The 43,488-nt window shown below is 47.7% G+C and carries 37 protein-coding genes, 1 pseudogene and 1 other annotated feature (1 of these 39 running past the window's edge); of the genes and pseudogenes, 3 read left to right on the forward strand and 35 right to left on the reverse strand.

The genetic code is table 11. The features are described from left to right. From LLG09_05225 to LLG09_05340, 24 genes are all read right to left on the reverse strand, one after another. Positions 1 to 66, reverse strand: partial view of a DUF3100 domain-containing protein gene (locus tag LLG09_05225; protein ID MCE5196513.1) — the 5' end (the start) only. 822 nt of this gene lie to the left of the window's left edge; 66 of the gene's 888 nt are visible here — the first part of the coding sequence; the start codon lies at positions 64 to 66; its stop codon lies beyond the left edge, outside the window. Between the two features lie 85 nt (positions 67 to 151). Continuing rightward, positions 152 to 1,462: an amidohydrolase gene (locus LLG09_05230; GenBank protein ID MCE5196514.1), complete on the reverse strand. Its 1,311-nt coding sequence runs from the start codon at positions 1,460 to 1,462 to the stop codon at positions 152 to 154. Positions 1,463 to 2,523: 1,061 nt separating this feature from the next. Then, a complete protein-coding gene (locus LLG09_05235) occupies positions 2,524 to 2,721 on the reverse strand; it encodes a YwbE family protein (GenBank protein MCE5196515.1) in 198 nt (65 codons plus the stop codon). 25 nt (positions 2,722 to 2,746) lie between these two features. Next, positions 2,747 to 3,496, reverse strand: coding sequence for a tRNA pseudouridine(38-40) synthase TruA (gene truA / locus LLG09_05240; protein MCE5196516.1), 750 nt, complete (start codon positions 3,494 to 3,496; stop codon positions 2,747 to 2,749). A 379-nt stretch (positions 3,497 to 3,875) separates the two neighbouring features. Beyond that, on the reverse strand, positions 3,876 to 4,910 hold the full coding sequence (gene msrB, locus LLG09_05245; protein MCE5196517.1) for a peptide-methionine (R)-S-oxide reductase MsrB: 1,035 nt from the start codon (positions 4,908 to 4,910) through the stop codon (positions 3,876 to 3,878). A gap of 54 nt (positions 4,911 to 4,964) precedes the next feature. Beyond that, a complete protein-coding gene (locus tag LLG09_05250) occupies positions 4,965 to 5,924 on the reverse strand; it encodes a tRNA-dihydrouridine synthase family protein (GenBank protein MCE5196518.1) in 960 nt (319 codons plus the stop codon). A 190-nt stretch (positions 5,925 to 6,114) separates the two neighbouring features. Further along, the gene (locus tag LLG09_05255) at positions 6,115 to 7,035 is read right to left on the reverse strand and encodes a TDT family transporter (GenBank protein MCE5196519.1); all 921 of its coding nucleotides are present in this window, start codon (positions 7,033 to 7,035) and stop codon (positions 6,115 to 6,117) included. A gap of 16 nt (positions 7,036 to 7,051) precedes the next feature. Then, positions 7,052 to 7,522 (reverse strand): C-GCAxxG-C-C family protein, encoded by a 471-nt coding sequence (locus tag LLG09_05260; protein MCE5196520.1) that lies wholly within the window; start codon positions 7,520 to 7,522, stop codon positions 7,052 to 7,054. Between the two features lie 426 nt (positions 7,523 to 7,948). Beyond that, positions 7,949 to 8,662, reverse strand: a complete 714-nt coding sequence (gene tsaA / locus LLG09_05265; protein ID MCE5196521.1) for a tRNA (N6-threonylcarbamoyladenosine(37)-N6)-methyltransferase TrmO — start codon at positions 8,660 to 8,662, stop codon at positions 7,949 to 7,951. 233 nt (positions 8,663 to 8,895) lie between these two features. Continuing rightward, the gene (gene nifJ / locus LLG09_05270) at positions 8,896 to 12,441 is read right to left on the reverse strand and encodes a pyruvate:ferredoxin (flavodoxin) oxidoreductase (protein ID MCE5196522.1); all 3,546 of its coding nucleotides are present in this window, start codon (positions 12,439 to 12,441) and stop codon (positions 8,896 to 8,898) included. A gap of 279 nt (positions 12,442 to 12,720) precedes the next feature. Further along, positions 12,721 to 13,584, reverse strand: coding sequence for a polyamine aminopropyltransferase (speE, locus tag LLG09_05275; protein MCE5196523.1), 864 nt, complete (start codon positions 13,582 to 13,584; stop codon positions 12,721 to 12,723). Between the two features lie 21 nt (positions 13,585 to 13,605). Next, complete coding sequence (speD, locus tag LLG09_05280) at positions 13,606 to 14,421, reverse strand: adenosylmethionine decarboxylase (protein MCE5196524.1); 816 nt, start codon at positions 14,419 to 14,421, stop codon at positions 13,606 to 13,608. A gap of 307 nt (positions 14,422 to 14,728) precedes the next feature. Next, a complete protein-coding gene (locus LLG09_05285; GenBank protein ID MCE5196525.1) occupies positions 14,729 to 15,331 on the reverse strand; it encodes a hypothetical protein in 603 nt (200 codons plus the stop codon). A gap of 80 nt (positions 15,332 to 15,411) precedes the next feature. After that, on the reverse strand, positions 15,412 to 15,798 hold the full coding sequence (locus tag LLG09_05290; GenBank protein MCE5196526.1) for a riboflavin kinase: 387 nt from the start codon (positions 15,796 to 15,798) through the stop codon (positions 15,412 to 15,414). A 40-nt stretch (positions 15,799 to 15,838) separates the two neighbouring features. Continuing rightward, complete coding sequence (locus LLG09_05295; GenBank protein MCE5196527.1) at positions 15,839 to 16,111, reverse strand: N-acetyltransferase; 273 nt, start codon at positions 16,109 to 16,111, stop codon at positions 15,839 to 15,841. 148 nt (positions 16,112 to 16,259) lie between these two features. Then, positions 16,260 to 16,988, reverse strand: coding sequence for an amino acid ABC transporter ATP-binding protein (locus LLG09_05300; GenBank protein MCE5196528.1), 729 nt, complete (start codon positions 16,986 to 16,988; stop codon positions 16,260 to 16,262). Positions 16,989 to 16,999: 11 nt separating this feature from the next. Continuing rightward, on the reverse strand, positions 17,000 to 17,794 hold the full coding sequence (locus LLG09_05305; GenBank protein MCE5196529.1) for an amino acid ABC transporter permease: 795 nt from the start codon (positions 17,792 to 17,794) through the stop codon (positions 17,000 to 17,002). A 36-nt stretch (positions 17,795 to 17,830) separates the two neighbouring features. Continuing rightward, positions 17,831 to 18,655: a transporter substrate-binding domain-containing protein gene (locus LLG09_05310; GenBank protein ID MCE5196530.1), complete on the reverse strand. Its 825-nt coding sequence runs from the start codon at positions 18,653 to 18,655 to the stop codon at positions 17,831 to 17,833. A 344-nt stretch (positions 18,656 to 18,999) separates the two neighbouring features. Continuing rightward, complete coding sequence (locus LLG09_05315) at positions 19,000 to 20,319, reverse strand: aminotransferase class I/II-fold pyridoxal phosphate-dependent enzyme (GenBank protein MCE5196531.1); 1,320 nt, start codon at positions 20,317 to 20,319, stop codon at positions 19,000 to 19,002. Positions 20,320 to 20,639: 320 nt separating this feature from the next. Beyond that, a complete protein-coding gene (locus tag LLG09_05320; GenBank protein MCE5196532.1) occupies positions 20,640 to 22,007 on the reverse strand; it encodes an alkaline phosphatase family protein in 1,368 nt (455 codons plus the stop codon). Between the two features lies 1 nt (position 22,008). Next, on the reverse strand, positions 22,009 to 23,262 hold the full coding sequence (locus LLG09_05325; GenBank protein MCE5196533.1) for an MFS transporter: 1,254 nt from the start codon (positions 23,260 to 23,262) through the stop codon (positions 22,009 to 22,011). A 294-nt stretch (positions 23,263 to 23,556) separates the two neighbouring features. Continuing rightward, entirely contained in the window at positions 23,557 to 24,444 is an 888-nt protein-coding gene (locus LLG09_05330; GenBank protein MCE5196534.1) for an RluA family pseudouridine synthase, read from the reverse strand. A 140-nt stretch (positions 24,445 to 24,584) separates the two neighbouring features. After that, positions 24,585 to 28,535, reverse strand: coding sequence for a PAS domain S-box protein (locus LLG09_05335; GenBank protein MCE5196535.1), 3,951 nt, complete (start codon positions 28,533 to 28,535; stop codon positions 24,585 to 24,587). Between the two features lie 392 nt (positions 28,536 to 28,927). Then, positions 28,928 to 30,073 carry a GGDEF domain-containing protein gene (locus tag LLG09_05340; protein ID MCE5196536.1) on the reverse strand — a complete coding sequence of 382 codons (1,146 nt, stop codon included), beginning with the start codon at positions 30,071 to 30,073 and terminating at the stop codon, positions 28,928 to 28,930. Between the two features lie 345 nt (positions 30,074 to 30,418). On the opposite strand from LLG09_05340, the gene rsmH reads away from it, so the two are divergent. Then, the gene (rsmH, locus tag LLG09_05345; GenBank protein ID MCE5196537.1) at positions 30,419 to 31,468 is read left to right on the forward strand and encodes a 16S rRNA (cytosine(1402)-N(4))-methyltransferase RsmH; all 1,050 of its coding nucleotides are present in this window, start codon (positions 30,419 to 30,421) and stop codon (positions 31,466 to 31,468) included. A gap of 341 nt (positions 31,469 to 31,809) precedes the next feature. Here rsmH and LLG09_05350 read toward each other — a convergent pair whose 3' ends face one another. Next, positions 31,810 to 32,547, reverse strand: a complete 738-nt coding sequence (locus tag LLG09_05350; protein MCE5196538.1) for a transposase — start codon at positions 32,545 to 32,547, stop codon at positions 31,810 to 31,812. A 277-nt stretch (positions 32,548 to 32,824) separates the two neighbouring features. On the opposite strand from LLG09_05350, the gene LLG09_05355 reads away from it, so the two are divergent. Together LLG09_05355 and LLG09_05360 are read left to right on the forward strand one after the other, a co-directional pair. Then, entirely contained in the window at positions 32,825 to 34,720 is a 1,896-nt protein-coding gene (locus LLG09_05355; protein ID MCE5196539.1) for a cation-translocating P-type ATPase, read from the forward strand. A gap of 45 nt (positions 34,721 to 34,765) precedes the next feature. Further along, positions 34,766 to 35,047, forward strand: coding sequence for a metal-sensitive transcriptional regulator (locus LLG09_05360; GenBank protein ID MCE5196540.1), 282 nt, complete (start codon positions 34,766 to 34,768; stop codon positions 35,045 to 35,047). Here LLG09_05360 and LLG09_05365 read toward each other — a convergent pair. From LLG09_05365 to LLG09_05410, 10 genes and pseudogenes are all read right to left on the reverse strand, one after another. Beyond that, the gene (locus tag LLG09_05365; protein MCE5196541.1) at positions 35,044 to 35,613 is read right to left on the reverse strand and encodes a hemerythrin domain-containing protein; all 570 of its coding nucleotides are present in this window, start codon (positions 35,611 to 35,613) and stop codon (positions 35,044 to 35,046) included. The genes LLG09_05360 and LLG09_05365 overlap by 4 nt on opposite strands. A gap of 260 nt (positions 35,614 to 35,873) precedes the next feature. After that, the gene (locus LLG09_05370) at positions 35,874 to 36,350 is read right to left on the reverse strand and encodes a pyridoxamine 5'-phosphate oxidase family protein (GenBank protein ID MCE5196542.1); all 477 of its coding nucleotides are present in this window, start codon (positions 36,348 to 36,350) and stop codon (positions 35,874 to 35,876) included. A gap of 22 nt (positions 36,351 to 36,372) precedes the next feature. Then, positions 36,373 to 36,900, reverse strand: coding sequence for a hypothetical protein (locus tag LLG09_05375; protein MCE5196543.1), 528 nt, complete (start codon positions 36,898 to 36,900; stop codon positions 36,373 to 36,375). A gap of 31 nt (positions 36,901 to 36,931) precedes the next feature. Then, positions 36,932 to 37,213, reverse strand: coding sequence for a DUF1905 domain-containing protein (locus LLG09_05380; GenBank protein ID MCE5196544.1), 282 nt, complete (start codon positions 37,211 to 37,213; stop codon positions 36,932 to 36,934). 37 nt (positions 37,214 to 37,250) lie between these two features. After that, positions 37,251 to 38,684, reverse strand: a complete 1,434-nt coding sequence (locus tag LLG09_05385) for an amidohydrolase (protein MCE5196545.1) — start codon at positions 38,682 to 38,684, stop codon at positions 37,251 to 37,253. A gap of 93 nt (positions 38,685 to 38,777) precedes the next feature. Further along, positions 38,778 to 39,503: an amino acid ABC transporter ATP-binding protein gene (locus LLG09_05390; GenBank protein ID MCE5196546.1), complete on the reverse strand. Its 726-nt coding sequence runs from the start codon at positions 39,501 to 39,503 to the stop codon at positions 38,778 to 38,780. A 4-nt stretch (positions 39,504 to 39,507) separates the two neighbouring features. After that, positions 39,508 to 40,173, reverse strand: a complete 666-nt coding sequence (locus tag LLG09_05395; GenBank protein ID MCE5196547.1) for an amino acid ABC transporter permease — start codon at positions 40,171 to 40,173, stop codon at positions 39,508 to 39,510. Positions 40,174 to 40,201: 28 nt separating this feature from the next. Then, on the reverse strand, positions 40,202 to 41,065 hold the full coding sequence (locus LLG09_05400; protein MCE5196548.1) for a transporter substrate-binding domain-containing protein: 864 nt from the start codon (positions 41,063 to 41,065) through the stop codon (positions 40,202 to 40,204). A 92-nt stretch (positions 41,066 to 41,157) separates the two neighbouring features. Further along, positions 41,158 to 41,406 (reverse strand) — a binding site (T-box leader). 215 nt (positions 41,407 to 41,621) lie between these two features. Then, the gene (locus LLG09_05405; protein ID MCE5196549.1) at positions 41,622 to 43,238 is read right to left on the reverse strand and encodes an FAD-dependent oxidoreductase; all 1,617 of its coding nucleotides are present in this window, start codon (positions 43,236 to 43,238) and stop codon (positions 41,622 to 41,624) included. An 84-nt stretch (positions 43,239 to 43,322) separates the two neighbouring features. Continuing rightward, positions 43,323 to 43,421, reverse strand: a pseudogene (locus LLG09_05410) (rubredoxin-type Fe(Cys)4 protein). Positions 43,422 to 43,488 lie beyond the last annotated feature (67 nt).

The following is a 43,488-nucleotide window of genomic DNA, read 5'->3' on the forward strand; positions in this document are numbered from 1 at the left end:
TGAAGCAATAACGAGCAGGAGGCAAAATAAATGGACTTTCCAGTCTTTTAAATTGAAGCCTTTCATAAACAGTATTCCCTCCTAATCCCAATTTGTGTGGGTTTCCAATGAGTTGACCCTTAAGCTTGCTAAAACGCGATGACGGCAGGGTCTAAAGGTGACCCCAGTCTCTGAGATACTCTGCCTTGGTCATTGGCGCTTTGAAGTTGTTTTTGATTTCTAAACCAATTTTGGCGCCATCAGCCAGCAGATCGATCGCTGTGCAGACAAGAGCTTTTGCGGAAGTAATATAAGCTGTTTCTTTATCGACTAGCATAAATTCTCTGGTATGCCCTCCGCCTGCAGAACCGCCCATATAGGTATGCAGTGTCGGCATCAAATAGGAAACATCGCCGGCATCGGTGGAACCGCCGCCGTGCGCGCCTTGTCTTTGAACTGCTTTTTCACCGACTAATGTTTTTAGATTTTCATACATCACATCGGTTAATTGCTCGTCAAAATTCATCGGCAGGTACCCGGGAAGCTCCGTAATAATCGTCTTGGCGCCGACTGCATCGCCGCCGGCCTTAAAGGCACGGTTGACTTTGGCGCTGGCATCCAGGATTGCTGTGACATTGCTGCCCCGCACATAAGTTTCCAGTCTGACATCGGCAGGAACCACATTGACCAGGTCGCCGCCTTTGGTGATGATGGGGTGAACGCGGATATGATCCTCATCTTTAAATGTTTCCCGCTGCGCATGAACTGCCATCAGGCCAATATTGGCAGCATTTAAAGCGTTGATGCCTTCATGAGGCGCTCCGCCGGCATGCGCTTCTTTACCAATGTACTGAATCAGTTTGCCGGTAAAGCCATTGGCTTCATTTCTGACAATCGCTTTGGTTCCATCCGTATAGCTGGCAGTATGCTGCATCACCATGATGTCAATATCGTCCATCACGCCAAGTTTGATAAATTCTTGCTTGCCGCCCAGAAAACTGATTTTACCTTCCTCGCGTAAACCGGCTCTGTAACCGATTTCCACATATTCCTCTGCCGGAACCGCCATTAAGACGATGTCGCCGGATAATTCTTCCATGATGCCGGTATCTTTCAAAGCATAGGCGACACCGGTTAAACCTGCGATCATACAATTGTGGCCGCAGGCGTGAGCTGCTCCTGTTTCGGCGCAGACAAAAGGATGATCCTGTACAATAACAGCGTCAAGTTCACCCATAATAGCAACTTTCATCTTTGATTCTTTGCCTTTACGGGGAGCAATAACACCGGTGATCGCCACGCCATCCTGATAAGTGTAGCCGAGTTCATCGAACATTTTTTTTACTTTCGCAGCGGTTTTGAACTCCTTATAGCCTAATTCCGGTTCTTTCAGAATGGAATCACCGATCGCCATGATTTTATCGCGATTTTTGTCGATTGCCTCACAGGCAATTTTCTTGAGTTCCTCTCTGGTATGTGTCATCCGTAACCCTCCCTTTCAGTGCACGACTGGCGTGCTTTCACTTTTGCACCGTTACGTGTCTAAAACGCCGAGAATTTTGCTGCTGTTTCATGCTGATGCCAAGAGCGTTATTTCTCTGCCTGATGCTGATGTGGCATTGCCTTGAACTGAATGAACGCGCAAAATCTATGACGGTGTCCACCACAAAGAGTCTTCAGCCGATGCAAATGCAGACGGTTCGTTATACTGGGGACCTGTTTTCCGGAAGTCATTGAGCCGGTGCTTTTCCTGTGTAGGCCTGCAACCCTCCTTTCCCGATACACAAGGATCGTTCCGCTTGCTTTGCGTGAGAAAAAGCAGCTTCTGACGAATTCAAAAGAGGAATGAAAACAATTGGCGGACTGCTGACGAGCCGAACTGTAACAGCTTGCACGAAAATTGGCTGTTTTAAAAAAAACAGGCTGCACAAAGAAGGAATGCAATGGCAAATTGTGAATGAATATACATAATTATTCTTGATAAAGTATATTTATGTTATTATTTCCTGCCCTTAACCCTCTTAATGTAACCCCGGCAGCACGCGCGCTGTCTGTCTCTGACCAGCATCCTTTTGTGAATAAATAATGAAGATGAAACTCGCTGATTCGCCGTCAACGGGAGTTTCTGCGCCTTCCGGAAGCTCAAATCCTGCCCATACAATAAACTATTTTATCGGGTTTGTCAACAATTAATTACAGCAAAAAATGATTTCCCTTTAAAATACCAAAGTAATCAGAATTCATTTCTAACGCAACTGTAGTTATCTGTCTTTCTATGTGGAAAACACGAATGGAATAATGAAAAACACGATTCTGGATTCAGCCTGTTTTGAAAGAAATGTGGTATAGAAACTTAACTTGTTGTTCATAAAAAATTCAACTGATCCGCATAATCATTATCGTTTCTTTTGTGACCGCGTTTTTCTTATTTTGCTATAAAGGAGAATGGTTCCGGCTGCGTTTGCTGATAAAATAGTATAATTATAAGAAATTATTTGCAAGAATTCAAACAGTGGCTCCTTGTATAAAACATCAGACAAAAACCTAGACTGTCAGGATTCTCGCCACTCTGCCGACCACACCGCCGACCAATCTGACCTTGATGCCATGCGGATGCATAGGTGAATTGGTTAGTATATCTTTGACAATACCTTCGGTTAATTTCCCGCTCGCCTGATCCTGCTTTTGCACAACCATAACGGTGAGACCCGGCTTAATCTGATTACGAATTCTTGCATCCATCTTGTTTCCTCTTTCTCCAGCCAGATCAAGATTGATTTGCATAAGAAATTTGCTCCAGATAGAGTCCTTCGGGTGGAGCCATTGTCCCGGTGCGGATCCGCTCGCCGGAAAGCAGGATCTGGTTAACCTCTTCCGCTTTTTTTTCACCCAAACCAATTTCAATTAAGGTGCCGACGATTTTGCGGACCATGTTATAGAGAAAACCGTCGCCGCAAATGCGAATTTCAACCATTCCCTGCTTTTGTTCGATTTCCAGTGAATGAATGGTGCGAATTTTGTCTTTCTTATTTGATTTTGCATTGGAATAAACAGTGAAATCATGCTGCCCAAGAAAATATTGACTCGCCCTTTTCATCTGCTGCAAATCCAGTTTCTGTTCCACCTGCATGCTGTAATATCGCATAAAAGGGTTGCTGTAGTTTTCATTCCAGATTTTATAGAGATAGGTCTTGCTTTTGGCATTGTAGCGCGCATGAAAGCGCTCGGATACTTCTTCTGCCGCGCAAATGCTGATCGCTTTGGGCAGATAGTGATTGAGGAAGTGCATAATATCATGGCAATTGAGGTTTTCCTCTGTTTTAAAATTCGCTGTCTGAGCCAGCGCGTGCACACCGGCATCGGTCCGGCTGGCGCCAACCACTTCGATGGGGTAACCAAGCATAGCAGACAGTGCATTCTCAATTACAGCCTGGATGGTATTCTCCGTATTCCCCAAACGCTGCCAACCTCTGAAATGCTCTCCATCATAAGCAATTGTTAATTTATAATTGTGCATTGAATTCCCTTCCCTTTGGGCAAGACATGCCTGGCAGCATTGCGCAATCCATCGTCTGCCGGTTGGTCGCACATGCTGTCTGCGCCGCCTGATCGCGATTCCGGTAAAATATCTCTTGACTGGCTGACAGACACGTTTTTGATTTTCTCTTGTCTGGTATCTTTTTTACATCTTACCTTGAAAATAGATCCCTGTCAAGATGACAGTCACCCGCAGCGCAGGCACTCGTTGAAAACACTGCCGTCTCAATTCAACTCAGAAAAAAGCTCCCTTCAGAGATCTGAAAGAAGCTTTGATCCGAAGCAACCGATTGCAGAGCATGAGAACTGCTGCTGCCATCTTCTCGCCTCTCTCCCCCTTTGCTCTCGAAAACCCAGGTTTACTGCCTGGCATCCTGCCGGAACAAAGCCAGCAGCGAACCATAGCCCTCTTCTGCCATTTTTTCTTTGGCAATGAAACGCAAAGCCGCACTGTTGATACAATAACGCAAGCCGCCGGCTGCAGCGGGACCATCCGTAAACACATGCCCGAGATGAGCGTTGCCGCCCTTACTGCGTACCTCAACTCGCTGCATGCCAAATTTGTGATCTGTGAATTCCCGAATCCGCTCCTTGCTGATGGGTTTGGAGAAACTTGGCCAACCACAGCCGGAAGCGAATTTATCATCAGATGAAAATAAGGGTTCGCCGGTGGTGATATCAACATAAATACCCTGGCGAAAGTGATTATAGTATTCATTCTGAAAAGCCGGTTCGGTCGCCTGATTTTGGGTTACCTGATACTGCAGTTCTGTCAGCCGACTTTTCAGTTTTTCTTGCTCCGGTGGCTGGTATGACAGTTCCGGATCCTCTGCTCTTTCTGCTTGACTGAATTTCTCTTTTCTGATATGACAGTAGCCGCCAGGATTCTTGGTCAAATAGTCCTGATGGTATGTTTCTGCGGGACAATAATTTTGCAGAGGCAGCACTTCAATCGCTAACGGTTCAGTATAGCGTTTCTGCAATTCCTGCAGGGAGGTCAAAATGATTTCCCGATCCGCCGCATCGGTGTAATAGATACCGCTGCGATATTGGATGCCAAGATCATTGCCTTGTCGATTTTTCGCCACCGGATCAATCACTTCATAGAAGAGCTGCAAGAGGAACTGCAGACGAATTTTCTGCGGGTCATAGGTCACTCTTACCGTTTCTGCATGCCCGCTGCTCTGACACACTTCTGCATACGTGATCTGGTCGCCTGTGCCGTTGGCATAACCGGCTTCGGTTGCCAAAACACCCTTTACCACCGAGAAATATTTCTCGGTTCCCCAGAAACAACCGCCTGCCAGATAAATTTCTTTGCTCGTAACAGCCTGTCCCGACCCGATCTCTTCTACCTGTTCCGCTGTTTTTGGCTGATGTTTAAGAACTCCCATCATCTACCTGCCTTTCTGTTCTACTCTGATTTTCCTTCATTTTCGAATCACCGCTTAATTTCTCGTCTTTGCTTCTTCTGCAACCAACTCACATGCATAAAATAGGTTCGCCACCGCATCGTCATAATCACTGAGCCTCGCTGCTTTCCTGATTTTCCCGGCATAGTTCTCCGAATCGGCAAACAAATGGATCATGTAAAACCAGATCTCTTTCATTTTCAACAATACATTGCGGTCAGCGCCGAGCGCGCTTCGGTAACCGGTATAAATCAGATCATGAAACTCGTTCAGCAAACTCCTTTCGAGTTTCTTCCCGTCTTGAATCTCAGCCAGCAAGCCGGGATTAGCAATCAGACCACGACCAAGCATCACCTTTTCCACCTGGGGAAACTCCTGCCGAAATTGCCTGTAAGCCTGCACTGAGCCAAGATCTCCGTTATAGCAAACCGGATTTTTGCTGAGCAGAAGCGCTTGTCTGAAGATCGTATAATTGGGTGAGTTATGATAGAAATCCTGCCGGACTCTGGGATGAATGATCAATTCCGTGATCGGGTACTTGTTGAAAATCTCGAGCAGCGCATAAAATTCTTCCGGTTGTGCCATGCCCAACCTGGTTTTTACTGAGATGCGCAGCTGAGATTGTGCGAAAATTTCTTCTAAAAAAAGGTCCAGTTCTTTCGGTTGGGCAAGAAAACCGGCGCCTCTCCCTTTTGCTGTCACAGTACCGGAGGGACAGCCTAAATTCAGATTGATTTCCCGGTAGCCCAACTGCTGCAGCCGATTGGTCGTATGCAGAAAATCTTTGGCTCGATTGGTCAGCAATTGGGGGATTAAGGTATACCCTTGGTTATGCTCCGGCAGCAGATCGTTGATCTCTCTCGTTCTCAGACTATCACTTTGATTTGCAGAGACAAAGGGGGAAAAATAGCGATCGATACGATTAAAACAGTGTTGGTAAGCATTGCGATAAATATAACTCGTAATCCCCTGCATCGGGGCAAAATAAAACAGCATAGCAGAGTATCTCCTCTCGGGTTGTCAGCAGGATCCTGATTGACTCTCTGCTTTTACTATATAATATTACAGGAAATTTTGCCATCTGTCAATCAATTCAACAGAAATCCCAGCTGTTGCTTAGATGACAAAAAACTTCTATCCGAATGAATCGTTCGGATAGAAGTTTAGCATCCAAAGAAATTGTGCACTATATGACTTGCGGATGAGCAATTTTGGCTAGGTAACGAATCAAGACATAGAAGACCACAACAAGCGCGATCAGTTCTTCTGCTTTGACCAGTGTTGGTAAGAAAGCCAGCTTAATTCCTTGTTTGAGCAAAAAACCTTGACTCAATTTTAAGGAGAGGGCGGCAATCACCAAGGGAAAAGTAAAGGCAGAGTAACTGGGATAAAACTTGAGCCGCAGCAAGCAAAGCATTTTGCTGAGCACAAAAAAGTAGAAAGCTTGAGAGAGCACAAGCAAAGCATAAAATAGCAACATGTTTTTCTGATTAAAACAATTGAGATAACCGGCCAGACACAGAGCACCCGGCGCAGCAAAAATCGCTAAAGTCGGCAAAGCCGGCTCCGGAATTCCCTTGACCCAAAAGGCTCTCTTGCTCACGACGAAAAGCAAAACCAGATAGCTTGCCAAAGCAAACCAGAAAGCGGCTTGGCCAACTGTCTGATTGAAGGCTTTGCCGGTGACCGCTGCCACAGCAATTCCAACATAAACAATAAACCAGCTGGGAAACACTTGCTTGATCTCAAATTTAACCACAAACTTCAGCGTAAAACGAATCAACAGAACAAGATGCAGACCAAGACCGATCAGCCACAGCAAAGCAGCAACGCCGGCATGATACGGTTTTAAATAAGCCGCCAGCAGCATCAGACTCATGGAGTAGGTAGGAAATACGGATGCTCCGATGGGTGTATTTAGTTCTTGCATTAATCCAGAAAAATCACTGATGAACTTTGCTGTGCTGAGGAGAAGCAAAATACCGGCTAAGCTGCCGAGTAAATTCCGGTAATTATCGCCATACGATTGTACGAGATTCCCCAATGCGGCCAACGCCAAGCTGACACCGACGATTGGCATCGGTATTTTTTTGAAAAAATCTTTCATTTCGCTTCCGCCTTTACTATTCCGCTTTCAAAACGCCGTCTTCCAGCAAGGCTTTGGCAACCCATGCCGCCACAACACCGGTGATTTTGATACAGTGATTCTTTCTTTCCTCGGATTTAAATTGATCACCGGACCACTCCCGGGTCAGCACGCGGCAGCAAGTTGCCTGATATTCCTGAATAATAAAATCATGCAAGGCTTTGGCTTTTTCAAACATTTTCGGGTTCATCACCTCTCCATGCACGCGGCCATAAACAAGTCCAAGTGCCATTTCTCCGCCTGAGACTGCTCCGCACAAACACTGCGCTTTTCCTAAGCCGATGGGGAAGCCGGACGCCATTTTGACAATTGTATCGGGACATGGCTTGCCAAGAGCATCATTAATTGTCTGCAGTACCGCTTCCGAGCAGAAAAATTCCCCCCGGCGGAAATAACCCTCCGCAGTCTCACGGATCTGATCCAAATATTTTTGTTCTTTCTCTGTCATATCAATTTCCTCTCTTTTTCATAAGCATCTCCGGTCGCAGCAAGCCAAAGACAGGAAAGCACAAATCGAACCAGGCCGCCTGTCTTACTCTGCCGCTGATTTTTTTGCTTTACCGATTCTAAACCAGAATTCGACTGCTGAGTCATCGAATATTCCTTTTTTGATCAAGCAACCATATAGACCAGGTTTATATTCATTGAATTCCGTTTGTTTCGGAGAAAATCCACCGCAACCCTGCGTCATTGATAAGTAATTTTTCTCCATTCTCTCAAAAAAAAAACCTGAGATCCCTCCCCAACGAAGCCGCTGTGATCTTGGGCTGTCCAGCAAAAGGCAGCGGCAAGGAGATAACGGGCCCGCAAAAGTAAAACGATCCTCCCTGCTTTTTTACAGGTTGGATCGCTTTCCGGATCAGTAAATTTTTTATTACGATCTCAGGAGCGAAATCCGGCAAACTTCCAGCAAATTTTCCTTCACCATAAATTCGACATGCATCTGCGCAAATTCAAAAGCATAAATCCGTTGGGGATCCGATTGGTAAGAAGGGCGCGGATCAGCGGCTAAAATGGCAATCAGCGCCTGCCGCTGTTGTTCGGGTACCAACTGCAGCAAAGCATCGGCAAATTTTACCGTCAGTTGATCTGCCTGAACCGGATCAGAAAATCCGCCGCGCGCTTCCGGATGACTGTCCGTATAGCTAAGATAGGGTTTGATGTCATAGATTGGCGTTTGATCAATCAAATCGGCTCCCAAAACATGCAGAATCGGGCCCAGCGTGCTATGCCATTCCACACAGTCCAACTTGACCGAGGAAAGGCCCAGCGCATTGGGGCGGAAAGGAGAACGGGTAGCAAAAACACCCATACGCCGGTTGCCGCCCAGACGAGGCGGCCGCACCGTAGCAGACCACTGTGTCCGCACGTTTTGCGAAAACTGCCAAATTAACCAGAGATGTGAGAAATCAGCCAAGCCGCGGCAGGTATCCGGGTTCCGGTACTTTGGTACAAAGATGATCTCGGATTGGAGGGTTTCCACCAGTCCGCTCTGCCGTGGCACGCCAAACTTACCGGAGAAATCAGACCGGATGTGAGCGATGATTTTTAAAGGCGTCTGCGCGGTTTCGTCTGCTGCCAGGCCCATCGTTTCTTCTTTCTTGTCTTTCTGCATTCTCTACCCTCCCTGTCCGGATTTTCTCTGTTCTGGTGCTTCCCTTACTGTGAACGCCGGCTTTCTGAATGCTGCTTAATTTGACAAACAGGAAGCGATTCCCTGCCTGACTGAGGGGTAATGTCAAACACTTGTGACTGCCTCGACCAAAAAAAGGAGAGCCAGCCGCAGATGGCTCCCCTCCCTGTGTCTCGTCTGATTGCTGTCTATTTGTACAAATCAACCAATTTCAATAAATGTGCATAACGATCGGCAGCTGCTTTTTCGGATTTGGCAAACAGGTCGTCTGCGCGTTCCGGGAAAGCAAGTTTCAGGCTGCTGTAACGGGTTTCGTTATTCAGGAAATTTTGATAAGATCCATCACCCGGCTTGGAAGTCAAGGTAAACGGGTTCTTACCTTCCGCTTTCAGGGCCGGATTGAAGGAGAATAAATTCCAATAACCCGCCTTGACAGCCGCCTTCATTTCATCCTGACAGTGGTTCATGCCGCCCTTGACACCATGCAGCTCGCAGGGCGCATACGCGATGATCAGCGAAGGTCCGTTATAAGCCTCCGCCTCGGCAATCACTTTTACCGCCTGCGCCGGATTGGCGCCGATGGCAATTTGTGCCACATAAACATATCCATAGGTCATGGCAATTTCCGAAAGACTCTTTTTGTTGATTTCTTTGCCGGCTGCGGCAAACTGACATACTTCACCGATATTGGAGGCTTTAGAGGCTTGACCGCCGGTATTGGAATACATTTCGGTATCGAAAACCATTACATTGACATTCTCTCCGGAAGCCAAAACGTGGTCCAAGCCACCGTATCCGATATCATACGCCCAGCCGTCGCCGCCCAGAATCCAGACGGATTTCTTGGCAAGATATTGCTTTTTCTCCAGAATGGCTTTGGTGAAGGGACAGCCGTTGGCGTCCGCTTTTTCCACTTCGGCCAGCAGCGCATCGGCTGCCGCTTTGTTGTCCCTGGTGCTGTCCCTGGTCTCGATAAATTTCGCGTAAGCCGCCTGGAATTCAGCGCTGGATTTTGGCGAAGCCGCCATTTTTTCCAATTGCGCCATCGCTTGATTACGCAAAGTTTTTTGGGCGAGATAAATGCCAAAACCGTGTTCGGCATTGTCTTCAAACAAGGAATTTGCCCAGGCCGGGCCCATTTTCGAATCCTTATTGACGGTATACGGGCTGGTGGCAGCCGGGCCGCCCCAGATGGAAGAACAACCGGTTGCATTGGAAATATACATATGCTCTCCGAAAAGTTGGGTCAAAATACGGGCATAGGAAGTTTCCGCACAACCGGCGCAGCTGCCGGAGAATTCCAGCAGAGGCTGATTGAACTGAGAACCTTTGACCGTGGTATCGGCCGGCATACCGGGTTTCTTGCTGACATTGGCTACCAGATAATCAAAAACCGGCTGCATTTCCGTTTGGCTTTCCTGCGGCACCATTTTAATTGCCTTGGACGGGCAAACGGTAATGCACTCGCCGCAACCCATGCAATCAAGCGGTGAAATACTCATCGTAAACTGATAGTCGCCGGCTTTCGGTTTGGTATTCGCCAATTTGATCTGAGCAGGTGCCGCTTTCACTTCCTCTGCATTGAGCATAAACGGACGAATGGTGGCATGGGAACAGACAAAAGCACAGTTATTGCATTGGATGCAAACCTGCGGATCCCACTCCGGAATCGTCACGGCGATGCCGCGCTTTTCGTAAGCAGAAGCACCCAGTTCAAATTGTCCGGTCTGATAATCCATGAATGCAGAAACAGGCAGACTGTCGCCGTCCATAAGCCCGATGGGTTCTAAAAGATTCTTAACCATCCTGACCGTCTCCGGACGTCCGGTCAGTTCCGCCCTGACAGCATCCGCTTCCGGATTGGCCCAGGCAGCCGGTACTTCCACTTTATGCAGAGCATCGAGTCCGGCGTCAATCGCTTTGTAGTTCATCTCAACAATTGCATCGCCTTTGCTGCCATACGATTTCTTGGCGGCCGCTTTCATATATTCGATGGCCTTTTCAATCGGCATGACATTGGCTAATTTGAAGAAGGCAGATTGCAAAATGGTATTGGTGCGTTTGCCCATGCCGATTTCAATCGCTTTATCAATGGCATTGATCGTATAGACCTGAATCTTGTTGTTCGCAATATATTTCTTGGCTTCGGCATTCAATTTAGCAGCCAGTTCCTCATCAGACCATTGGCAGTTGATCATAAAGATACCGCCGGGTTTGACATCCTGAACCAGCTTATATCCCTGCACAACGTAAGACGGATTATGGCAGGCTACGAAATCAGCCTGACTGATGTAATAGGGACTCTTGATCGGTTGATCGCCAAAACGCAGATGGGAAATGGTGATGCCGCCGGTCTTCTTGGAATCGTATTGGAAGTAAGCTTGAATGAACTTATCGGTATGATCGCCGATGATCTTGATGGAATTTTTATTGGCGCCAACGGTTCCATCCCCGCCCAAACCCCAGAATTTACACTCCACCGTGCCCGGTGCGGAGGTGATCGGTGCCGGTTTGATTTCCGGTAAGCTTAAATTGGTCACATCATCCACAATACCAATTGTAAACCGAGATTTGGGAGCCGTTTTTTCCAGTTCTTTATAGACAGCGAAGACGGAAGACGGCGGTGTATCTTTGGAACCGAGGCCATACCGTCCGCCGGTGATGACAATATCATTTAAGGCAGCTTCGCGCAGGGTGACGGCAACGTCAAGATAGAGCGGATCGCCTAACGAGCCAGGTTCTTTCGTACGATCCAGGATCGCAATCTTTTTCACTGTTTTGGGTAAAACCTTCAGCAGACTGCCGGACACCCAGGGACGATATAAGCGGACTTTGATCAAGCCGACTTTTTCTCCTTTGGCTGTCAGATAATCGATCACTTCTTCAGCCACGTCGCAAATCGAGCCCATGGCAATAATGATGCGGTCTGCCTCGGGAGAACCGTAATAGTTGAATAAATCATAATTCGTACCGAGCTTGGCGTTGACTTTGGCCATATATTTCTCAACGACCGCCGGCAGGTCGTTATAAACTGTATTGCAGGCTTCACGATGCTGGAAGAAAACGTCGCCGTTTTCATGGGAACCGCGCATGGCCGGATGTTCCGGATTCAAAGCGCTGGTTCGGAATGCCTTGACCGCATCCATGTTGCACATATCTTTCAGATCAGCGTAATCCCAGCTTTCGATTTTTTGGATTTCATGCGAAGTCCGAAAACCGTCGAAGAAATTAATGAAGGGAACTTTGCCTTCGATTGCCGACAGATGCGCAACCGGGCTTAAGTCCATGATTTCCTGCGGATTGGTTTCTGCCAGCATGGCAAAACCGGTTTGCCGGCAGGCATATACATCACTGTGATCGCCGAAGATACTCAATGAATGCGTGGCTACCGTACGCGCCGAGACATCAAAAACGCAAGGAAGCTGTTCCGCTGCGATCTTATACATATTGGGAATCATCAGGAGCAAACCTTGCGAAGCGGTAAAGGTTGTGGTAATCGCACCCGCTGCCAAAGAACCGTGCACCGCACCGGCGGCGCCTGCTTCCGACTGCAGCTCAACAACTTTAACCTGATTGCCGAAAATGTTCTCCTGTCCCGCGGCCGACCATTGATCAACAACATCAGCCATCGGACTCGATGGGGTAATCGGATAGATCGCAGCCACATCCGTATACGCATAAGCTACATGCGCAGCGGCGGTGTTGCCATCCATTGATTGTTTGGATCTTGCCATTTTATTTTATTGTCCTCCTCTGTAATGAAAGATTCGTTTCACCTTATTGGCTATGGCGAATTGTATCATTATTTTTAAACTTTGTAAAGGCGCCGCAACGTTTTTGCGCCAAATAAATGCCATTGCTCTCTTTTGTGCCGAATCCTGCCATATTCTTAATTTTTACCTGAAAATCCGAAGCAATACTGGAACATTTTTGACGAAATACAACAGAAAACGCCGGCTTTGCTGCCGGCGACCGTCATTCGCTGCTCTGCATGCCGCAGCGGCCGGCCGCCGTTATTTCGGCAAGGAAATTGCCTCCGCTAACAATTGTCTGACATAGTTTGGGAGGGCAAAAGCGCCTTTGTGGATTTCGGTATTGTAATATCCGGTAGTCAGACCCAGGGCATTCCAGGCGTCTGCGTCCAAATCCGCTACGGGATCCAGTGCCTTGGCCGCAAAGCCAAACAGCCAATGCCCGGAGGCATAGGTTGGAATATGAACCTGGTAGACTTTGGCGACCGCAAAAAATTCGTGGATTCTCTGATGCGCTCTTTGCATCTGTAAGGCATATTGCGGATAAAACGGGCTCTCATGCTGATTGACCAAAATCCCGTTTGGTTTGAGCGCCCGATAACAATTCCGGTAAAAATCCCTGGTGAATAAGCCTTCTCCCGGTCCGATCGGATCGGTACTATCCACGATGATCAAATCGTAACAATCCGTTTTTCCTGCGATGAATTTCAAACCATCCTCAAAATATAACGTGACCCGCCTGTCCTGCAAACCGCCGGTTGAGTTGGGGAAGTATTCCCGGCACACCTCAACCACCAGCGGATCGATTTCTACCATATCGATTTTTTTGATGGAAGCATAGCGCACCAGTTCTCTGACACTACCGCCATCGCCGCCGCCGATCACGAGTACATTTTCAATTTTCGGATTGGTAGCCATCGGAACATGCACAATCATGTCGTGATAGATAAACTCATCTTTTTCCGTAATCATGATCAAGCCATCCAGGGTGAAAAATCTCCCCAGCTGTTTTGATTCGAAAACATCGATTCTCTGAAATTTACTTTGCCCTGCATACAACTGCTTTTCAATCTGGATCGAGAGTTTTACTCCCTCAGCGTGCGTTTCCGAAAACCATAAATCCATTTTTCTCCCCTCCTTACATTGTCAGCTTTTCTTGCTGTAGACATTGCTGCCGCTGAAAATTTCAATCATCTCGCGGCGAAGACTGTTTGCAATGGCCAGGCGTTCCTTGGGAGTATACTCCCGCACATCTTTTTCAAAAAAATAATCCTGCAAGTTCAGTTCCTTGATCATCATTTTGGTGTGAAAAATATTCGCCTGATAAATATTGATATCATAAACATCATATTGCTCCAGAGTTTTTGGATCGATAAAGTCCTGAATGGATGTGATGTCATGATCGATGAAAATTTTACTGCCGTCTTCCTCTCTGGTAAACCCGCGCACACGGTAATCGATGGAAATGATATCCGAATCAAAGCTGCCGATCAGATAATCCAAAGCATTGAGCGGAGAAACCTTACCGCAGGTAGAAACATCAATATCCACCCGAAAGCTGGAAATAGATTGATCGGGATGATATTCCGGATAGGTATGTACGGTAACATGACTCTTGTCCAGATGTCCCAGGACGGTTTTTCCCGTATAAATTAAACCCTGCCCCGCATTGCAGGAAGGATCGATCCGCTCTTTGTCTACCGGTGTTTCTGAAATCAAAACGACGACGCTGGCGCCCTGCGGATCATAATCCTGTTTGGAAATATTCAAAACATTGGCGCCGATGATGCGGGTTACTTCGGTCAGGATCTTGGTCAGCCGTTCCGAATTGAACCATTCGTCCACATAAGCCAGGTAATCGTTCTTATCTTTGGCTCCCTTCGCATAGCAGATATCGTAGATATTAAAGCTTAGAGTTTTGGTAAGATTGTTAAATCCATACAATTTCAGTTTGTTTGACATCGTATACTCCTTTCTGCCACCGCAACCTTGCTACAATCCCGAGCCCGGCGCTTGCTGTTACCGAAGAAATTCTCCATGCCGTTCTCTGTCTTTTTGATGAGCCTGTATGCAGTATATCTTACCATACTATGCAAATATGAACAAGTCTTCTTTCTCCATTCGTTTGATTTTCTGGGAAATCCCCCGCCGCTTGAAAAAGTGCGTCTCTATAATAAAAAAAACCCGCGCTGCAAATGCAGTGAGATTTTTGAAATTTCGCCTTTATTCTTTTCCGATCCTGTTTTTGCCTGCCGCCTCAGCTCTTCGGTTAGTCAGCGCTCCGCAGTTCCTCCGGACGATTTGCTTTCCGGCCGATTATTTTGTAAATCTGCTGCCAATTCTTGACGCGCGTGACATTTACCGGTAAGCTGCCTTGATTGTAATTACAATCAATCAGCAGAACTTCAAAGCCCGAGGATGCCAACTGTATGACATTCTCATAACTGTCTTCAATGAATACATCCGAATGTAACTCGGCCGCTTTGCCCACTTTGTTGGCATGTCCCAATAAAGTAAGGGAATCCAGCGGAATGTTGTTTTTGGCTAACCACTCTGCACTGACTTTGTCCATTTTTGCTTCACGGGCAGTGACAAAATGGATCTTCTGACCCGCATCGTATAACTTATGCACGATCTCCGAGGCTCCCGGCCGCATTTTTGATTCCTGGTGCAGTATTTCGCCATAACGTTGATAAAACTGCTGATAATCCGCTGGCTGCACACCCAAAACCTGAGGAATATCATAAATTGTAATATCGCTCGCTTTCAGATTGGTTTGAAAATAAGCATTGGCTCTTTTCAGCCAGTAATAGGGCTCTGTAACGGTTCCGTCAATGTCAATACATATATTTAATTGTTTGATTCTGTTCACCTCCTTTTCTATGGTTACTATAACACATCATTGTTAAACCCTCAGCACAGAATTGTATTATTTATGTAAAATATTTCGGCTTATTTCTCCCGAAGATATGCCCTCAGCGTCTCGATATCCCGCAAGACCTGCTGCCGCGTCTCCTGCAGGGAAGGAAACTTTTTCGTTTCTCTGAGGTAGCAAAGCAGATATAAGTCTGCCTGTTTCCCCAGTATCTCCTGATCGAAATCAAGAATATAGGTTTCCAGGCTGATTCTCTCCTCGTCATCAACAGAAGGTCGTCTGCCGAAATTGGTCAGGCCCCAATAACAGACCGAATCGATCACAATTTTACTGATATAAACACCCAGTTTCGGCAAATCGGTCTCTGTCTCTCGCCAGGCCAGATTGGCAGTTGGCATTCCTACTTTTCTGCCATTGCCTTTTCCCCTGACAATTTGTCCGGAAAAATGAAAGATCGCTTCCATTCCGTTCCACTCCCTCTTCGATCCGGGTGATTCGCTGCTTTTAGGCCAGCACATCGTGAAATTCCGCATGCTCCGTCAGCATTTTTTGAGCGTATGGACAAAGCGGTATGATTTTCTTGTGCTCTTTCCGGGCAAATTCCACCACTTTTGTCAGCAATTGCAGAGCGATCCCCTGCCCTCGCAGTGACTCGGTTACGAACGTGCGCTCGATGGTGATGAACCCCGGCGCTGTTGTCGGAAAGATAATTTCCGCCAATGTGCTGTTGTTTTCGTCTGTGATGTAGAATCTTGCATCCGCTGCTTGAATCATCATTGTTGATCCTCCCCTTGCCGGCATTTCAACCGGGGAAACAGGCTGAAACGCTAAAGATCTGATCCCCAAAATTCATTTTCCCGCGCTGCGCTCATAATAAAGCCAAAAAGGGAAAAAGGCTGCCGCGAATGCGGTTGCAGTCTTTCCCTCAGCGCTGCATAAAACGGGCTAAAAAATCCTTGGTTTCCTGTTTTTCCGGATGCACAAAAATCTGCTCCGGACTGCCTTCCTCACAAATGATACCTTCGTTCATATAGACGACATGGCTGGCGACATCTTTGGCAAAAGCCATCTCATGGGTGACAATCAGCATGGTCAAACCTTCCTCCGCCAGCGTCCGCATCACGCTGAGCACTTCTCCGACCATCTGCGGATCCAGGGCGGAGGTAGGTTCGTCAAACAGCAAAATTTCAGGCTGCATGGCCAAAGCCCGCGCGATCGCCACCCGCTGTTTCTGGCCGCCGGACAATTGCTTGGGTTTTGCATTGATATAAGGAGACATGCCGACTTTATCAAGATAAACCCGCGCACGCTGATCGGCAGCCTTCTCATCCAGTTTCAGCACCTGCCGCAGACCAACGGTACAGTTTTTTAAAGCCGTCAGATTATTGAATAAGTTAAAACTTTGGAACACCATGCCGACTTTCGCCCGATAGGCCGAAATACCGGTTTGCTGAGTCAGTATATCCTGATCATGAAATAAAATCTGCCCGCCGGTGGGAACCTCCAGCAAATTGATACAGCGCAGCAAGGTGGACTTACCGGAACCGGAGGAGCCGATAATACAAATGACATCACCCATTGCCACAGAAAAATCGATATCGCGCAGTACGATATTGTCTCCGAATTTCTTGGTCAGATGCCGTACTTCCAGAATTTTCTGCCGGCTCAATTGTAATTCGCCTCCTTTTTCCTGGCTTGGAAGCTGTAAAGCCCGCTGGTATGCGCCAAGGTATCCGTAGTGGCTAAATCGTAACTGTCGTCACCGTCCAGGCGGCTTTCCAGGAGTCTGAGCAGCCGTGAGGCTGCCAGCGTCATCACTAAGTAAATGGCCATAATGATAGTTGCGGACTCAAAATACAAATACAAGGCGCCGACCACACTCTTATGCACAAAGAAAAGATCGGTGATACTGATCACGGAAAGCACGGAAGTATCCTTGATATTAATAATAAAGTTATTGCCGATCTGGGGTACGATATTGCGAAAGGCTTGCGGCAATATCACCTGCAGCATCGTCTGAAAGTGGGTCATACCAATTGCCTTGGCGCCTTCCGTTTGACCGGAATCCACCGACAGAATACCGCCGCGTACCGTTTCGGCCATGTAAGCACCGGTATTGATGGATACAATGAAAAATGCCGCGGTCCACATATCCATCGCAATCGAAAATACGATGCGGGCGCCGTAGTAAATGAAGACCGCTTGCACAATCATAGGCGTACCCCGAAACAGCTCGACATAAGCATGCAGGATGAGATTGACAATTTTCAGCAAAATGCGTTTGGGCAAGCGGTCATTCCGGTTGACAGGGATCGTTTGTAGAATTCCCACCGCAAAACCGATCATACAGCCGATCAGTGTGCCGACCAGGGAGATAATCAGCGTGTTACGGGCCCCGATCAGATAGGAGGTATGATACTTGCTCCAGCATTTCACAATGCCAAGCCAAAATTCGGACATAAGAAAGACTCCTTATCAGCTTCTAATCCTGATCAGTTATTCGGAAAGCGGCTGAATGGAAATGGCTTCGTCCATCAGTTGTTCAAAATCGCTGACTGTCATTTTTGCTAAAACACTATTAATCACATCCAGAAGTTCCTTGTTCCCTTTTTTAACGGAAATACCAAGATTGACTTCTTCATCGGACACCTGGAAATTGCCCTCAGTACCGCTAAAATCCAAAGTGATCAGATCATCATAAACTTTTTCCGCAGCCATCGCGGTGGGCAAATCACAGACCACATAATCCACTGCTTTGGATTCCAGGGCGACCAACATGGCAGAGGCAGTCTCCTGAGCGGGGAGAATATTGGCATTGGCAATCTGAGGCAGACAAACATCATACCAAACGGTACCCAACTGAGAAGTCGCGGTGCCGCCCGCTAAATCTGCAATGCTTTTGGCGTTGGCAAAAGCGCCGTCTTTGCTTGTCAGTGTCACAATGGAAGCATAGTAGTAAGGGATAGAAAAATCAACTTGTTCCATGCGCTCGGCCGTAATGGATTGACCGGCAATCACAGCATCCACATCACCGGATTTAAGAGCAGGAATCAAAGAATCCCAATCCAATTTGACAATTTCCAACTGATAACCCAATTTTTCAGCGATTTTCTTTGCCATCATCACATCATAACCGTTGGCATATTGAGAGCTGTCGGCAATTTTCACCGCGTCATGCGTATTCGCGTCCTGAGCCCAGTTGTAAGGCGCATAACTGCACTCCATGGCTACGCGCAGAGTCTTTGTCTGTTCGTTATTGTTGCAGGCGGATACCGCAAACACCAGAAGCAGGAGTACCAGAATCGAACTAATCTTTTTCATTTTTATCATCCTTTCCCTTTATAAAAAAAACACGAGCATTTTCACTTAAGAAAACACTCATGCCCCGTGTATGTATGAATACAATAACACGATCTATGATAGCGCTCCACCTAAGTGACAGTCCGCAGCATATTTTACTGCAGCCCAGCATCTCCTGTTCAGACAAATCAGGAAACACTTCGGCGAAACTCCCCTTTCAACACCGGCCGCTGTTCTGTCGTCGCCGCTGTTTACTGATGGTCTTCGCTCCTCTATCTTCTCATATTTTTTTATTATAAGAATTATCCTAACACATAAGGGAACACTTGTCAAGCGGATTTTTTTAAATTTCCAATTTTCAGAAGTTACGCTCGCTGCGCCTCATACTGCCGCAGTAACTGAACAAACAGCTTCGGAACCTTCCTCATATTTTCCGGTGTTTCTACGAATGAGATCCGGAATTGCGTGCTGCCTGGATTCTGCTCGCCTTTGGGTATGTCATAAAATCCTTTTAAAGGCGCCAACAGCAAGGTTGTCTCCACGCCGTCGCAGCTTACCGAGCCTTTCTGAGCGCAGTATAAAACGAAATCAACACTGTCAAAGCCCGCTTTTACTATCTGTCTGACATCAATCACCGTATAGATCGAGGCATCCGGGTTGGAGACGATCAGCTCCGGTTCCTCTGCCAGTAAGGCATCGTGTACCTCAAAGATCATTTTCTGATAATAATCACGATTGCTTTTGCACCAGGCGGCTATTTCTTCTTTGCTTTCATGGGCGAGCGCGCCAAAAATATATTGGCCGATGACATTGGAGCAGAGATTTGTCGTGTATTCCGCCACCGAACGGTCATTGAATTCCGGACTGTCTGTAATCAGGGCGCCAACCCGTAAACCGCAGGCATTCCATACTTTCGAAGCAGTCTCGATACTGATCCTTCTGCCTTCGATGCCGGCTACTTCGGCATCTGTGAGACCCCAAATACTGACCAGTTCCTTGTCACCGGTGTAATATAATTCGCGGTAGGCCTCGTCACTGATCATCCACATATTATATTTAACACAAAGCGCTGCCAACGCTCTGAGTTGCTCATAATCATAAAGCTGACCGGTTGGATTGTCATAGGGGATTACCAACATGGCGCCTGGTTTGCTGACCTGAATTGTTTTTTCAATTTCCGCAAGGGAAGGCAGGCTGAATTTACCTTCGTCGGATAGACTGCGTTTGACGGTGACTGTCTTGCGCCCGACTCTCTGCGCAAACGAGATATAATTGGTATAAGCCGGGTCAATCATCAGCAGCGGTTTTTCTTCCGAGCCGGCAGGACCGCAGACGCCCAAAATGACCAATTCCATAGCGGAAGAACCGCCGTCGGTCACCTGAACGACTAATTTATCGGTAGCGAAACCTTCACAGGCCAGGATATTTTTAAACGCATTCCGGCATTCTTCAAAACCTGCAGTGGTGGAATATCTGACGATACCTTCGGCAAAGGGGCTGTCGGGTGCATCCAGGTGAAACATTCTTTTTTGCATGGCTGGATTGGTTGGTAATGAAACATTGCCAATGCCGACATTGATCACCGCCGCCGGTTTGTTTTGACGTTCCTCATATTTCATCTGAGCCAAACGCACGGCTGACGGTTTCCTTGATTCATAATGAGCTGACAATTCCGGTTTACTCATAGGTTTGTTCCCTCCTGAACATCTCAATCTAAAATTCATCGTCCTCATAGTAGCACTTTATTCCGTGATTTGCAAGATTTGAGTCGATACTATTTTTGCACAATTCTTTTCTCCGCTGAATTACCAACCCAAATCCAGGCGTGACCGACATGCTTCGCTTTTGGCAGCACGACGCTGCGACGTTGACGCTCCCCATCGCTAAGCAAGAGATTTCCGGTTTTACTCGATAAGTCAGGCTCATGCCGAAACCGGTTTGCTTTTTCGGTCTGCCTCTCTATTTTCTGATTGCCCGGCTGCCAGCCGCATGCGCTTGCTTGCCGCTAAACTTCATTGCCCTCCCTCTCTGACACGATCGCTGTTTTTTGATTCAATTTGCCGTCGGACAGGAAGATCTCCGCTATCACTTGGCCCGTTGATTGGGGGATGGCAATTCCTAAAATTCTCGCCATGGTTGGGGCGATGTCTGTCATTTCAGCCGCCGCGAAACAATAGTCTTTCTTCATCATATCACCCGAAATCAGCAAATTACAGCGGTAGTTTGGCTTATCCGGGGAATAGCCATGCGTGGCATAAGGGATATTTTGCGCTGCCAGATCGAGAATAACCGGTAATTCAAGGCTGTCGTCAAAACAATAGCCGAGCTTTGCTTCCAACATCACAGGAACACTTGAGTCCACATGCAGCGCATCCAACTCCTGACGGGTCATGATTTTCTCGATGCCATAACAGCCTTCTGCGCAAGCGTCCTGCAAAACCGTGAGAGCCAAACGCTCGGCTTCGGCATCGCCCGAACGAAGATGCAGATACGCAGAGCCGCCGGCGCTTTGACAGTAAGCTCTCCAGCTCATTTTGCCATTTTCTTCACTGATTAAACCTGCGGCTGCCAGCAACTGATTCAGACGAACCCGGTATCTGACGTTGAATTGACCATGATCACCTACGACAAGCAAGACAGTTTCTTCGCGGATGCCGGCTTCCTCAACTGCTTGCATGATTTTACCCAATCTGATGTCCATCCGCGCCAGCACCTGCTCAATTTCCGGACCGTTTGTCCCTCGTTTGTGCTTTGTATCATCCAGATCAACCAGATGCAGGAGTAAAAGATTGGGTTTCTTCCGGCGAATCGTATCCACAGCGCAAAGGGTTGAAAAATCATCCAGCTGCGGCTGTTCAATCCCTTTGCGGTAGCGCCCATACTTCCACTCCATCGCAAGACAGTAGAGCGGGCTGCCGTTTCTCAGGATCTTCAGGGTTTGATTCTCCTGCCTAATCGCCACAATCTCCGGCAAATTGTAACGGATGCGCGCCTTACCGCTGACCGGCCAGAGGATCGCCGCCGCCGTCAGGCCGGCTGCGTCTGCCGCGTCATAAATGGTTGCTGTTTTGATTTCTCGTCGATACCAATACCAACTCTGATCCTTTTCGCTGACAAACGGTTCAAAATGATTGTTATGGATAACACCATGCCGATCCGGATCAACCCCAGTCACCATTGTAGTGTGTACAACATAAGTCAGCGTAGGATAAACGCTTCTCAATTGTGTTGTATAGGCGCCGTTTTCGATTAACTGCTTCAAGTTCGCATATCGGCTTGCCTGTTGCCAATTTTCTTCTGAGAATGCATCATAGGAAATGACAATCAGGTGTTTTGCTGTCTGCGGTTTCGTCTGTTCCTGTGGCGCTGGCATGCTAGACCACTTCCGCTTCCGCGCTTTTCACCGCATCCTTTGGTAAAGTGATGAAGACGAAAAAGCCTGCGATGAACAGCGGAATAATTGCCAGAATACTCAATTTGGCATTACCGGTCAGGGTCGTTGTCAATGCCATAATCGCTGGTCCTACAATCGCAGCGAATTTGCCAAAGATATTATAGAAACCAAAGAATTCGTTGGATTGTTCCTTGGGGATGATCTTGGCATAATACGACCGACTCAAGGCTTGAATACCGCCTTGCGCAGAGCCGATTAAAGCGCCTAAAATAAAAATATGCCAGACAGAACTGATAAAGAAAGCGGCGATACAGGAGACGATGTAGGTGAAAATGCCAACAATGATCATGCTTCTGGCAGAATACTTCTGCGCCAGATTGCCATAGAGAATCGCGCAGGGAAAAGCAATGATCTGAATCACCAATAAAATCCCCAGCAGGGTGAAGGTATCCAGCGCATTGGTACCTAAGACCGTTGTGGCATAAGGCACCACCATCTTGATGATCGTATCCACGCCGTCAATATAGAGGAAATAAGCAATGAGAAAAACGAAAACAGTTTTATGCTGTTTAATGTTGTGGAATGTTTTTGCCAGTCGCTTAAAGCTGTTGCCGATGGGGTTGGGTTCCGATTCGATGTAATGCTTCTGCCGCACATCTTTGATCATCGGCACGGTTAAAAGTCCCCACCAGAGCGCGGTGACGATAAAGCCAATCTGATAACCGATTGCCTTGTCCATACCCAAAAGAAAAACTAAAACCAGACTGATCCCAAAAGGAATCACACTGGAAATATAACCGAAGGCAAAACCGCTGGTAGACACCTTATCCATTCTGTCATCCGGCGTGATATCAACTAAAAAGGAATCATAGAAAATATTCGAGCCGGCAAAGCCGATGGCCGACAAAATAAAAAAGAGGATCAACAATTGCCATTGCCCGCTGGCCGGAGAAACAAAAGCCAAAGCTGCTGTCGAAAGGATACCGAGAAAAGCAAAGAAAATGAAAAAGCGCTTTTTCTTATCCTTATAGTCGGCAATCGTGCCTAAAATCGGGCTGAGAATGGCGATAAAAATACTGGCAATGGAATCAAAATAACCCAGATCCATACTGCTCTGCACATTGCGGAACATGCCGAAAACAATGGGCAGCAGCGCTGTCGTCACTGCCATAGAATAAGCCGAATTACCGCAGTCATACAACACCCAGGATCTTTCCTCTTTCGTCAGTTTCATTATGGAACCTCCCTTAAATTAGCTGCTGCTGCTTTGTTGTGCGCAGGCAGCTGAATCACATAATCTTGCGGCGGTCACTCCGCCGCAGCGTGTGACAGGATTTCAATCAATAACCCGGCCGCTCTGAGCTCAAACCGGGTCCCCGCATGGGCTGCGATTTCTGTGAGAGCAGCTTTCTCCCGGACATATGCTCTTCGGCGGTTTACAAATCCCTGTAAAAAGCTTCATCCACACTTGTTTTGATGGCATAATCGTCCTATTCTGCGCTTATCCGCAGAGCAGCCGCTAAAAAATTCAAGCAAGGTTTGCATCCGGCAGTTCGATCTTCTGTTTTGAGCGTACTGTAATGCCGGCCCCCGTCAGGGGATGCGCAAAACTCAAACTCACTGCGCAAAGCTGCTGGCTCTGATAACCATACGCTCGGGAAAATTCCTCTGAAGCCTCGGAACCATACTGTGAATCTCCCAACAAGGGAAATCCGGCAGAGGCGCAATGCACGCGCAATTGGTGGGTGCGCCCGGTTTCCGGTTGCAGCTGCAGCAGACTGCACGCCGCAGTTTTCTGCAATACCCGGTAAAAGGTCTTGGCATACTGTCCGTCCGTGCGGACACAGCGCAGCAGGCTGGTCTCCGAAAGACGGGCGATCGGCTGACAGATTACGTCCTGATCCCGGGCAGGATGACCAAAGACAGCCGCATGATAGGTTTTCACGATACGGCCGCTGCTGAGCTGCTCACTCATTTTAGCATGGATATGCGCATTTTTAGCGATCAGCACCACGCCAAAGGTATCACGGTCGAGCCGATTGATCAGATGAATCGCACACTTCTGATTGGTCTGTTGATAATAATATAAGATGCGGTTGGCCAGCATGCCGGATTCCCGATTGGCGGTCGGATGCATGATGATGCCGCTTGGCTTATCCAGGGCAAGCAGGGCTTCATCTTCATAGAGAATGGTCAAATCCCCCTCTTCGGCGGCATAGTTGGGTGCCTGCTCTTCGATCTCGATACTGATCCGATCGCCGACGGCAACACGATGATATAACCTGACTTGCTCGCCATTGACGCGGCAGACATTGCGCAGTTTCAGCCGTTTTGTCAAGGTCGCCGAAAGCCCCATCTCACTGCGCAGGAAAGTAATCAGCTTCCCCTCCCGCGCTGCGGTATGTTCCAGCAGCAAAGCAACACCTCCCCGCTCTCTATTATTCCAGGCTTAATTTTCTGCCTCACAGATCTGCCTGCTGCAGATCCTGCGGAAAAACGTTCTCGTGTTTCTCTCTCTTGATTTTTTCATCAAATTATTTCCCGCATTGTCTGAACTTATCCTGCGGGCTGCCGCTGCAAAACTTGGTCAATAAAGATCTTGACGATGTCCGGATCAAACTGCGTACCGGCAACACGCAGCAGTTCCGTTTTTGCTTCTTCCAGCGTCATCGATTTCTTGTAGGGCCGCTCCGCCGTCATTGCTTCAAAGGCATCGGCGACACTGATGATGCGGGAAATCAGCAAAATCTGATTGCCTTTTAAACCGCTCGGGTAACCTTTGCCGTCCCAATGTTCGTGATGCTGCAAGGCGTGGATCGCCAAATCGGAATACTCATCGGCCGCCCGCAGGATTTGATAACCAACTTGGGTGTGATTTTTGATCAGATCGTATTCTTCCGCGCTCAATTTCCCCGGTTTCTGCAGAATGGCATCCGGGATTGACATCTTGCCGATATCATGATACATCCCCGCCATTTCCAGTTCTTTCAGCTGATCCGCCGGTAAATTCATCGCCTCACCAATCTGACGGGCATAGTAGCGAACCCGTTCGGAATGGTTCTTTTCCAATTGGTATTTATCGGTCAGAGTTTGCAGAATTGCCTGAATCGCATGGTTGCGCACACTGATACCTTCGGTAAATTTCTGACGATACATATGATTTTCCGCGGATTTCAGCATTTCATCCAGACTTTGCAAGCGACCTTCCTTGCTTTCATAACCGATGGCAACCGAGAGGGGAACATTCATAATCAGGTTCTCCGCCATACTTCGCCTGATCGCATCCTTATAAACATCCATTGTCTGCAGGGACGTATGCGGTAACAGAATGGCGAATTCGTCCCCGCCGATACGCGCAATCACATCACAAGCCTGAAATGTCTCACTCAGAATTTTTGTTACAGCAGTCAGCGCCAGATCGCCTGCCGTGTGTCCGTAGGCGTCATTGATGATCTTCAAGCCGTTGACGTCCAACATCATCACACCCAGCGGATATTGCGCCGTGCGCACAAAAGTATCGAAAGCCTCTACAAAGTATCTGCGGTTATACAAACCCGTCAAATAATCGTGATTGCCCAGATATTCAATCTCACGCTGCTTCTGCTTCTTTTCCGTGACATCGCGGAAAACCAGGACGGCACCGATGATTTCGCCATTGTCCTGATGAATGGGCGAAGCGCTGTCTTCAATAAAGTAACGGCTGCCGTCCCTGGCGAGCAAAATCGTATGATTGGCTAATTCCACTACTTCACCGCTGAGGAAAACTTTTTCAATCGGATTTTCACAGGGTAAATTGTTTGGATCGGAAACAATCTGAAACACCTCCGCAAAGGGTTTGCCTTGTGCTTCCTCTTCTTGCCAGCCTGTCAGCCGCTCTGCCACTCCGTTCAATGAAGTAATACGCCCCTCTGCGTCGGTAGCGATGACGCCGTCTCCGATTGAATGCAGGGTAGCGCTTAAGGTTTCCCTCTCCTGCAACAGCTGCAATTCCAATTGTTTGCGTTGATTGATCACTTCGGTATAAACGATAATGCCGCCGATTTGCTGATTCTCATCATACCAGGGACGGCATTCCCAGCGTGTCCAGTCTACGCTGCCGTCCTGATGTATATAAGAGTCGTCATCCGCTTTTGAAACGATCCCTTGCAATGCCATTTGATGCACATCCCGCCATTTTTGCGGTAAATCCGGAAACACCTCATAATGGTTCTTGCCGATAATATTTTGACCGGAAATGCCATACTCTTCCAGATATCTCTCACTGACAAACAGATAATTCAGTTCTCTGTCGAAAACAGACACACCGCCATTGCTGTGATTGATGATATAGTCCAGTAAGCGATGCGACTGCAGCAAGGCCTGCTCCGCTTTTTTGCGGTCGGTGATATCAGAAACCAAAACCGCAAACTGCCTTGGCCGGATGGCATAGGAATAGGTGGCATAATAACGTTTTGTCGTCTCCAGATAATTTTCATAATACATCGCTTCGCCGCTCAGGGCTACTTTACCTAGCATCTCAATCCAATAAAGTTCCACTTGCGGCATCACTTCGGTGATGCGTTTGCCGATTGCGTTTTCCCGCGTAACACCCAATAAGCTTGTGTAGCTGTCATTCAGATCCAAAAAAACATAATCAACAGGTTTTCCGTTGGCATCGGTGATAATTTCATGCAATGCGAGTCCCTGACTCATGGAAGAATAGAGCAGCCGATATTTTTGCTCCGACTCCTGCAGTTGCTGCTGCAATTGAACCCGATCCGTGATATCCTGTTGATTGCCGAAATGACCGATGACTTTTCCGGTTTCGTCATACATGACGATGTAATCGCCTTCGATGATCATCCTGCTGCCGTCGGCGCGCTTTTCCTCCGTAATGGCATGTAAATAACCGGCATCCAGCATCTGCCGCCAAAATGAGAAGCCCTGTTTCAATTGATCGGCAAAAGAATCACGCGGTGTCCTTGACATCAACTCTGCCGCGCTCAGACCATACTGCTGCAGCAGGGCCGGATTGACTTTTGTATCACGTTGGTGATCAAAAATGTAAGCCAGCGTTTCTTCTTTGTCGATGGAATCATTCCACTCCACCGGCTGATCGAGCATCATAAAAAAGGAACCGGTCAGCGACTGTGTGAAGAACAGATTGAGCAGCCTTTCACTCTTTTCTTTGATCTCCGTTTCGGCAATCAGCTTTTGGTTCAATTCCGCCAAGGTTCGGCGGGCATTTTCCAGCTTACTGGTTCTTTCTTCCACCAAATCTTCCAGGTGATTCATAATCGATTCTGTTTTATCGGCCATGATGTTGAATGCCTGCGCTAGGTTGCCAATTTCATCGGCTTGCCTGACGGGCACCCGCGGAGAAAAATTGCCTTCACCATAGTCTTTGGTCGCTTTCACCAAAGCTGTCAACGGTTGAAACGCTTTTTGCAGGTAGAATAAATAGAGCAGGATCACCGCGATGACTGCCAGAAAGAACGCACCCAAAGCTAAACGAACATTGTCTCGCCAGCCGGTTTCCAGATAGGACTGCGGAATTGCGGAAAGAACGACCCAATTGATCCCTTGATTTTGCACTTCAACGGCACTGAAAAAAAGGTCGAACTCATTGTCGATGTAACGATAATTTGCCGTTCCTGTCGAGAGATACTGCCGATAAGCGCTGGCTAAAGCGCGGTTGCCCAGCTGATCAATCTTCACCCTTTCCAAAACTCCATCTTCCGCAAAGGAAAAATTGGCGAGATTGAGGGAATTGGAAACCAGATATTCAGAATCCTTTTCGACGATCACGGCCAAGCCCTGGCTTTGGCTGACTGTCTCCCGCAGAAAAGTCTCAATGCCGGAGAGGATGACATGGGCTCCCAGAACGCCTGCTAATTCACCGGTTGGCTGATAGATGGGATAAGCCGCGGATACCGTCAGATCATTCATGACGAAGTGCTGATAAATGGGTGAAAACGTACCGCTCTTTGCTGTGTCGGCTGCCCTGTACCAATCCCGCGTTCGCGGATCAAAAGCGGTGGCAGTCTGCAAGATAATGTCACCTGTACTCATGTCCTCGTTCAGGCTGTAATACCAGGTATGACCTCCGGTAGCGGCATTGTTTCTCATAATTTCGATTGCACCGGCGGCATTTCGTCTGGCGCCATAATATTCGCCGGTTTGTGTCCCGTAGCTTAAACTGTAGACTGCCTGTTCGTAAGCTTTTAAGACACCCGCGAAGTACTTTTCACGTTCGACCGCGTTGTTTAAATCGACAATCTCATTCTCGAACAGAAGATGCTGTACCTCGTTGATTTGCAGCGGGGTACGGATAAATTCTTCAATTTGACTTTCTATTTTCGAATTCAAATTCGCTGCCATTTGATTCATCATCTCATCGGAGGAGGAACGCCAGTTGGAAAAAACAAAATAGCCGATACCGATTGTTGAAATCCCCATAATTGTGATGAAAATAACAATAGTCGTTTGTTTGATGGTCAATTGATGTCTGGAAATGTTCGCGTTCATAGGCTCAACCTTTCTGGCGGGTGATGAAAAATTGCTCGGGGATCTGGGCAAACGGCAATCAGTTCATCCCCAAAATGTTTTGTGTCTCGGCTACGCCAGACATTGGCAAAACCAAAAAAGCGGATGCCTGCTTCCTTTTATAGATTTGTCTGTCAATCAAGGAAATACCTCCATTTTAATAATATATCTGCAAAGCGCCTGCTCTTTGCTCTGGTATTTTCCGATCCCATCAAGTCTGTTACCTTCGACGAAGCTGCAATTCATTTTAAAATCCATTCCTTTCGCAGTGCTCAAGGCACATATAGAGATGAAAAGGATGCAAACAGTTTCTTTTCACGCTATTGATCTCACAATCTTTTATCAGTAAACGCAATGCCGGCATCAATTGATTTTTACTTTTCCGGACTGAATTGACTTTTGTATTGCTGCTTATTTTCATACATCAGTCTATCCAGTTTTTTCAAGAATTCTTCCGCATTCATGGCACACTGATCATCATAAAGAGCAGACCCAATGCTCACACTCAAAGCATAAGGTTGCTGGCTGGTTTTGTTATACTGCGCAAAAGCCTGATGGATTTTCTCTTCCATGCTTTGAAGTGCCGTCTGATCAGCCTGCTCCAAGATAATGAAAAATTCATCACCGCCGAAACGGGCAACAAAATCCGCTAAGCGCAAAACGCTGCTGACTAAACCAGCCGCTGTCTTCAAAGCATGGTCTCCCGCTTCATGCCCAAATTGATCATTGATGATTTTAAAATCATTCAAGTCCAGCATCATCGCTGCAAAAAACTGGCCGCTGCCTCTGCCGTTGATTTTATCTGTTAAATAAAGGTCAAGTTTCCTGCGATTACTGACTCCGGTTAAATAATCCGTATGAATGATTTGATTCTGGATATTTAAGTAAATAATCAACAAAGAAACGGCCAGACTGTTCAGACTAAAGGCAACCCCATAAATAAAGATCTGCAAAATAACCGCAATACCGGGAGGAAAAGCAAAAAAAACCAGTGCAAAAAACTGTCTTGCTTCCATTTTACTTCTATTTTTTAAAATCAAAACATAGGCAGCAATCATCATCGCAAAAGTTCCGACAAAAATCAGCGGATAATAGACGGTCCTGTGATAAATATTCGCGGCATCAATCGTATAAAACCAACCGTATTTCAAAGACAAAGTCACGATTACACCATAACCTACGTTGACAGCCGCCAGCCATCGCGCCAGCCGTTTCGTTTTCAGCTCATCACCCACGATTTGCTGATAAACGTACAACAGCCATAAAGACGGTATGCTCCAGTTGAAGAGAAAAACCAGATAATTTCCCACTTGATTCAAGAGGGGGTAAATGGTATCCGGCCTTCCGTCAAACCGCCCCATCAGATCCACCACCAACAGCAGGATCGCCGCTTTTACCAACAAGTTATAAATTTTATTCTGCAGGGATTCTTTTTCTGCATTCTTGATGGATAAAATATAGATGATGAATAAAAGCACGATGGAATAAGCGTTTAAGACAATATTCACGCCGAGATTCATGGCTCATTTCTCCTAATCGGTTCTGCTGCAGTTTACGCTTGCCCAACAGGAGTTGGATCGCGTCTGATGTTTGATTTGTGGTGAATACTCCATTGATTGAAACCAAACCAGACGCTGCCGGTTCCAGTTTGACGATCCAAAAACCTTTGGTTCGTGCTTATTTTACTATATATACTGTATAAACACAAGAAATATCGGGAAATATTCCTGCTTGCGCGTATTTGGACAGTTTTGTTCCATTCTCACCAATCTAAGAACAACCGAAGAGTATGTTGCTTTTCCTGCATTTATTTGGTATCATAAAATAAAAGCAGAAGCAAAGCAAGCAGATAAGAGGGAAAAAAGATGGAAAACCAGGAACAGCCGCATCAACGCCGGGCTCGCTATACGGGTACGCATCCAAAATCTTATCAGGAGAAATATAAAGAATTACAGCCGGAACGTTATGCGGATACCATTGAAGAATTGCTGCAAAAAGGGAAAACACCGGCCGGCATGCATCGCCCTGTCTGCGTGCAGGAAATTTTGCAATTCCTGCAGGTGACACCGGGACAAATCGGGCTGGACGCCACCTTAGGTTATGGCGGACATACCGTAGAACTCCTAAAATGTCTGCAGGCAAAGGGGCATTTATACGCCATTGATGTGGACCCCATGGAACTGCCGCGCACCCGGGCGCGCCTGGAGAACTTAGGTTACGGCTCCGACATCCTGACAACGAGACAAATGAATTTCTCTGCCGTCGACCAAATCGCCAAAGAGGCAGGGCCCTTCCATTTTATCCTGGCGGATTTAGGTGTCTCTTCCATGCAGATTGACAATCCGGCCAGAGGCTTCTCTTTTAAACGCGAAGGTCCTCTGGATTTGCGGCTCAATCCGCAAAAAGGGAAATCCGCCGCGGAGCGCCTGCGAACCATTACAGAAGAGGAATTGCAGGGACTGCTGCTGGAAAATTCCGATGAACCGTATGCCGCACCGATCGCCCGTGCAGTAATTGCCGCCAGAAAAAGCGGCAAAGTGATTGCCACCACCGGCCAGTTGCAGCAAATTATCAGCGAAGCCCTGAAATTTATTCCGGGAAAAAATAAGGAAGATGAAATCAAGAAAGCCTGTCAGCGCTGTTTTCAAGCCCTGCGTATCGATGTGAATCACGAATTGGAAGTGCTCTATCAATTCTTAGAAAAACTTCCCGACGCTTTGGCGCCGGGCGGCCGGGTGGCAATCCTATCCTTTCATTCGGGTGAAGACCGTCTCGTCAAGAAATCTTTTCAGCACTTTTACCGGGAAGGGATCTATCGCGAAATTGCGCCCGACCCCATTCGACCGACAGCCGCGGAATGCAGCAGCAACAGCCGCGCCCGCTCCGCCAAACTGCGTTGGGCAATCAAAGCCTGATTGACGCCTCCAGAGCTCTGCGGTGACGACAATAAAGCGCGCTGCAACTTGGCTTCAAAGTTTCTTCTTAAAAACCGATGCATAGGATAGCGGAACACTATTGATTGGTAGGGAATGGTCTAGACCGTACCGTCGCCTCTAGAGCCCAATGGAAAAAGTCCGGAGGAATTTTTTATTCCGCCGGACTTTTTGCTATTAAATTGAGCATATGCTATTTTTTTGCACTCAGCTTCGCTATCTTGGCACAATGTCAGCACCGCATCTCCATTGCATAAAAGCGGCCGTGTTCCAGGGGGACGGGGGTGTTGGCTCAGGTGTTCCAGGGGGACGGGGGTGTTGGCTCACAACTCCTCAATCACTCTCCTGGATATGCCAGTGACTCTGGCTATTTGTCGGATAGAAAAATTGCTTTTTGCCTTTATGTTTCTAAGAATTTCATCTCTGCTTGCTTTTGTAAAACTTTGAATTTCATCCATACGATCTAAATGAGCCATTTTTCTCATTGCTTCTCTGGCTTCGTTATCATTAAATCTATTGCTGGCAAGGTATTCCAGACAATTATCCTGATTTTGTTCATTATGATACTCCAGAAACTGATCTTCTGGCATTATACTGAAAGCAAGATAACTATCCACTATTTTATGCTTCATAAAATAGTCATGGTAGCTGCTCCATTTATAATCGGATATGTCAGAAACAATACCCGCTTTTACCGGATTCTGATGAATATACCGGATTACCGTCAATAAATAACGCATATTTTCAATGTTCTCACTTTTAAAACGATCCTGATATAAATGACCGCATCTCTGATACTTCGTATTATACCAATGCACATAACTTGCGCAGATCTTACGCATTGATGTTCCCAAATTGTCGTCTTTCATTAATAGATGAATATGATTGCTCATTAAGCAGTATCCAAGAAGTTCAAATTCGCATTGCTCTTTATACAATACAATTGTTTGCAGAAACCTATCTTTGTCTTCGTCATCTTCGAAAATATCTTGATGATTGATACCTCTCATCATTATATGATAGATCCCGCTTTTGCTTTTCTTTCTTGCTGTCCTAGGCATTTCATTCACCTCAATCTCTGTTGCAGGGGACCGGAGCTGAATATGCTCTATTTACATACCTATATTTATACTTTTTTTTATTAATATTTCCCCCGTTTAAAAAATAGTATACTCTATCAAATTTATCGTGTCAATATCCTCACCCCTCGACTCTCAAATCTTGTGCCAACACCCCCGTCCCCTTGGCACATTTGACAAATGAGCGGATTGACCTTATAATATGCCCCATAGGGGTATATGGCATCTCATTCGGTTTTTGGAAAGGCGGCGCTCTCAGATGAAATTTTTTAAAAAAATCCGGGGGGAAGAATCGTTTCGCACACTGTGTTTGACAATATTTTCGGGAATCTTTCTCTTGGCAAGCTTTTTTGGTTGGCTTTCGGATCTACCTTTTGATCCGGCTTGGATCGCCATTGTAATCAGCGGTATTCCCATTGTATTTGGCGCTGTACTGGGATTGGTCAAGGAGTTTGATGTGACGGCCGATGTCCTGGTGGCAATTGCCCTGATTGCCGCTGTTTGGATTGGGGAATACTTTGCTGCCGGCGAAGTTGCCTTCATAATGCAATTAGGTAAGGTTCTTGAAGACGTAACAGCCGGAAAATCACATCAGAGTCTGCAGGCGCTGATCAATCTCACTCCGCAGCAAGCTTGTATCCGCACAGCAGAAGGTGAGAAAGTTATTCTGGCTGCCGCAGTGCAAAGCGGCGATCTCATTTTAATTCGCCCCGGCGAATCAATCCCAGTGGACGGCAGGATTATTCACGGTAATACTACCATCAATCAATCGGTAATGACCGGAGAATCCGTACCGGTTGACCGCACAATCGGCGACGAAGTCTACCAGGGAACCATCAATCAGCAAGGTGTGATTGAAATTGAAGCCACTCAGGTCGGCGAGGATTCTTCATTGAAAAAGATGATTCATCTGGTTGAGGAAGCGGAAGAAAACAAAGCACCCATTGTGCGTATCGCGGATAAATGGGCTCGCATTCTTGTACCGGTTGCCCTGGGTTGCGCTTTACTGATTTGGCTGATCACCAAAGATGTTTATCGAGCCGTCACAGCGCTCGTTGTCTTTTGCCCATGTTCACTGATCCTCGCTACTCCAACGGCAATGATGGCTGCCATAGGCAATGCAACCAAAAATGGAATTCTGATTAAATCCGGTGCGGCGGTAGAGGCAGTGGCAAAGCTCGATACGCTGGTGATGGATAAAACCGGTACCTTAACTTACGGTAAGCTGCAAGTGGAGGATCTTCAGATTCTCGACCCGAACCTGGAGCGCAATCGTTTTCTCGCTTTCATCGCCAGCGCAGAGAAATTCTCCGAGCATCCATTGGCAAAAGCGATCATAAACTATGCTCACAGCCAAGGTATTGTGGCAAAAGATCCCGACAGTTTTGAAATGCAGCCGGGGAAAGGGGTTACAGCACTGGTTGATGGGCATAAAATCTCGCTCGGCGAAAAAATTATTGGTCAAGAACAGATCCAAAATCATCCTGTGGCAGCCCACATGATTGAACAAATGCAAAAACAGGGTAAAACTGTTTTGCCCGTTCTGTGTGATGAAACAATCATCGGCATCATCTCAATCGCCGATACACTCCGCAAAGAAGCGAAAAGCACCCTAGCCGAACTGAAACGAAGCGGCATTGAGCGCATCGTTATGCTGACCGGAGATCATCAGGTTGTAGCGGATTTCATTGGAACTGCGGCTGGTGTAACCGATCTCTTTGCCTCCCAACTGCCTGAAGACAAAGTAAATTCCATCCGGCACTTAACGCAGCAAGGTTATTTTGTCGGCATGGTTGGCGATGGCATAAATGATGCTCCTGCTCTTGCCACCGCCTCTGTCGGAATTGTCATGGGTGCCATCGGGTCCGACGTAGCCTTGGAAGCCGCAGATATTGCTCTGATGGGTGACGATATCAGTAAACTACCTTTTTTGATTCGGATCTGTCGAAAAACAAAAAGCCGGATCGTTTTTAACATCGTAATTTCAATGATTTTGAATTTTGGTGCCATCATTCTGGCAGGTTTTGGCTGGCTTACTCCGGTCACTGCGGCTTTGGTTCATAATTTAGGCTCGGTGTTCGTCGTTGTCAATTCGGCATTGCTGCTCACTTATCGGGAAACGGATTCCCTTGTTTTGCCAATAACTGCCAATTAAATACAGGTTCAATCTGCAATTCGCAAAGAATGAGGAGGTCATGTTATGTCCGCACATCCCCATCACGATACCGAAAAACTTTGCCAACGTCTCAACCGCATCGAAGGGCAGTTGGGCGGGATCCGCAAGATGCTTGAAAATGATCAACCCTGCGATGAAATCATTATTCAATTGAATTCCGCTAAAGCAGCTTTACAGAAGATCAGTCAAATTATCCTGGAAGATCATCTCGATCATTGTGTAATTGACGCGCTTCGTGACGGCGAAAGCGAAGTTCAAATTGATAGTTTAAAACGCGCTATCCGTCAATATACCAAAATGGTTTAACAAAAGCGTGTGCCAACACCCCCGTCCCCCTGGCTCAGATAATCTTCCGTCCATTGATGAATCATGGCATGTAGTTTTTCATGAACTCCCGCTCCCATGACGGTCTCTTCAAATTGTTCAAATTGCTTATACAATTCATCCTGTTTTGCTTCGCTGCAAGCGCGGTCTGCCATAACAAATAGAACATTATTTTCCTTTTCGATATGACTGCGCAGAAGAATTGCGTAATGATTGGCATTCAGTTGGAAGTTCACCGGATCCGCTGCTATTACCGCCTGGCTGATCAAAGCAAGATATTCCCTGCCCATTTGATGCTCGATAAGCATGACGCCAATCGGGCCGCCTTGCTTTGGGATCCCCAATTTCTCCAATACCGGAAATAGGTAATTCTCTTCTTTCCCGTGATGACATTGATCGGCAAATGTTTTCAGAAAGTAAACGAGTTGTTCGCCAAACAGCATTTTTTTATCGGTTTCCAGCTGCGATGACAGAACATGATCCGTGATCTCAAGGACATTCAGAATGGCGGTATGCTCCTTTTTCAGATCCTGTATTGCTTTTCCCATAACCATTGCCTCCTTCTCCTTTTATGCCGGACTAGAAAACTTTTCCGGCTGTTTTACAATTCCGCATCCATTGATATTCCAATCTGACTCAATCCTATATTCTACACCATTGCGCTTTCATCCTGCATACAGTTCGACTGTTACCAGGGGGTTGTTACCAGGGGGACGGGTGTTACCAAGGGGACGGGGGTGTTGGCACAAATTTTGTGCCAACACCCCCGTCCCCCTGGCTCTTGTGCCAACACCCCCGTCCCCTTGGCTCACTTAACGAATTCAATGGCTTCCTTGCCGGTGATTTGTTCAATGTCAATGGCAATTAAGTAAGATTGACTGCAGCCGTCCACTTCTCTTTGCCTGGCTGCCTCTGGTTGATCCCCTGCGTATTTTTCCACGAAGGCCAGGAACGCCTGCCGCTGTTCGGCGCCTTCGGCAATTCTGGCGCGGCCAAAAGCAATCACGCTGCGGAAATAAGTTGTGTATTTTCCACTGATAATTTTGTCTTCATCAATCACCGCAAAAGATACCTTCGGATTCCTGAGGATCGCGTCTATTTTATGGCCGGCCTTTGCCGAATGAAAATAGATTTTCTCATGATCATAGACATAACTGAGCGGCACCGCATAGGGGTAATCATCATCCCCTAAGCACGCCAGAACCCCATTGGTGCATCTGTTCATTACCGCTGCCGTATCCTGCAGTGATAACAATTGTTTTTCTCTGCGCATGGCGCGAAACATCTTGTTTCCCTCACTTTCGCTTTCAGCATTTCCAATCGATTTTGGCCGGATGCGGCTCATCGACGACTGCCACCGCCTGCAATGCAGCCAGCATACGTCCGCATTCTTCCGCCGCAGCAAGCTGCAACTGTTCCCACTGCACTTCGGTTCCCAGTTTATCGTAAGCAACCGCCAAGGCACCATACAAGGCAAGCCCGATGCTATGCCTGGCGGAGTGAATTGTTGAAGCGCATTGCCCGATTGCCCTGGCTGCGGCCTGCGCACCCGGATTTGTTTCGCTTTCCCGGGCGGCGGCGTGACAGGCGAGGATGGCGGCTTTGGCTTCCGGCAGCTTGATGGTTCCTGCTAACCAGGCTTTGGCAGCCTGCAGGGCCTGCTGCGGCCGCAAATCGTGCGGGTACGCTTTAACCCACAGCGGTAAAATAAAGTGTTCGGCATAATCAACCGCCCAATGCGCCAGCGTGGGTTTACTCTGCGTGCCTATCAGTGTCAGCAGCAATTGAATAGACGGCGCCTGCCAGTCGCTGAGCATTTTTCTCGCTTTAGGCAATCAGATCATCCTCTCTCTCCTGCAGCCGCGCTTATTTAACATGTTCAATAAACGTGACAGTCACGCTGTCACCCGGTTGTTTGGCAATTTTGGCACGAATTTCTTTTCGGATGCCAATGATCGGACCGGGTGCACCCATCCTGACCAGTTGTCCATCATAGGGCTCTTCGTCAAATGTGGCATGAACCGCAACACGAGACTTGCCGAATGCCGCTTTTAAGTCATAGGGTACTTCCAAATAAGCGCCGTCGATATCGGGCACTTTCTCAATGCTCGCCGTTAATTGATCAAGCTTGGGGTTCGTGGCTGACACTCCTCTTGGTGCGTTATGCCAGCTGCTGTTTGTTTTTCTAGTATTTGCCAATCGGCGGCTGTACGGAATCGGGCAGCGGGCATTGGTAAGCGCCGCCGTTTTGTTTGAAAACGAGGTTTTTCGCTTTCTCCACCACTTCGGGCCTGGCCATGGTTTTGAGTGCAGCCAGCGCCATCACGGCAGCGGCAGTCAGCAAGCCTTTTTGGGCAATTTGGCTGCCCGCCTGGGCGGTCATTTGCCAGGAATGCCCCACATTGCCGATACAGGCGGTGGCAATATTGAAGTTGATGGTCGGCACCGCATAAGTCACATCGCCAACATCGGTCGAACCGGAGGCATATTTGACGTTTTTGGCATCGTAAGGGTGAACGCTTGCGTCCAACGAGTTTGCCAGAATTTCATCCAGCTTTTCTTCGCCATATTCCTGGCTGATCGCTTCTTTGATCGAGTCCAGCGTCGTTGCGTTATAACTCTCTAAAAAGGCTTTGGCCAGCTGATAATCCGAAGCATCCCATTTGGGCGCTCCTACTTCCCGCAGCGCTTCATCCGCGACGGCAGCCAAAGCCGTATTGGGGATATAATCGGAAAATGCCATGGTAACTTCATATTCCATGCTGGTTTCCGTCATCAGGGCGGCCCCTTGCGCCACTTTCACCACACGCTCGAATAATTCTTTGACTTGTTTGACCTTGGGCGAACGCACTTCGTATTTGATCAGGCTTCTGTCCTGCACCACATTGGGCGAAACACCGCCTGCGTCCACGTAAGCGTAATGAATCCTGGCCTGATCAATCATATGTTCGCGCAGATAATTAACCCCCACGCTCATCAGTTCTGCGGCATCCAGCGCGCTTCTGCCCAATTGCGGCGAACCGCCGGCATGCGAGGTCACGCCTTTGAATTTGAAATTGGCTCCCATGATGGCGACGGAGCGCGTGGACTGCACCTCGTTCTTGCTGGCCGGGTGCCAGGTATAGACAAAGTCGACCTCCCGAAACACCCCGGCTCTGGCCATAAACTGCTTAGAGCCGGCGCCCTCCTCTGCCGGGCAGCCAAAGAAATAAACCGTTCCGCTCTGCGGATGCGCGCTGAGGTACTGCTTAACCGCGATGGCAGCGCCCATAGCAGCGGCTCCCAGCGCGTTGTGACCGCAGCCATGCCCCGGCTGGCCGGCCACCAGCGGACTGCGCCGCGGAATTCCCGCTGCCTGGCTCAAACCATCCAGCGCATCGTATTCACCGAGAAAACCAAAAATCGGTTTGCCGCTGCCGAATTTTGCCGTGAAGGCCGTCGGCATGGCGGCCACTCCCCGCTCGATGCTGAAACCTTCGCTTGCCAAGACATCGCTCAACAATTTTGCCGATTGAAATTCTGCGTAGGGCAGCTCGGCATATTGCCAGATCCGGTCGCTGACTCCCAAAATGAGATCCCGCTTTTCTGCCAAGACCCGATTGATGAAATCTAGTTGCATTTTAAAATCCATTCCTTTCGCAGTGCTCAAGGCACAAATAGAGAGGAAAAGGATGCAAACAGTTCCTTTTCACACTACCCGTCACCCCGCTTGTTATTGTAAGATTTTGCTGAGAAATTCGATGGTTCTGGCCTGCTGCGGATTGCCAAACAGCTGTGCAGGCGTGCCCTGCTCCTGAATTATCCCATCCGCCATAAAGAGAACTCGGTCGCTCACTTCCTTTGCAAACCTGATTTCATGCGTCACGATGACGATGGTCATCCCGGAGTGCGCCAAATCCCTGATTACATCCAAAACTTCTTTCACCATTTCCGGGTCCAGAGCGCTGGTTGGCTCGTCAAACAGCATCACTTTGGGTTCCATGGCCAAGGCCCTGACAATGGCCAACCTTTGCTTCTGACCGCCGGAGAGTTTAGTAGGATATTCGTCTTTCTTCTCCAATAATCCTACCCGCTCTAAAAGTTCACAGGCTCGCTGCTCCGCCGCCTGTTTTGTCATCTTCTTTACCAGGATTGGCGCCAGGCTAATATTCTGTAAAACAGTCAAATGCGGAAAGACATGAAAGAGCTGAAAAACCATACCGATTTTCTGTCGATGCTGATCCAGATTGGTATTTTTCTGCGTCAGATCGAAGCCCTCAAAATAGACTTTACCGGCGCTGACGCTTTCCAATAAGTTCAGGCAGCGCAAGAAGGTGCTTTTACCGCCACCGGAGGGTCCGATGATCGAAACGACTTCCCCTTCGTAAATTGTCTCTGAGATATTTTGCAGCACACGCAATTTGCCAAACGATTTCGACAGATTTTCCACACGGATCAAGGCGTTATCCTTCATCACAACGCAAACTCCTTTCATAGAACTGCAGCCCTCTGGCCAGCATGCTTGTCAGCAGGAAATAAATCACGCCGGCAATCAGCAGGGAGGGAATCGCTAAAAACGTCGCCGCCTGCACCGTTTTATAAGAGGTCGTCAGCTCCTGAATAAAAAATACCGAGGCCAGCGAGGTTTGTTTCACCATCGAGATGTACTCGTTGCCCAAAGCCGGCAGAATGTTTTTGATGGCCTGCGGCAAGATGATCTGTTTCATCGTATGATAAGCCGAAAGTCCCAAACTCCTGGCAGCCTCAGCCTGACCCTGATCCACCGCCTGGATGCCGGCGCGGATCACCTCGGCGATATAGGCGCTGGCGTTGACAATCAGGGCAATCACGATGCAGGCCGTATCACCGATCCGCACCGGCAGCAGTTTTGGCAGCACCAGCCAAAAGAAATAGAGCTGCAAAAGAATGGGCGTGCCGCGGATCAGACTGATATAGACGGTTGTGAACGCATCCAGGACTTTTTGCTGCGATAATTTCATCAGCGCAATCAAAGCACCCAGGACGCTGGCCGCCGCTACGGTCACGGCAGCCAGCCAAATAGTACCCCATAACCCAAAAAGATAGACATAACCGTATTTTTGCCAAAGCAGGATCACCGTTTGCAGCATGATTCGCACCCGCACTTTCTCATTCGGTTTATAAGCCTAATTTTTTGGCATACTCCGTATACTGCCGATACCATTCGTCGTATTGACCGGAGCTGACTACTTGATCGATGATCTGATTGATGTGGTCGGCCAATTCCGTTTCACCCAAAGGCATGCCGATTCTGCTGCCATCCAACTCCGGATCAACAAAAAAGGTGAAATTTTCAACAATCGCTAAGCCGCTGCCCGGGTTGGCATCGATATACAATTGCGCCATGGCTTTCGAGACAACACAGGCATCCGCTTTCTTCTCCTGCACCATTAAAATCCCATCCGTAGTGGCGGAAACCCGCTTCAATTCTTTCAGCTTCGGGATTTGTTCATTGGCAAACACTTCCTGCAGCGAACCGCTTTGCACAACCACGGTGGCATTGGCCAAATCTTCGGCTGATTGAATTTTGTCCTGAGCCTCTTGCCTGATCAACAAACCATTGCCCGGCGTATCTTTGGCAAAATAATAACCCTTAGACAGCAGCATGGCCGACGCCCGAGCCGGCGTATAGGCTAAGGCCGAGATCGCCAGGTCATACTTGCCTTCTGTGATGCTGCTTAGAACGGCCGAAAATTCCAAGGGGATAATTCTCAGCTCCACCCCCAATTGCTCGGCGATATATTTGGCTAATTCGATATCGCTGCCCACATATTTCTCGTTACCGCTTTTGCTGGGGTCGATAAATTCATTCGGCGCAAAATAAGGTTCTGTCACCACCTCCAAATAGCCCCGGTCCAGAATTGCCTGTAAGCGATTCTGCGCTTTGGCGGCATTCGCCGCTGGTTTGGCATTGCAGCCACCAATCAAAACCAGAACAACAGAAAGTAAGACTGCGAAAACCCATTTGAAACTCTTTTTCATTACAACTTCCTCCTTCATTTTTGATCAAATCCAATTCTCATAAAGCAGCATACTTTCTGTGGAGGATAAAAAAATCGCCCTCTAGCTTACCGCTAGAGGGCGAGAATATTTCATCACGTGGTTCCACCTCAATTTATTGATGCTTCGCAGCATCAACCTCAAAAAGTACTAACATACTTCTGCACTATAACGGGTGCGAGTTCCCGGATCCAACTACTCCCAAAATGGTTTCATCGATCAGCTCAAAGACGTGTTCACAGCGGTCTATTTATGTACTTTCACCAAACGTACACTCTCTGAAAAATAAAACCGCAGCTACTATTTCTTGTCAAAGCTGTTATCTGTTTATTAGTTGCAGATCATAGCACGATGTTTTCCCGTTGTAAAGACGTAAGACGATAAATTCTGAATCACTTGGATTACGACACAATTGATTGCAGCAACACTGCTGCGATTTTTTACCAAATCGGTCTTTACTTCTGCTGCTATAATCTATACTGCTGATCCTGCTGCCTTGCCGGAGTTATTAAGTTTACGCATAGGCTTTTATTAAGCTCTAACTCTTCTTGACGGGTTCCTTTACGGCAGAAAGACCGGCCAAATAGCCAAACGTCATCGCCGGGCCAATGGTACTGCCCGCTCCCCAATAGGCATTGGCGGTGGGAGAAGCAATACAATTGCCGGCGCCATAAAGCCCCGGAATCGGATTGTTATGCACATCCAAAACCTGCGCGTGATCATTGATGATGGGTCCGCCATTCGTATCCAGCGTTCCCGCTGCCAAAATGACCGCATAATAGGGTCCCTCTGCACTCAGCGGATACATCGTATAATTTTTGCTGCCTTTGGGTGGCCACTCCACGCCGGGGACCGTTGGCGGAAACGTTGTCCACTCACGGTCATAATTGAACTCACCGCGGCTGAATTCTTCATCTTTACCCTTTTTAGCAAAATCATTGAAGTTTGCGATTGTCTTCGTTAAATTCGCCAAAAACTCCGGCGCTATACTAAATCCGCCAATCCGTTCGGACAAATTGCTTAAGCGCAGGGTCAAGGCTTGCGTCAAATCCTCCAAAGTTTGCCCACTGAGGATGTAAGAGGGCAGCGCGTCGCTTTGTCTCGGATAAGGTGGATAGCCTTGCCACAATTGCGCTGTTCTCTGATCGTAAATCAGAAAGACCAACATATTCATCCATTCCGCACGCTGCGGATCCCAAACAAAATGAGTCATGGTCCGATCGGTATAGTTTCGCTTTTCATCCATAATGCGTTTGCCATAGCGGTTGACTTCGATGACACTGTCGCCGGGAATATAAAAGATATTATTGGAGCCGCCGGGATTGGTCAGCGCATTTTCCAGGATGCTTTCCGCACGAAACGCTCCTGCCATATTGCCTAATTGAGCGCCGATCTCGCCGGCCATACCGATAAAATCACCGGTATTCGTGGCTACGGAACAGCCGCCAAAATGCGGACCGCGTTGAAAATGCAACATCAGCTCCGGATTATGTGAATAACCGCCGCTGCCAAAAACAACTGCCTGATGAGCTTTGATTTTCAAAATCTCTTTATTCTCTTTAACAACTTCCAGTCCGATCACTTCTTTTTGCTCATTTTGCATGATTTTCATGACCCGATGATCGGTCAGGATCAAGATATCATGACTTCTGGCCCAGGTTTCCAGCTGCCGTATCAATTCAAAACCATAGCTCAGCTTACCTTCCGGGTTTTGCGTATACAAGACACGTCCGCGGATCCCTTTGTTTTCGGGCAGATGGTCCATATAATCCACCTGTGGTTTGCCTGTCCAGTTGATCTCCGCAATGCTGTGCAGCGCACCGCAGTCTTCCAGGAATTCAACCATCTCTGAAGCATGCTCAGCCATGGCCGAGAGCAGCTCAAACTCATTTTTCGGCACACCATACTTTGCATCGTTTGGATTGTAGAGGTGAGGAAAGGAATAGCGCGCCATATAGCGGATGGCATCCTCTTTCTTATCTTCAATCCCCAGATCATGCTGAAAGCGGTTGTTTGGCGTCCAGAACCCGCCGCCCGAGCGCAGCGTCGTCCCACCCACTTTTGCTGCTTTTTCCAGCATGATCACACTGGCACCCTGCTTTCTCGCGGTGATTGCCGCAGAAAACGCAGCCGCTCCGCTGCCAACGATCAGCACATCAGCCTCCAGCGCATAACCGGCAGCACTGGTTAAGCCGCCTGCCTCTGTTTCTGTTTTTGCTGGTGCAGTTTCTATCAGTAAGATGAATTTTTCTTTGGGAGCACCACACATGGGGCAAATCTCCGGTGGCTCTTCTCCCTGACTGATGTAGCCGCAAACGCTGCAGATCCACTTTTTCATAACATCGTCTCCTTTTTTACATCGACCTTACTTTGAGATGAACTGGTAGAATGACCCTTTACTTTAA

It is taken from the genome of Negativicutes bacterium (assembly GCA_021372785.1).
Lineage (GTDB): Bacteria > Bacillota > JAAYKD01 > JAAYKD01 > JAAYKD01 > JAJFTT01.

Bases quoted from the DNA above. Each gene is read 5' to 3' on its own strand.
- LLG09_05355 (MCE5196539.1), top strand. From the start codon at position 32,825: ATGAAATTTTTTAAAAAAATCCGGGGGGAAGAATCGTTTCGCACACTG.
- LLG09_05255 (MCE5196519.1), bottom strand. From the start codon at position 7,035: ATGAAAGATTTTTTCAAAAAAATACCGATGCCAATCGTCGGTGTCAGC.
- LLG09_05395 (MCE5196547.1), bottom strand. From the start codon at position 40,173: ATGCTGCAAACGGTGATCCTGCTTTGGCAAAAATACGGTTATGTCTAT.
- LLG09_05350 (MCE5196538.1), bottom strand. From the start codon at position 32,547: ATGCCTAGGACAGCAAGAAAGAAAAGCAAAAGCGGGATCTATCATATA.
- LLG09_05260 (MCE5196520.1), bottom strand. From the start codon at position 7,522: ATGACAGAGAAAGAACAAAAATATTTGGATCAGATCCGTGAGACTGCG.
- LLG09_05320 (MCE5196532.1), bottom strand. From the start codon at position 22,007: ATGCCAGCGCCACAGGAACAGACGAAACCGCAGACAGCAAAACACCTG.
- nifJ (MCE5196522.1), bottom strand. From the start codon at position 12,441: ATGGCAAGATCCAAACAATCAATGGATGGCAACACCGCCGCTGCGCAT.
- LLG09_05340 (MCE5196536.1), bottom strand. From the start codon at position 30,073: ATGAATCTCGGCGTGAATATTGTCTTAAACGCTTATTCCATCGTGCTT.
- LLG09_05295 (MCE5196527.1), bottom strand. From the start codon at position 16,111: ATGATGATTCAAGCAGCGGATGCAAGATTCTACATCACAGACGAAAAC.
- LLG09_05235 (MCE5196515.1), bottom strand. From the start codon at position 2,721: ATGGATGCAAGAATTCGTAATCAGATTAAGCCGGGTCTCACCGTTATG.
- LLG09_05360 (MCE5196540.1), top strand. From the start codon at position 34,766: ATGTCCGCACATCCCCATCACGATACCGAAAAACTTTGCCAACGTCTC.
- LLG09_05335 (MCE5196535.1), bottom strand. From the start codon at position 28,535: ATGAACGCGAACATTTCCAGACATCAATTGACCATCAAACAAACGACT.
- msrB (MCE5196517.1), bottom strand. From the start codon at position 4,910: ATGGGAGTTCTTAAACATCAGCCAAAAACAGCGGAACAGGTAGAAGAG.
- LLG09_05400 (MCE5196548.1), bottom strand. From the start codon at position 41,065: ATGAAAAAGAGTTTCAAATGGGTTTTCGCAGTCTTACTTTCTGTTGTT.
- speD (MCE5196524.1), bottom strand. From the start codon at position 14,421: ATGTCAAACAAACTGAAATTGTATGGATTTAACAATCTTACCAAAACT.
- LLG09_05370 (MCE5196542.1), bottom strand. From the start codon at position 36,350: ATGTTTCGCGCCATGCGCAGAGAAAAACAATTGTTATCACTGCAGGAT.
- LLG09_05385 (MCE5196545.1), bottom strand. From the start codon at position 38,684: ATGCAACTAGATTTCATCAATCGGGTCTTGGCAGAAAAGCGGGATCTC.
- LLG09_05315 (MCE5196531.1), bottom strand. From the start codon at position 20,319: ATGAGTAAACCGGAATTGTCAGCTCATTATGAATCAAGGAAACCGTCA.
- LLG09_05310 (MCE5196530.1), bottom strand. From the start codon at position 18,655: ATGAAAAAGATTAGTTCGATTCTGGTACTCCTGCTTCTGGTGTTTGCG.
- LLG09_05230 (MCE5196514.1), bottom strand. From the start codon at position 1,462: ATGACACATACCAGAGAGGAACTCAAGAAAATTGCCTGTGAGGCAATC.
- LLG09_05365 (MCE5196541.1), bottom strand. From the start codon at position 35,613: ATGGGAAAAGCAATACAGGATCTGAAAAAGGAGCATACCGCCATTCTG.
- LLG09_05305 (MCE5196529.1), bottom strand. From the start codon at position 17,794: ATGTCCGAATTTTGGCTTGGCATTGTGAAATGCTGGAGCAAGTATCAT.
- speE (MCE5196523.1), bottom strand. From the start codon at position 13,584: ATGGATTTATGGTTTTCGGAAACGCACGCTGAGGGAGTAAAACTCTCG.
- LLG09_05325 (MCE5196533.1), bottom strand. From the start codon at position 23,262: ATGAAACTGACGAAAGAGGAAAGATCCTGGGTGTTGTATGACTGCGGT.
- tsaA (MCE5196521.1), bottom strand. From the start codon at position 8,662: ATGGGCCTGGCAGCAGACGAAACCGCGCAGACGCCTTTAAAAATCATC.
- LLG09_05250 (MCE5196518.1), bottom strand. From the start codon at position 5,924: ATGCTGTTTTATTTTGCCCCGATGCAGGGGATTACGAGTTATATTTAT.
- LLG09_05290 (MCE5196526.1), bottom strand. From the start codon at position 15,798: ATGGAAGCGATCTTTCATTTTTCCGGACAAATTGTCAGGGGAAAAGGC.
- rsmH (MCE5196537.1), top strand. From the start codon at position 30,419: ATGGAAAACCAGGAACAGCCGCATCAACGCCGGGCTCGCTATACGGGT.
- truA (MCE5196516.1), bottom strand. From the start codon at position 3,496: ATGCACAATTATAAATTAACAATTGCTTATGATGGAGAGCATTTCAGA.